The organism is Micromonospora trifolii, assembly GCF_022229005.1.
Taxonomy (GTDB): domain Bacteria; phylum Actinomycetota; class Actinomycetes; order Mycobacteriales; family Micromonosporaceae; genus Micromonospora; species Micromonospora trifolii.
Window position 1 is genome coordinate 1 of record NZ_JAKKFD010000038.1, and the last position, 55,408, is coordinate 55,408.

The 55,408-nt window shown below is 70.5% G+C and carries 59 protein-coding genes, 1 other RNA gene and 1 pseudogene (1 of these 61 cut by a window edge); 38 read left to right on the forward strand and 23 right to left on the reverse strand.

Annotation, left to right across the window (positions count from 1 at the left end):
• Positions 1-2,935: DEAD/DEAH box helicase (locus tag NIE79_RS22800; RefSeq protein WP_238680494.1), on the forward strand; the 2,935-nt coding region annotated here is incomplete at its 5' end.
• Complete coding sequence (locus tag NIE79_RS22805) at positions 2,932-3,834, forward strand: SWIM zinc finger family protein (RefSeq protein ID WP_238680495.1); 903 nt, start codon at positions 2,932-2,934, stop codon at positions 3,832-3,834. The genes NIE79_RS22800 and NIE79_RS22805, both read left to right, overlap by 4 nt.
• A 46-nt stretch (positions 3,835-3,880) precedes the next feature.
• Here the strand turns inward: NIE79_RS22805 and NIE79_RS22810 are convergent, their stop codons facing one another.
• Positions 3,881-4,138, reverse strand: coding sequence for a DUF3040 domain-containing protein (locus tag NIE79_RS22810; protein ID WP_091409372.1), 258 nt, complete (start codon positions 4,136-4,138; stop codon positions 3,881-3,883).
• Positions 4,139-4,570: 432 nt separating this feature from the next.
• Between NIE79_RS22810 and NIE79_RS22815 the strand changes: the two genes are divergently transcribed.
• Genes NIE79_RS22815 through NIE79_RS22835 form a run of 5 tightly spaced genes read left to right on the forward strand, consistent with a single transcriptional unit; the run spans position 4,571 to position 10,822 of the window.
• Positions 4,571-6,652: a DUF1800 domain-containing protein gene (locus tag NIE79_RS22815; RefSeq protein ID WP_238680496.1), complete on the forward strand. Its 2,082-nt coding sequence runs from the start codon at positions 4,571-4,573 to the stop codon at positions 6,650-6,652.
• Between the two features lie 8 nt (positions 6,653-6,660).
• Positions 6,661-8,043 (forward strand): DUF1501 domain-containing protein, encoded by a 1,383-nt coding sequence (locus NIE79_RS22820; protein WP_238680497.1) that lies wholly within the window; start codon positions 6,661-6,663, stop codon positions 8,041-8,043.
• Positions 8,040-9,458 carry a ferredoxin reductase family protein gene (locus NIE79_RS22825; RefSeq protein WP_238680498.1) on the forward strand — a complete coding sequence of 473 codons (1,419 nt, stop codon included), beginning with the start codon at positions 8,040-8,042 and terminating at the stop codon, positions 9,456-9,458. The genes NIE79_RS22820 and NIE79_RS22825 overlap by 4 nt, the downstream gene beginning before the upstream one ends.
• A 13-nt stretch (positions 9,459-9,471) precedes the next feature.
• A complete protein-coding gene (locus NIE79_RS22830) occupies positions 9,472-10,050 on the forward strand; it encodes an FMN-binding protein (RefSeq protein WP_238680499.1) in 579 nt (192 codons plus the stop codon).
• A 49-nt stretch (positions 10,051-10,099) separates the two neighbouring features.
• Positions 10,100-10,822 (forward strand): FAD:protein FMN transferase, encoded by a 723-nt coding sequence (locus NIE79_RS22835; RefSeq protein WP_238680578.1) that lies wholly within the window; start codon positions 10,100-10,102, stop codon positions 10,820-10,822.
• Between the two features lie 384 nt (positions 10,823-11,206).
• Here the strand turns inward: NIE79_RS22835 and NIE79_RS22840 are convergent, their stop codons facing one another.
• Positions 11,207-11,878 carry a bifunctional DNA primase/polymerase gene (locus NIE79_RS22840; RefSeq protein WP_238680579.1) on the reverse strand — a complete coding sequence of 224 codons (672 nt, stop codon included), beginning with the start codon at positions 11,876-11,878 and terminating at the stop codon, positions 11,207-11,209.
• 248 nt (positions 11,879-12,126) lie between these two features.
• Here NIE79_RS22840 and NIE79_RS22845 point away from each other — a divergent pair, with 248 nt between their 5' ends.
• The 7 genes from NIE79_RS22845 (at position 12,127) to mctP (ending at position 18,866) form a co-directional block, all read left to right on the forward strand.
• Positions 12,127-13,356: a helix-turn-helix domain-containing protein gene (locus tag NIE79_RS22845; protein WP_238680500.1), complete on the forward strand. Its 1,230-nt coding sequence runs from the start codon at positions 12,127-12,129 to the stop codon at positions 13,354-13,356.
• A 16-nt stretch (positions 13,357-13,372) separates the two neighbouring features.
• Entirely contained in the window at positions 13,373-13,945 is a 573-nt protein-coding gene (locus NIE79_RS22850; protein ID WP_238680501.1) for a flavoprotein, read from the forward strand.
• 118 nt (positions 13,946-14,063) lie between these two features.
• Positions 14,064-14,900, forward strand: coding sequence for a Nif3-like dinuclear metal center hexameric protein (locus NIE79_RS22855; RefSeq protein WP_372471764.1), 837 nt, complete (start codon positions 14,064-14,066; stop codon positions 14,898-14,900).
• Positions 14,890-15,627 carry a zinc ribbon domain-containing protein gene (locus NIE79_RS22860; protein WP_238680503.1) on the forward strand — a complete coding sequence of 246 codons (738 nt, stop codon included), beginning with the start codon at positions 14,890-14,892 and terminating at the stop codon, positions 15,625-15,627. Before NIE79_RS22855 ends, NIE79_RS22860 begins: the two co-directional genes overlap by 11 nt.
• Before the next feature lie 3 nt (positions 15,628-15,630).
• Positions 15,631-16,812 (forward strand): bifunctional RNase H/acid phosphatase, encoded by a 1,182-nt coding sequence (locus NIE79_RS22865; RefSeq protein ID WP_238680504.1) that lies wholly within the window; start codon positions 15,631-15,633, stop codon positions 16,810-16,812.
• Positions 16,813-16,974: 162 nt separating this feature from the next.
• On the forward strand, positions 16,975-17,217 hold the full coding sequence (locus NIE79_RS22870) for a DUF3311 domain-containing protein (RefSeq protein ID WP_238680505.1): 243 nt from the start codon (positions 16,975-16,977) through the stop codon (positions 17,215-17,217).
• Positions 17,217-18,866, forward strand: coding sequence for a monocarboxylate uptake permease MctP (gene mctP / locus NIE79_RS22875; RefSeq protein ID WP_238680506.1), 1,650 nt, complete (start codon positions 17,217-17,219; stop codon positions 18,864-18,866). Before NIE79_RS22870 ends, mctP begins: the two co-directional genes overlap by 1 nt.
• 367 nt (positions 18,867-19,233) lie before the next feature.
• Here mctP and NIE79_RS22880 read toward each other — a convergent pair whose 3' ends face one another.
• Entirely contained in the window at positions 19,234-19,695 is a 462-nt protein-coding gene (locus NIE79_RS22880; protein WP_238680507.1) for a MarR family winged helix-turn-helix transcriptional regulator, read from the reverse strand.
• 54 nt (positions 19,696-19,749) lie between these two features.
• On the opposite strand from NIE79_RS22880, the gene NIE79_RS22885 reads away from it, so the two are divergent.
• Positions 19,750-20,982, forward strand: a complete 1,233-nt coding sequence (locus tag NIE79_RS22885; RefSeq protein WP_238680508.1) for an MFS transporter — start codon at positions 19,750-19,752, stop codon at positions 20,980-20,982.
• Positions 20,983-21,091: 109 nt separating this feature from the next.
• Here NIE79_RS22885 and NIE79_RS22890 read toward each other — a convergent pair whose 3' ends face one another.
• A complete protein-coding gene (locus tag NIE79_RS22890) occupies positions 21,092-21,853 on the reverse strand; it encodes a sulfite exporter TauE/SafE family protein (RefSeq protein ID WP_238680509.1) in 762 nt (253 codons plus the stop codon).
• 127 nt (positions 21,854-21,980) lie between these two features.
• On the opposite strand from NIE79_RS22890, the gene rnpB reads away from it, so the two are divergent.
• Positions 21,981-22,396, forward strand: an RNA gene (gene rnpB / locus NIE79_RS22895) — RNase P RNA component class A.
• A gap of 197 nt (positions 22,397-22,593) precedes the next feature.
• On the opposite strand, the gene NIE79_RS22900 is transcribed toward rnpB, so the two are convergent.
• A complete protein-coding gene (locus NIE79_RS22900) occupies positions 22,594-22,983 on the reverse strand; it encodes a hypothetical protein (RefSeq protein ID WP_238680510.1) in 390 nt (129 codons plus the stop codon).
• Between the two features lie 213 nt (positions 22,984-23,196).
• On the opposite strand from NIE79_RS22900, the gene NIE79_RS22905 reads away from it, so the two are divergent.
• Positions 23,197-23,412, forward strand: coding sequence for a hypothetical protein (locus NIE79_RS22905; protein ID WP_238680511.1), 216 nt, complete (start codon positions 23,197-23,199; stop codon positions 23,410-23,412).
• A gap of 98 nt (positions 23,413-23,510) precedes the next feature.
• Entirely contained in the window at positions 23,511-23,867 is a 357-nt protein-coding gene (locus NIE79_RS22910; RefSeq protein WP_238680512.1) for a hypothetical protein, read from the forward strand.
• A 273-nt stretch (positions 23,868-24,140) separates the two neighbouring features.
• Here the strand turns inward: NIE79_RS22910 and NIE79_RS22915 are convergent, their stop codons facing one another.
• From NIE79_RS22915 to NIE79_RS22930, 4 genes are all read right to left on the reverse strand, one after another.
• On the reverse strand, positions 24,141-25,226 hold the full coding sequence (locus NIE79_RS22915; protein WP_238680513.1) for a DUF4367 domain-containing protein: 1,086 nt from the start codon (positions 25,224-25,226) through the stop codon (positions 24,141-24,143).
• Positions 25,223-25,711 carry a SigE family RNA polymerase sigma factor gene (locus NIE79_RS22920; protein ID WP_238680514.1) on the reverse strand — a complete coding sequence of 163 codons (489 nt, stop codon included), beginning with the start codon at positions 25,709-25,711 and terminating at the stop codon, positions 25,223-25,225. Before NIE79_RS22920 ends, NIE79_RS22915 begins: the two co-directional genes overlap by 4 nt.
• Positions 25,712-26,251: 540 nt before the next feature.
• Positions 26,252-26,443, reverse strand: coding sequence for a DUF397 domain-containing protein (locus NIE79_RS22925; RefSeq protein ID WP_238680515.1), 192 nt, complete (start codon positions 26,441-26,443; stop codon positions 26,252-26,254).
• Positions 26,430-27,236: a helix-turn-helix domain-containing protein gene (locus tag NIE79_RS22930; protein WP_238680516.1), complete on the reverse strand. Its 807-nt coding sequence runs from the start codon at positions 27,234-27,236 to the stop codon at positions 26,430-26,432. Before NIE79_RS22930 ends, NIE79_RS22925 begins: the two co-directional genes overlap by 14 nt.
• A gap of 244 nt (positions 27,237-27,480) precedes the next feature.
• On the opposite strand from NIE79_RS22930, the gene NIE79_RS22935 reads away from it, so the two are divergent.
• Together NIE79_RS22935 and NIE79_RS22940 are read left to right on the forward strand one after the other, a co-directional pair.
• Complete coding sequence (locus NIE79_RS22935) at positions 27,481-27,774, forward strand: hypothetical protein (protein ID WP_238680517.1); 294 nt, start codon at positions 27,481-27,483, stop codon at positions 27,772-27,774.
• Positions 27,771-28,037: a hypothetical protein gene (locus NIE79_RS22940; RefSeq protein WP_238680518.1), complete on the forward strand. Its 267-nt coding sequence runs from the start codon at positions 27,771-27,773 to the stop codon at positions 28,035-28,037. The genes NIE79_RS22935 and NIE79_RS22940 overlap by 4 nt, the downstream gene beginning before the upstream one ends.
• Positions 28,038-28,111: 74 nt before the next feature.
• Here NIE79_RS22940 and NIE79_RS22945 read toward each other — a convergent pair whose 3' ends face one another.
• The 4 genes from NIE79_RS22945 to NIE79_RS22960 all read right to left on the reverse strand — a co-directional run bounded on the left by NIE79_RS22945 (position 28,112) and on the right by NIE79_RS22960 (position 32,514).
• A complete protein-coding gene (locus NIE79_RS22945; protein ID WP_238680519.1) occupies positions 28,112-30,907 on the reverse strand; it encodes a TIM-barrel domain-containing protein in 2,796 nt (931 codons plus the stop codon).
• A 192-nt stretch (positions 30,908-31,099) separates the two neighbouring features.
• Entirely contained in the window at positions 31,100-31,471 is a 372-nt protein-coding gene (locus NIE79_RS22950) for a hypothetical protein (protein WP_238680520.1), read from the reverse strand.
• Between the two features lie 48 nt (positions 31,472-31,519).
• Positions 31,520-31,990: a hypothetical protein gene (locus NIE79_RS22955; protein ID WP_238680521.1), complete on the reverse strand. Its 471-nt coding sequence runs from the start codon at positions 31,988-31,990 to the stop codon at positions 31,520-31,522.
• Between the two features lie 17 nt (positions 31,991-32,007).
• Positions 32,008-32,514: a hypothetical protein gene (locus tag NIE79_RS22960; protein WP_238680522.1), complete on the reverse strand. Its 507-nt coding sequence runs from the start codon at positions 32,512-32,514 to the stop codon at positions 32,008-32,010.
• Between the two features lie 40 nt (positions 32,515-32,554).
• Here NIE79_RS22960 and NIE79_RS22965 point away from each other — a divergent pair, with 40 nt between their 5' ends.
• Positions 32,555-32,926: a hypothetical protein gene (locus NIE79_RS22965; RefSeq protein WP_238680523.1), complete on the forward strand. Its 372-nt coding sequence runs from the start codon at positions 32,555-32,557 to the stop codon at positions 32,924-32,926.
• Here NIE79_RS22965 and NIE79_RS22970 read toward each other — a convergent pair.
• From NIE79_RS22970 to NIE79_RS22980, 3 genes are all read right to left on the reverse strand, one after another.
• Complete coding sequence (locus NIE79_RS22970) at positions 32,888-33,361, reverse strand: hypothetical protein (protein ID WP_238680524.1); 474 nt, start codon at positions 33,359-33,361, stop codon at positions 32,888-32,890. The two genes, NIE79_RS22965 and NIE79_RS22970, sit on opposite strands and share 39 nt — an antisense overlap.
• A 75-nt stretch (positions 33,362-33,436) precedes the next feature.
• Positions 33,437-33,682, reverse strand: coding sequence for a hypothetical protein (locus NIE79_RS22975; RefSeq protein ID WP_238680525.1), 246 nt, complete (start codon positions 33,680-33,682; stop codon positions 33,437-33,439).
• Between the two features lie 354 nt (positions 33,683-34,036).
• Complete coding sequence (locus NIE79_RS22980) at positions 34,037-34,957, reverse strand: expansin EXLX1 family cellulose-binding protein (protein ID WP_238680526.1); 921 nt, start codon at positions 34,955-34,957, stop codon at positions 34,037-34,039.
• A gap of 120 nt (positions 34,958-35,077) precedes the next feature.
• Between NIE79_RS22980 and NIE79_RS22985 the strand changes: the two are divergent.
• Positions 35,078-35,188 (forward strand): annotated as a pseudogene (locus NIE79_RS22985) (short-chain dehydrogenase); the annotation flags it as partial.
• Between the two features lie 41 nt (positions 35,189-35,229).
• Here NIE79_RS22985 and NIE79_RS22990 read toward each other — a convergent pair.
• A complete protein-coding gene (locus NIE79_RS22990; protein WP_238680527.1) occupies positions 35,230-35,601 on the reverse strand; it encodes a hypothetical protein in 372 nt (123 codons plus the stop codon).
• A gap of 235 nt (positions 35,602-35,836) precedes the next feature.
• On the opposite strand from NIE79_RS22990, the gene NIE79_RS22995 reads away from it, so the two are divergent.
• Both NIE79_RS22995 and NIE79_RS23000 read left to right on the forward strand, forming a co-directional pair.
• Positions 35,837-37,063: an epoxide hydrolase family protein gene (locus NIE79_RS22995; protein ID WP_238680528.1), complete on the forward strand. Its 1,227-nt coding sequence runs from the start codon at positions 35,837-35,839 to the stop codon at positions 37,061-37,063.
• A complete protein-coding gene (locus tag NIE79_RS23000; protein ID WP_238680529.1) occupies positions 37,064-38,005 on the forward strand; it encodes a redoxin domain-containing protein in 942 nt (313 codons plus the stop codon). It begins immediately after the preceding gene.
• Between the two features lie 48 nt (positions 38,006-38,053).
• On the opposite strand, the gene NIE79_RS23005 is transcribed toward NIE79_RS23000, so the two are convergent.
• Positions 38,054-38,929, reverse strand: coding sequence for a transglutaminase domain-containing protein (locus tag NIE79_RS23005; RefSeq protein ID WP_238680530.1), 876 nt, complete (start codon positions 38,927-38,929; stop codon positions 38,054-38,056).
• A gap of 65 nt (positions 38,930-38,994) precedes the next feature.
• Here NIE79_RS23005 and NIE79_RS23010 point away from each other — a divergent pair, with 65 nt between their 5' ends.
• Positions 38,995-39,579 carry a GNAT family N-acetyltransferase gene (locus tag NIE79_RS23010; protein WP_238680531.1) on the forward strand — a complete coding sequence of 195 codons (585 nt, stop codon included), beginning with the start codon at positions 38,995-38,997 and terminating at the stop codon, positions 39,577-39,579.
• A 146-nt stretch (positions 39,580-39,725) separates the two neighbouring features.
• Here the strand turns inward: NIE79_RS23010 and NIE79_RS23015 are convergent, their stop codons facing one another.
• The gene (locus tag NIE79_RS23015) at positions 39,726-40,316 is read right to left on the reverse strand and encodes a GrpB family protein (protein ID WP_238680532.1); all 591 of its coding nucleotides are present in this window, start codon (positions 40,314-40,316) and stop codon (positions 39,726-39,728) included.
• A gap of 144 nt (positions 40,317-40,460) precedes the next feature.
• Here NIE79_RS23015 and NIE79_RS23020 point away from each other — a divergent pair, with 144 nt between their 5' ends.
• The 4 genes from NIE79_RS23020 to NIE79_RS23035 are packed head-to-tail and all read left to right on the forward strand — an operon-like array spanning position 40,461 to position 43,672.
• Entirely contained in the window at positions 40,461-41,333 is an 873-nt protein-coding gene (locus tag NIE79_RS23020) for an AraC family transcriptional regulator (protein WP_238680533.1), read from the forward strand.
• A 20-nt stretch (positions 41,334-41,353) separates the two neighbouring features.
• Positions 41,354-41,686 carry a PadR family transcriptional regulator gene (locus tag NIE79_RS23025; RefSeq protein WP_238680534.1) on the forward strand — a complete coding sequence of 111 codons (333 nt, stop codon included), beginning with the start codon at positions 41,354-41,356 and terminating at the stop codon, positions 41,684-41,686.
• Positions 41,680-42,699 (forward strand): hypothetical protein, encoded by a 1,020-nt coding sequence (locus tag NIE79_RS23030; RefSeq protein ID WP_238680535.1) that lies wholly within the window; start codon positions 41,680-41,682, stop codon positions 42,697-42,699. The genes NIE79_RS23025 and NIE79_RS23030 overlap by 7 nt, the downstream gene beginning before the upstream one ends.
• A gap of 31 nt (positions 42,700-42,730) precedes the next feature.
• Positions 42,731-43,672, forward strand: coding sequence for a hypothetical protein (locus tag NIE79_RS23035; RefSeq protein ID WP_238680536.1), 942 nt, complete (start codon positions 42,731-42,733; stop codon positions 43,670-43,672).
• Positions 43,673-43,675: 3 nt separating this feature from the next.
• Here the strand turns inward: NIE79_RS23035 and NIE79_RS23040 are convergent, their stop codons facing one another.
• Entirely contained in the window at positions 43,676-44,173 is a 498-nt protein-coding gene (locus NIE79_RS23040) for an NUDIX hydrolase (protein ID WP_238680537.1), read from the reverse strand.
• A 175-nt stretch (positions 44,174-44,348) separates the two neighbouring features.
• Between NIE79_RS23040 and NIE79_RS23045 the strand changes: the two genes are divergently transcribed.
• From NIE79_RS23045 to npdG, 4 genes are all read left to right on the forward strand, one after another.
• Positions 44,349-44,552, forward strand: coding sequence for a hypothetical protein (locus NIE79_RS23045; protein WP_196919025.1), 204 nt, complete (start codon positions 44,349-44,351; stop codon positions 44,550-44,552).
• A gap of 83 nt (positions 44,553-44,635) precedes the next feature.
• Complete coding sequence (locus tag NIE79_RS23050; protein ID WP_238680538.1) at positions 44,636-45,469, forward strand: histone; 834 nt, start codon at positions 44,636-44,638, stop codon at positions 45,467-45,469.
• 80 nt (positions 45,470-45,549) lie between these two features.
• Positions 45,550-46,980: an RNB domain-containing ribonuclease gene (locus NIE79_RS23055; protein WP_238680539.1), complete on the forward strand. Its 1,431-nt coding sequence runs from the start codon at positions 45,550-45,552 to the stop codon at positions 46,978-46,980.
• Between the two features lie 115 nt (positions 46,981-47,095).
• Entirely contained in the window at positions 47,096-47,794 is a 699-nt protein-coding gene (gene npdG / locus NIE79_RS23060; protein WP_238680540.1) for an NADPH-dependent F420 reductase, read from the forward strand.
• A gap of 61 nt (positions 47,795-47,855) precedes the next feature.
• Here npdG and panB read toward each other — a convergent pair whose 3' ends face one another.
• Positions 47,856-48,701, reverse strand: a complete 846-nt coding sequence (gene panB, locus NIE79_RS23065; RefSeq protein ID WP_238680541.1) for a 3-methyl-2-oxobutanoate hydroxymethyltransferase — start codon at positions 48,699-48,701, stop codon at positions 47,856-47,858.
• Between the two features lie 209 nt (positions 48,702-48,910).
• The gene (locus NIE79_RS23070; RefSeq protein WP_238680542.1) at positions 48,911-50,668 is read right to left on the reverse strand and encodes an NAD+ synthase; all 1,758 of its coding nucleotides are present in this window, start codon (positions 50,666-50,668) and stop codon (positions 48,911-48,913) included.
• A 283-nt stretch (positions 50,669-50,951) separates the two neighbouring features.
• On the opposite strand from NIE79_RS23070, the gene glnA reads away from it, so the two are divergent.
• The 4 genes from glnA (at position 50,952) to NIE79_RS23090 (ending at position 54,203) form a co-directional block, all read left to right on the forward strand.
• The gene (glnA, locus tag NIE79_RS23075; RefSeq protein ID WP_238680543.1) at positions 50,952-52,301 is read left to right on the forward strand and encodes a type I glutamate--ammonia ligase; all 1,350 of its coding nucleotides are present in this window, start codon (positions 50,952-50,954) and stop codon (positions 52,299-52,301) included.
• Between the two features lie 89 nt (positions 52,302-52,390).
• On the forward strand, positions 52,391-52,816 hold the full coding sequence (locus NIE79_RS23080; protein ID WP_210787425.1) for a DUF350 domain-containing protein: 426 nt from the start codon (positions 52,391-52,393) through the stop codon (positions 52,814-52,816).
• A 161-nt stretch (positions 52,817-52,977) separates the two neighbouring features.
• Positions 52,978-53,670: a helix-turn-helix transcriptional regulator gene (locus tag NIE79_RS23085; RefSeq protein WP_238680544.1), complete on the forward strand. Its 693-nt coding sequence runs from the start codon at positions 52,978-52,980 to the stop codon at positions 53,668-53,670.
• A gap of 149 nt (positions 53,671-53,819) precedes the next feature.
• On the forward strand, positions 53,820-54,203 hold the full coding sequence (locus NIE79_RS23090; RefSeq protein ID WP_238680545.1) for a VOC family protein: 384 nt from the start codon (positions 53,820-53,822) through the stop codon (positions 54,201-54,203).
• 208 nt (positions 54,204-54,411) lie between these two features.
• Here NIE79_RS23090 and NIE79_RS23095 read toward each other — a convergent pair whose 3' ends face one another.
• On the reverse strand, positions 54,412-54,882 hold the full coding sequence (locus NIE79_RS23095) for a hypothetical protein (RefSeq protein ID WP_238680580.1): 471 nt from the start codon (positions 54,880-54,882) through the stop codon (positions 54,412-54,414).
• Positions 54,883-55,068: 186 nt separating this feature from the next.
• On the opposite strand from NIE79_RS23095, the gene NIE79_RS23100 reads away from it, so the two are divergent.
• A protein-coding gene (locus NIE79_RS23100) for a Vgb family protein (RefSeq protein WP_238680546.1) crosses the window boundary here: on the forward strand, positions 55,069-55,408 show its start. The gene runs 578 nt beyond the window's last position; the window shows 340 of its 918 coding nt (coding positions 1-340); the start codon lies at positions 55,069-55,071; the stop codon falls past the right edge of the window.

A 55,408-nucleotide genomic window follows, 5' to 3' on the forward strand; every position in this document is an offset into this window, starting at 1 on the left:
GACGCCCAACGCTGGCGCGACTACCGCCGGCCAGACGTCCGGCGTTGACGCGACGGTGGGTGACTGGATGCCCGGCGCTGGCACAACGGCGGCGTCGGGCGGTGCCGGGCAGGTGCCCGCGCAGGCGGTCTGGCGTCCGCTGCTGACCGGCACCGACGCCGCCTGGGCGCGCTCGCTGGCGCTGGCCCTGCCACCGGCCGCCCGTGCCGCCGTCCTGCCGCCCGCTGCCGCCGTCCTGCCGCCGCCCACCATCGCCGCGGCTGCTCAGGGGCCCACCGGGAGCCCCGCCATCTCCGCCACGGCGGCGACAGTTGGTGCGGGCGGCCCTGAGCTGACCGCTGCTGCGGCGACAGTTGGTGCGGGCGGGCCTGAGCTGACCGCTGCCGCGCTGGTCGCGGATGCGCTGGACGCGTTGACCGATGCCGCCGCGAGGGCTGCGCTGGCGACCACCACGCTGGCCCGGGGGCTGCGCCCGGGTGGTCCGGCACCGGCGTGGCTGGGCGCGCTCGCCGGTCCGCAGCGGGACTTCACCATCGACCCGGCCGGGCTGACCAGCCTCTCCGCCGAGTTGGACGCCTGGCAGCGCGACGCCGCCGGTGGCCCGGTGCGGGCCAGTTTCCGCCTGGTGGAGCCGGCCCCCGACGAGGTCACCGAACCGATCCTGGCCACCCGGGCGGTGCCCAACGGCAGCGCGCCGGTGCCGGTGCCGGCCGAGGATGCGCCAGTGCCGGTGCCTGTCGACAGAGCGCCGGTGTCGGTCGGGTCGATCGGTGCCGGGCGCTGGCGGTTGGAGTTCGGGTTGCAGGCCGCGGACGAGCCCGGCCTGCACGTCGACGCCGGGGAGATCTGGCGGTCGCCGCAGACCCTCGGCGGCCTGGTCGGTCGGGCGACCAGCCCGCAGGAGACGCTCCTCGCCGAGCTGGGCCGGGCCAGCCGGCTCTGGCCGGACCTGGACGCCGCGCTGCGTACCGCCGCCCCGGAGGCGATGGACCTCGACGTCGAGGGGGCGCACCGGTTCCTCAGCGCGGGTGCCCCGGTGCTGCACGCCGCCGGTTTCGGGGTGCTGCTGCCGTCCTGGTGGCAGCGTCCGTCGGCGCGACTGGGCGCCCGGTTGCGAGCGCGCAGCCGCACCGCGCCGGGCACTGTGGGTGGTGCCGACGCCGGTGTCGGTCTGGACGCCCTGGTCGACTACCGCTGGGAGATCGCGCTCGGTGACCAGCCGCTCTCCGCCGAGGAGTTGGCGGCGCTGGCCGAGACGAAGACCCCGCTGGTACGGCTCCGCGGCCGGTGGGTCGAGCTGGACCCGGGGCGGCTCGCTGCCGGGCTGCGCCTGCTCCGCTCCGCTGGCGAGCTGACCGTCGCCGACCTGCTCCGCCTCGGGCTGGCCGACGGCGAGGCCACCGGCGAGCTGCCGGTGCTGGAGGTGACCGCCGACGGGGCGCTGGGCGACCTGCTCGCCGGCGCTGTCGAGCGGCGACTCACCCCGCTGGACCCGCCGCCGGGCTTCCAGGGGACGCTGCGGCCGTACCAGCAGCGGGGCCTGGCCTGGCTGGCCTTCCTGCGCTCACTCGGCCTGGGCGGTGTGCTCGCCGACGACATGGGGCTGGGCAAGACCGTGCAACTGCTCGCGCTGCTCGCCGGAGACCCACCGGAGGCCGGCCCGACCCTGCTGGTCTGTCCGATGTCGCTGGTCGGCAACTGGCAGCGGGAGGCGGCCCGGTTCACCCCCGAGCTGCGGGTCCACGTACACCATGGTGCCGAGCGGGCGCGGGGGGCGGAGTTCACAGCGGCCGCGCACGGCGCGGACCTGGTCCTCACCACCTACTCGGTGGCCGCCCGCGACGCCGCCGACCTGGCCGGCATCGACTGGCACCGGGTGGTGGTGGACGAGGCGCAGGCGATCAAGAACGCGTCGACCCGGCAGGCCGAGGCGGTGCGCGCGCTGCCCGCCCGGCAGCGGGTGGCGGTGACCGGTACGCCGGTGGAGAACCGCCTCGCCGACCTCTGGTCGATCATGCAGTTCGCCAACCCGGGTCTGCTCGGGCCGGCCGCGACGTTCCGCAAACGGTTCGCCGAGCCGATCGAGCGGCACGGCGACGCCGAGGCCGCCGAGCGGCTCCGCCGGATCACCGGCCCGTTCGTGTTGCGTCGGCTCAAGACCGACTCGTCGATCATTTCGGACCTGCCGGAGAAGCTGGAGATGGAGGTGCTCTGCAACCTCACCGCCGAGCAGGCCGCGCTGTACCGGGTGGTGGTCGACGACATGCTCGCCCGGATCGAGACCAGCGACGGCATCGAGCGACGCGGTCTGGTGCTGGCCACCATGACCCGCCTCAAGCAGGTCTGCAACCACCCCGCCCAACTGCTGCGCGACGGCTCGCCGCTGGAGGGCCGCTCCGGCAAGCTGGCCCGGCTCACCGAGATCCTGGAGGAGGTGCTGGCGGCGGGGGAGCGGGCACTGCTCTTCACCCAGTACGCCGAGTTCGGCGCGATGTTGCGGGGTCACCTGTCGGCGCGGTTCGGCCGGGAGGTGCTGTTCCTGCACGGTGGCCTGGGCAAGGCCGAGCGGGACGCCCTGGTGCAGCGCTTCCAGTCCGCTGAAGGTCCGCCGATCTTCGTCCTGTCCCTCAAGGCCGGCGGCACCGGGCTGACCCTGACCGCCGCGAACCACGTGGTGCACGTGGACCGGTGGTGGAACCCGGCGGTCGAGGACCAGGCCACCGACCGGGCGTTCCGGATCGGGCAGAGCCGACGGGTGCAGGTCCGCAAGTTCGTCTGCGCGGGCACTGTCGAGGAGAAGGTGGCCGCGCTGATCGCCGACAAGCGCAGCCTCGCCGAGCGGGTGGTCGGCACCGGCGAGCAGTGGATCACCGAGTTGTCCACCGGCCAGTTGCGGGACCTGTTCGCCCTGGAAGCCGGCGCGGTGGTCGAGTGACGGACTTCGCTGACTACGGGCGCCCGCGTCGGGTCGACGGGGGCCTGCGGGCGCGCAGCGCCCGGGGCGCTATCGGCCGGTCCTGGTGGTCGCGGCGTTTCCTGGAGGTGCTGGAGTCGTTCGCGCTCGGCACCCGGCTGACCCGGGGCCGGTCGTACGCGCGGGCCGGTCAGGTGCTCACGCTCGACATCACACCCGGGCGGGTCGACGCGGTGGTGCAGGGTTCCCGGCCGCAGCCGTACCAGGTGTCGATCGCGCTGAAGCCGTTCCCGGCGGCGCTCTGGTCCCGAATCGAGGACGAGCTGGCCGGGCAGGCGTTCTTCAGCGCCCGGCTGCTCGCCGGGGACCTCCCCGACGAGTTGGAGGAGCTGTTCGCCGCCGCCGGCGCGCCGCTCTTCCCGGCAACCGTCAACGAATTGACCCAGCGCTGCAACTGCCCCGACTTCGCGGTGCCGTGCAAGCACCTCGCGGCGACGTTCTACCTGCTGGCCGAGGCGTTCGACGCGGACCCGTTCGAGCTGCTGCACTGGCGCGGTCGGTCCCGGGCGGAGTTGCTCGACGAACTCCGTGCCCGGAGGGCCGCGACCACCGGTGCCGCCCCATCGCCCCCACTGGTCGACTCACCGTCCGGACCGGACGGTGTGGTGTCGACAGTGGACGTCGTCGCGCCGGTCGGTGCCGCCCGCGCGCTCACCGGGCTGTCGGCGACGCCGCTGGCCGAGACGGCGGACCGGTTCTGGTCAGCGCCGGTGCCGCTGCCGGATCGGCCGCCCCGACTGGTGACCGGCACCGACCTGCTGCTGCGCCAGCTCGGAGCGCCCGCCCCGGCCATCGGTGGGCCGGGACTGCTCGAACGGTTACGCCGGGCGTACCGGGCGTTTGGTCCGGCCGACCGGTGAGCTGTCACGTCCACCGGTTGAGCCGTCCCGTCGAGCGGTTGAACAGTCACGTCCAGCGGCGGCGGAACCGCCACATGATCGCGGCGTTGGCCACCAGCACCACCGCGCAGATCGCGCCGGTGAGTCGACCGGCGAACACGGCTATCGCCGGCAGCGACGCCCACAGCACGATGGTCAACAACATCAGGTAGCGGCCCCTGCGGGCCCGGGCCCTGTGGTCCAGCCGGTTGAAGAAGGCCGGGTCACTCTCCCGGAGCTGACGGGTGATCTGGTCGAATCTGCGCTGATCCTCTTTGCTGAGCATGGCGCTGCCTTCCCCTCACGCGTTCAGCGGTTCGGCGGCATACCCGCTGCGGTGGCGGCTCACGCTCGCCCGCTGCTGCTACTTTTCCTCCACGCGAGTGCGCTTCACGTCCGGCTTACCTGAACCTTAAGTTTGCCTTTGGTGGTGAACGACGCCGAAACTGTCGCGTACGGGCGGCGAGGTCCGATCCGTGCTCGGCTGCCGCGCGTACGCCCTGCTGGGAAGGTCTGCGGGCAGGCCCGTCCCACCGCCTGCCGCCGCTGTCGCACTGAACGCTGTCTTAAGTGCCCTCACGAGTGGGTTCCGGCCACCTTGAAGGGCCCTGGGGCCTTGGTTACCTTGCCGTAGCAACCCCCTCAGGCAACAGTCGCCGCACCTGCCGCACCTGCCCGGTAGCAGCTTCCGGCGCTCATCAGAAATCGGGATTGGTACATGGCCGACCAGAATGTGCCACCACGTCGACCGCGGGACGACCGCGGTTGGGACGGACATCAGCACCCCAGCGCTGACGGCTACGGCGACCCCCACACGCCGGCGCCCTACGGTTACGACTCGCCCCACCCGTACCAGGGCGGCTACGCCGCGCAGGCCGACCCGCGTGAGCAGTACGCCGGGCAGCCCGCGCCCGCCGCGCGCGGTCCGCAGTGGGTCGGCCCGGAGGGCCTTGGCCGCCCGGCCCCGGCACGACCGGCCGGCACCGGACTGCCCACCCTCGACGATGACAACGAGCCGGGTCGCAAGGTCGGCCGACGTAAGGCGATGGTGGCCCTCGGTGGCACCGCCGCCGTCGTCGCCGGTGGCGCGGCGCTCGCCATGACCCCGCAGATCCGTGGCCTCTTCGGCGACGAGGCTGCGGCCGGCGACGCGACCGGCAGCACGGTGACCGACGGCACCGCGGCGCGGCCCAGCGGCCAGCAGCCCAGCACCGTGCGTACCTACACCGAGCAGAACGAAAGCTACATGGGCTCCCGGGCCGGTGAGGCGCTGAAGAAGAACGCGCCGGCCGGTGGGCGGACCTTCTCCGGCCCGGCCGCTGCGGCGGCGGCGACCACTGTGACAGTGAAGACGGTGCTGGCCAAGGACCCGATCCTGCACCTGGCCCGACGCGCCACCTTCGGTGCGACGCCCGCTGTGGTCGCCGACATCAAGCGCGAGGGCATGGACGCCTGGATCCGCGCCCAGCTCGCCCCGGAGAAGCTGGAGCCGAGCAAGGGCGAGCTGAAGCTCGCCGAGCTGCCGACCCAGAAGCTCTCCGTGCAGCAGTTGCGCGACCAGCGGGACAAGCTCAACGAGCAGGACGCCCAGCCGGAGCGGGAGATGGTCGACGCCACCATCGCCCGGCAGATCTGGTCCAAGCGCCAACTGTTCGAGGTGATGGTCGACTTCTGGAACGACTTCCTGCACGTCGCCGCGGACTTCGACGGCGGCGAGGTGTACCGCAACTCGTTCGACCAGGACGTCGTGCGCAAGCACGCGCTGGGCAGCTACCCGGAGATGCTGGTCGCCGCCAACAAGCACCCGGCGCTGCTGATCTACCTGAACCAGAAGGACTCCCGCAAGGACGCGATCAACGAGAACCTCGCCCGGGAGAACCTCGAGCTCTACTCGGTCGGCGTCGACGGCGGCTACAAGGAGCCGGACGTCCGGCAGGCCGCCATGTTGCAGACCGGCCGCGGTGTCGACGACAAGGGCAAGTACGTCTTCCGCCCCGAGCAGCACTACGTCGGCAAGGTGAAGATCCTCGGCTTCACCCACGCGAACAACTCGGCCGACCCGAAGAAGGCCGAAGCGGCGATCGACGCGTACATCACCTACATCGCGACGCACCCGTCGACGGCGAAGTACGTGGCGCAGAGCCTGGCCACCCGGTTCGTCTCGGACACCCCGCCGAAGTCCCTCGTGGACCGGCTGGCCAAGACGTACACGACCAACAAGGGCATGATCAAGCCGGTCCTGATGACGCTGTTCTGCTCCTCGGAGTTCTGGGCCGGTGTGGGCCAGAAGGTGCGCCGGCCGATGGAGTATCTGGTCGCCACGTACCGCACCCTGGGCGTCTCGCCGGAGGCGTCGCCGAAGCACAACAACGGCGACAGCAAGCGCACCGCGTACGCCCGAGGGCTGCGCCAGATCCACGACAAGATGCGCGAGCTGGGCCAGTCCCCGATGGGTCACCCGACCCCGGACGGCTACCCGGACGTCTACGTCGCCTGGACCTCGGCCGGCACGATGGTCAACGGCTGGAACGAGGCGGGCGAGATCCTCGCCGGCTACCGGACCACCTTCACGTACACGGCGCCGGAGAAGCTGGTCGCCAAGCCGCCGGCGACGGCCGGGGCGTACGTGGACGCGCTGTCCCAGCGGCTGGTGGGCCAGAAGCTGAGCACGCGGGAGAAGAACCTCATCCTCGGCGTGGCCGGTGTGGTGGCGACCACCAAGGTCGACGCCACGTTCAACGGGGCCATCACCGCCGTCGCGCGGGCGATCCTCGCTTCCCCCCAGCACCACCTCCGGTGAGGCACCCGATGGAGAAGACTGTGTACAACTCTTTCCCCCTGCACCCCGAATGCCCCGACGTGCGACGGCTGGCCGACAACCCGGCCGAGGCGTTGCTGCGCGCCGAGGCGGACATCGTCGCCGCCGAGAACGCCGCCGAGTTCGACAGGTACCGCACTTTGGAGAACCTGGAGGAGGCCCAGCAGGACGGTCGCGGCGTGACCCGGCGGACCTTCGTCGCGGGTGCCGCCGCCACCGCCACCGCGCTGGCCACCGCCCAGTTCGTCACCACCTCGGCGTCGTTCGCGGCGACCAAGACCGGCACCCTGATCCACGTCTTCCTCTACGGAGGGCTGGACGGCCTGAGCCTGATCGCGCCGGACAACGACGCGGTGCTCAACAAGGCCCGGCCCGACCTGCTGCTCGGCAACGACTCGCTGGCCCTGGGCCGCGGCTTCAAGCTGACCGGCGCGTTCAAGCCGCTGGAGAAGTGGCTCACGGCCGGTCAGCTGGGCTTCATCCCGGGCGTCTCCGACGAGCGGCTGTCCCGCAGCCACTTCCAGGCCGCCGACGCCTGCAACCTGGGCGGGCTGCCCAACGAGACCGGCGGCCGGGGTTGGCTCGACGGTCTGGTCGACAACCTGGGCAAGGGCACCGCGTTCCGCAGCGTCGGCATCGGCAGCACCCTGCCCCGCTCGCTGGTCGGCAACAACGGCGCGCTGTCGCTGAACAACGTCGGCTCGCTGCGGCTCAACGGTGACGAGCGGTTCCGGGCCGCCACCGAGAAGGCCATCAAGGGGCTCTTCACCGGGATCAACCACCCGGTCCAGGAGGCCGTTCAGGAGGGCATGGGCGCGCTGGCCACCGCCCAGAAGCTCGCCGCCAAGCCGTACCAGCCCGCCGAGGGCGTCAAGTACGAGGGCGTCGGCAACGCGTTCCAGCAACTCGCCCAGCTGATCAAGGGTGGCGCCAACGTGCGGGTCGCCACTGTCGGCATGGGTGGTTACGACACCCACGAGAACCAGGGCACCCGCGAGGGCGGCCAGCTGTACCGCCGGCTCAACGAGCTGGCCAGCGCGATGGCCGCGTTCTTCACCGACCTCGGCCCGAAGGCCGCCGACGTGACGATCATGGTGTCCAGCGAGTTCGGCCGTCGGGTCGGCTCCAACAACAACGGCACCGACCACGGGCACGGCGGCGTGGTCACCCTGCTGTCCGGCAAGAAGCTGGCCGGTTCGCTGCTCGGCACCTGGAACGGGCTGGACAAGCTCGACTCCGGTGACGTGCCGGAGAACAACAACATGTTCAACGTCTACGGCGCGGTGGCGCAGGGCCGGTTCGGGCTCACCAACGCGGAGGTCGACAAGGTCTTCCCCCGCCAGAAGTACGCCCCGATGAAGCTGTACGCGTGACGCATTCGCACACCCACGCCGCCGGCCGTCGTACCGGGACCTCGTCCCGGCACGGCGGCCGGTCGGCTGCGCCCGTACCCCCGCAGAGCCCGGCCCGGCGCGGACCCGGCGGCCGACGGCTGCTGGGCGTGCTGCTCCTGGTCGGCCTGCTCGCCAGCGTGCTGCCGTGGTGGCTGGGCACTCCCGCCGGATCGTTGCGGAGCACAGCGGCCACCGTCACCGCGGCCGGCCGGATCAGCGGCCTGATCGCCGGCTACCTGCTGCTGGTGCAGGTGCTGATGATGAGTCGACTGCCGGTGCTGGAACGGTGGATCGGCGGCGAGCACATGGCCCGCTGGCACCGGGACATCGGTGCGACCCTGCTGGTCACCGTGCTGGCGCACATGTCGCTGATCCTCGTCGGCTACGCCGACCTGCGTAACCAGTCGATCTTCGCCGAGGTCGGCACGTTGCTCGGCGACTACGAGGACATGGTCTCGGCGTTCGTCGCCACCGGCATCATGATGCTCGTCGGGTTCAGCAGCGTCCGGGCGATCCGGCGGGCACTGCCCTACGAGCTGTGGCACCTGCTGCACCTGTCCAGCTACCTGATCCTGCTGCTCGGCTTCGGCCACCAGTTCACCCACGGCGCGCAGCTGTACAAGCCCGGCCCGGTGCGCACCGGCTGGATCGCGCTCTACCTACTCGTGATCGCCGCCCTGCTCTGGGGCCGTGTGATCGCGCCGCTGGCGTTCAACCTGCGCTACAAGCTGCGGGTCGCCGACGTGGTCGCCGAGAGCACCGACACCATCTCCATCTACCTCACCGGGGAGCGGCTCGGCCGGCTGGCGATGCTCGGCGGCCAACACTTCCGCTGGCGGTTCCTCACCCGGGGCTGCTGGTGGCAGTCGCACCCGTTCTCCGTCTCCGCCGCCGCCAACGGCCGCTGGCTGCGGGTCACCGTCAAGGTGGTCGGCACCCACACCGCCGACCTGCGCGACCTGGACCCGGGCACCCGGGTCTGGGCCGAAGGCCCGTCGGGCACCTTCACCGCCGCGCACCGGCTCCGTGAGCGGGCGCTGCTGATCGCCGGCGGCAGCGGCATCACGCCGATCCGGGCGATGCTGGAGGAGTTGCCACCGGGCGCCGCGCTGATCTACCGGGCCCGCACGCCGGCTGACGTGCTGCTCAGTCGCGAGTTGGACTGGCTGGCCCAGGAGCGCGAGACCTCCGTCTGGTACGTCATCGGCTCCCGCGACGACCCCGGCCCCCGCCAGCTGATGAGCCCGGACGGGCTGCGGCAACTGGTGCCCGACGTGGCCCGACGCGACGTCTACCTGTGCGGGCCGCCCGGTCTGGTGGAACAGTCGGTGCGTGCGCTGCGGCGGGCCGGTGTGCCCCGGCGGCAGATCCACCTGGCCACGTTCGAGCTGTAGGAAGGGCATCCCCATGCGTCGCGCGCTCCTCGCGATCACCGGCCTGGCCGCCAGCACCACCGCGCTGGTGGTGTTCAAGGGCTCGCCGGGCACCACCCAGGTCGCCCAGAACCTGCCGACCGCCCAGCCGGTCAACCCCACCCCGCAGGATGTCGAGCCGAGTGCCGACCCGTCGGGCGTGGCACCGAAGCCGTCGAAGACCGGCGACGCGCCCACGTCGCCCAAACCCACAAAGAGCACCGCCCGGCCGTCCGGCACCCGCACCACCACGAAGGCCGCACCCCGGACCACCACCAAGGCACCCCAGTCGACCACCCGCCGGGTCACCGGCAACGGCTTCGAGAACGAGTACGGGTACGTGCAGGTGCAGATCGTCGTCTCGGGTAACCGGATCGTCGAGGCCGTCGCGCTGTCGCTGCCCAGCGGGGGTGAATCCGACATCCACAGCGGCGACGTCCGCAACCGGTACGACGGCGGCGGCGGCGAGGTGGTGCAGAAGCAGAACGCCAACCTCAACACCGTCTCCGGGGCCACCGAGACCAGCAACTCCTACAAGCAGTCGCTGCGGTCCGCCATCGAGCAGGCATTCTGACGTGCGGGCCACGCTGACCCGGCCCGGGCTGTGCCGGGTCGAACAGATCATGGGTACGGCGATCACCCTGGACCTCGCCGACGACCTGCCACCGGCGACGTTGCGCGAGCTGGCCGACGAGGTCTTCGCCTGGATGCGCGAGGTGGACGCGCGGTTCAGCACCTACCAGCCGGACAGCGAGGTGTGCCGCTTCGACCGGGGCGAGGTGCTGCTCTCCGAGGCGTCCGCGGACCTGCGGTACGTGCTGGAGACCTGCGCCGACCTGTGGGGCGCCACCGACGGGTTCTTCGACGCGTACGCCACCGGTCGGCTCGACCCGTCCGGCTTCGTCAAGGGCTGGGCGGCTCAGGTCGCCTCGGACCGCCTCGTCGCCGCCGGCGCCGTCAACCACTGCGTGAACGCCGGCGGTGACGTCCGGGTGCGGGGCCTGTCGCCGTCCGGGGAGCCGTGGCGCATCGGCATCCGCCACCCGTGGGACGCGATGGCGGCCTGCCTGGTGCTCAGCGGGACGGACCTGGCCGTGGCCACGTCCGGCGTGTACGAGCGGGGGAGGCACGTGCTGGACCCGCGCCGGGGCGCACCGGCCAGTGGGCTGCGTTCGGTGACTGTGGTCGGCACCGACCTCGGGGTGGCCGACGCGTACGCCACCGCCGCCCTCGCCATGGGCACCCCCGGCCTCAACTGGCTGGCCCGCCTGGACGATCACACCCACGCGGCGATAACCGACAACGCCCGCCAGTACCACTCCGTCAATCTCCCCCTGACCGACTAGCCCCCCCTTGCTCCCCGCGATCTTGCAGTTTCGGTTGCTGGTTTGTCCGGTTGCGTGGAGATTGTCGGGACAGCAAGTGCAAGATCGCGGGGAGCTGGGGGAGGTCGCCGCGGCCGGCTAGCGGAGGGGGCGGTGGGTGCCGGCTGGGCGGGAGCCGGTGGGGCGTGGGCGCCCGGGGCGCGAGCCGGACGGTCGGGTGCCGGCCCAGCGGCGCCCTGGGTGGCTGCGCCGGGGCGGCTCGGTGCCGCCGGGGTGAGGCGCTCTGTCGTTTGTGGACATCGTTCCCCCGTTCGTGGCGCGCGTTCGCGCCGTCCCCCTGTCAACGAGGACCGGTGTCCCGGCGACGCTGTCGGGCACCGGATCGAATCGTCGACCCTGCCGAATTCACATACCTCGTCGGGGCAGCGGCAGGTGGCCGGGGAGCAGGTCGGGGGCGAGCGTCACCCCGGCGGCGCGCAGCGCCCCGATCAACGTGTTCTGCACCAGGTACGAATCCGGAAGCTGCCAGCGCGCCTGCTCCGGGGCGACCGCCCAGCGGACAGTGCCCTCCGGCAGCCGGGTGGGCGGCGCGGGGATCCACGAGCCCGGCCCGTGCCGGACCACGTGGAAGCAGTGCTCCAGCTCCGGTCGGAGCGGATCGCCGGGGCGGACCAGGAACATCCACCGACCGGTGGGCGTGACCAGCACCGGCCCGCGTACGCCGGTGCCGGCCGGGTGGATCTGAACCGCGTCGAGTACGTGCCGGCCGAGGTGGGCGGGCACCTCCAGCACGTCGAAGGCCCGGCCGGTGGGCAGCAGCACCCCGTGCGGTCGGCTCCTCCACCAGGTCGCCACCCGGGCCGGGTCGGCGCTGGCGGCCAACTCCCAGTTCTCCAGGGCGGGGTGGCAGCCCACTGTGGGACAGCCGGCCCGGCCGCAGACGAAGCGGCTGCGGGCCAGACAGGCACCCGGGGTGACCTCCCAGCCGTGTGCGGCGTACCGGATGGCGACCCGGCGCAGCCGGACCCGTTCCAGCGGCGACAGTTCGGCAACGCGCGGTACGACATTCCCCCACATGTGTGCCAACTCCTCTCGTCGGGCCCGGCGTTCGCCAGGTCGCATGTCGAGCACCGTCACTGCCGTAACCCACGATCGTTGAGGTTGACGAACGGCTCGTGCAACTTGCACGAAAAGTACGAGGACTAGCTGTACGGCTGACGTACATCCTGTGCGACCAGCGAAAACCTGAAAATGAACGGCAGTCGCCGCACCCGCGGACATCGCCTCGACTCGATTGATCGTCGGTGGCAGGGGAGGATGGGGAGATGGACGAGCTACCCATAGGACGGCGAGTTGCCTACTGGCGGGGGCGGCGCAAGATGTCGCAGCAGGTCTTCGCGGACCGGCTGGGCAAGTCCAAGAGCTGGGTGGACAAGGTCGAACGCGGCGTCCGGCGGTTGGACAAGTTCTCCGTCCTCTACGAGATCGCCGACATCCTCCAGATGGACGTCCAGTTGCTGATGGGCAAGGACCCGGAGCGGCGCGCCGACGCCCTCAACTGCATCGACCAGGTCGAGGTGCAGGAGATCCGGGCGGCGCTGGAACGCTACGACTCGATGAGCGCCTACTTCGACGCGGCGCCGTACCCGCCGCCGATGGACGACATGCGCAAGGCCGTCAACCACGCCTGGCTCACCTACCAGTACGGCCGCTACGGGATGCTCACCCGGGCGTTGCCGAAGCTGCTGCGCGACGCACAGGCGGCCGACGCCGCCTACGGCGGTGAGCAGGCCGCCGAGGCGGCCCACCTGCTCGGCCAGGTCTACCAGATCGCCTCCTCGGTGCTGCGCAAGCTCGGCGAGTGCGAGCTCGCCTGGTTGGCCGCCGATCGGTCGATGGCGGTGGCCCAGCGGGCCGACGACCCGCTGCTGGCCGGGATCGCCACCACCCGGGTGTGCAACGCCCTGGTCGCGATGGGCCGGGCCCGGCCCGCGCTGGAGCTGAACGTCCAGATCGCCAACCGGCTGGCACCGGGTGGCAGCAACGAGGTCTCCCCGGCCCGTCTCTCCGTCTACGGGATGCTGCTGCTCCAGGGGGCGATGGCCGCGTCCCGCATCGGCGACTCGGCCAGCGTCGACGACCTGATCAACTGCGCGCAGGAGGCCGCCACCCTGCTCGGCGGCGACCACAACCACTACTGGACGTCGTTCGGCCCGACCAACGTCGAGTTGCACCGGGCCGCCGCCGCCGTGGAGCTGGGCGACGGGGGGCGGGCCGTGGAGGTGCACCAGCTGCGCATCGCGGAGCCCTCCTTCAACGCGCTGCTGCCCGAGCGCCGCGCCCACCATCTGCTCGACATCGCCCGCGGGTACGCCCAGATCGGTGACGTGGCGAACGCCGGCGAGATGCTGCTGCTCGGTGATCGGCTCGCCCCGTCGGAGATCCGCTGCCGGCCGATCGCGCACGAGGTGATGTCCGACATCCTCCGTCGCACACGTGGTGCGCCGCCTTCTCCGGTAGCGGAGTTGGCTGAGCACATGGGAGTAGGGGTATGAGCGCGGAGCCGGTCTGATGGCCGGTGCAGCGCACAACAGCGGGCACCGCGAGGTGCTCTACGTCATCGCCTGCGGTTCGCCGCTGGCCCGCCACGTCGGTCGTCTGGTCGACCTCGCCCAACAGGACGGTTGGGACGTCTGCGTGGTCGCCACGCCGGACGGCGCGAAGTTCGTCGACCAGTCGGCCCTGATTCGGCAGACCGGCCACCCGGTGCGGACGCACTACAAGAATCCCGGTGACCCGGACGTGCTGCCGCCAGCCGACGCCATGATCGTCTGCCCGGCCACCGTCAACACTGTCAACAAGTGGGCCGCCGGGATCACCGACACCCTGGCGCTCGGGCTGTTGGTCGAGGCCCAGGGTAAGGGCGTCCCCATCGTGGCGGTGCCGTACACCAACGCGGCGATGGCCTGCCACCCGGCGTTTCGTACCGGGGTGGCCCGGTTGGCCGAGTGGGGTGTCACCGTGCTCTTCGGCGACGACGTGATCGCTCTGCACCCGCCCGGAACGGGGGAACAGCACCTGCACGCCTTCCCCTGGGCGATGCCGCTGGCCGCATTGCAGACCGTTTCCTGGAGCGCCGCCTAGCGCGTCCGGCAGATCTTCCACCCGACGCGGCCGGGCCGGGTGTCACCGCCCGGTGGCCCCGACGCCGGTAAGCTGGCCCGCCGTGAGCACAAGCGGATCCGCCCCCACAGTCAGCGACGTGGTGGCCGCGCTGGAACGGCGCTTTCCGCCGGTCTGGGCGGAGGAATGGGACCGGGTGGGCCTGGTGCTCGGTGAGCCGGCCGCCCCGGTCCGCCGGGTGCTCTGCGTGGTCGACGTGGTGCCCGAAACTGTCGACGAAGCCCTCGCCGCCGACGCGGACATGATCGTCGCGCATCACCCGCTGCTGCTGCGCGGAGTGTCCTCGGTCGCCGCGACGACCTTCAAGGGGCGGATCATCCACCAGTTGATCCGGGCCGGGGTGGCGCTCTACGCGGCGCACACCAACGCCGACGTGGCCTCCCCGGGCGTCTCCGACGCCCTCGCCGCCCGCTTCGGGCTCACCGGTTTGCGCCCGCTTCAACGACCCGCGCTCGGCTCGCCCGCCCACGGCGACGACAGGGGTTTCGGCCGGGTCGGCGAGCTGCCCCAGCCGATGACGCTCGCCGAGCTGACCCGGCACGCCGCCGCGGTGCTCCCCGTCACGTCCTGGGGAGTTCGCGCGGCGGGGGATCCCGGGCGTATGGTTCGTACCCTCGCCGTCAGCGGCGGGTCGGGGGACAGCTTCCTCGGCGCCGCGACCGCCGCCGGGGTGGACGCGTTCCTCACCGCCGACCTGCGGCACCACCCGGCCGGCGAGCACCTCGCCGCCGATGGTCCCGCCCTGATCGACGCCGCCCACTGGGCGACCGAACGACCGTGGCTGGACGACCTGGCAGCCCTCCTCCGGGAGGCGCTGGACGTCGAGACGCTGGTGTCCGACCTGGACACCGACCCGTGGACCGTGCACGCCGCCGCACCCGTTGTGGACGACAAGGAGCCCGACCGTGAAGGCTGACCCTCAGGTGCAGCGCCGCCTGCTCGACCTCCAGGCGATCGACACCAACCTCGCCCAGCTCGCCCACCGACGGCGAACCCTTGCCGAGCGGGCCGAGCTGGAGTCGCTGGCCCGGGAGCTGTCGTCGATGGAGGACGAGCGGGTCCGCGCCCAGGTGGCAGTCGACGACCTGGACCGGGACATCGCCCGGTTGGAGAAGGACGTCGAGCAGGTCCGGGCCCGCAAGGAGAAGGACGAGAACCGGCTGGCCGCCGGCACCGGTCCGGCCCGCGAGCTGGAGGCGCTCCAGCACGAGCTGGTCTCGCTCAAGCGCCGCCAGGGCGACCTGGAGGACGCCGAGCTGGAGCTGATGGAGCAGCGGGAGACCGCGCAGGGCGTACTGGACGGCGTGGAGCAGCGGCTGGCCGAGACCCGGGACAAGCGGGCCGCTACCGAGCAGCGCCGCGACGAAGTGCTGGCTGAGATCGCCAAGGAGGAGGAGTTCAAGCGGGGCGCCCGTCAGCCGCTCGCCGGCGACCTCCCCAGCGAACTGGTCAACCTCTACGACAAGATCCGCGAGGACACCGGGTTGGGTGCCGCGCTGCTCACCGGGGGCCGCTGCGGCGGATGCCGCCTGGACCTGTCCGGCGCCGACCTGGCCCGGATCCGCAAGGCCGCCCCCGACGACGTGGTCCGCTGCGAGGACTGCCGACGGATCATGGTCCGCACCAACGAGTCGGGCCTGTAGGTCGTGGCGCCGCGCGTGGTCTCCATGGAGGCCGACGGTGGGTCCCGGGGCAACCCCGGCCCCGCCGGCTACGGCGCTGTGGTCCGCGACCCGGAGACCGGCGAGGTGCTCGCCGAGCGCTCCGAGTCGCTCGGCACGGCCACCAACAACGTCGCCGAGTACCAGGGCCTGATCGCCGGGCTGACCGCCGCCGCCGAACTGGGCGCCGCCGAGGTGGACGTCCGGATGGACTCCAAGCTGGTGGTCGAGCAGATGTGCGGCCGGTGGCAGATCAAGCACCCCGGCCTGCGGCCCCTCGCCGCCCAGGCCGCCGCGCTGGTGGGCCGGTTCACAGCGGTGCGGTTCAGCTGGATTCCGCGGGAGCAGAACCGGCACGCCGACGCCCTTGCCAACGCCGCCATGGACGCCGCCGCGGGTCGCCCCCCGGCGACTGCGGCCCCTGCCCGTCCGGCGACGGCTGCCACCACCGGCCAGCCCTCGACGGCGCCCGCCACCTTGATTGTCGGCAGCGACCCGGCGACAGCGCCGGCCTCCTGGGAGCCACGGCCCAGCTTCACCGCCACCCGGCTGATCCTGGTTCGGCACGGCGAGACCGCGTACACCGAGCAGCGGCGCTACTCCGGGCGCGGTGACGTGCCGCTCTCCGAGCGTGGCCGGGCCCAGGCCCGCGCCACCGGCACCCGGGTGGCCGAGCTGGCCCCGTCCGTCGCGGCCGTGCTCAGCTCACCATTGTCCCGCTGTACGGCCACCGCGGCGTCGATCGCCGAAGCGCTCGGCGGCGACGTGCCGGTGCGCACCGAGGACGACCTGATCGAGTGCGACTTCGGCCAGTGGGAGGGGCGCACCTTCGCCGAGGTGCGCCAGGAGTGGCCGGGGGAGATGGACGCCTGGCTCGCCTCACCCCGGATCGCGCCGCCGGGTGGGGAGTCGTTCACCCACGTCGCCGAACGCGCGCACCGCGTCATGTCGGGGCTGCTCACCGCGTACCCCGGTGAGACCGTTGTGGTCGTCTCGCACGTCTCGCCGATCAAGCTGGTGCTGCGCGACGCCCTCGCGGCCGGTGACGGCTTCCTGCACCGGCTCTTCCTGGACGCGGCCGGCATCTCGGTGCTCGACCTGTGGCCCGACGGCGGCGTGGCGGTGCGCACTGTCAACGACACCGCCCACCTCGCCAGCCTCGACTGAGCCGCCGCACCCCTCGTTGGTAGGGCCGGTCGGCCGCGCCGTTCGGCGCAGCCGGCCGGCCGTTCGGCGCAGCACCCTCCGGGCGGGTCAGGTGACCGCCGTCACAGAGTCGTAGCCTCCGGCCGTTACATCGAGAGCCACGACTCCCCGGAGGTGTGTCAGATGGCTGCACCCGAACCGGAGGCGCCGCCCACGGCGCCGACCAGGGCGAAGGACCACAGCCCCTGGAACTGGTTGCTCTTCATCCCCATCGTGGTGCCGCTGATCCCGGCGTTCTTCAATGGCGACTCGCCCCGGGTCTTCGGCTTCCCGCGCTTCTACTGGCTGCAACTGGCCTTCATCCTGCTCGGCGTCGGCACCACCACGTTGGTCTACCAGATGACGAAGAAGCGGGGTGGTTCCTGATGTGGCGCGACCATCTCACCGAGATCATCGTTTTCTCCCTGCTGTTCCTCCTGGTCAGCGTGATGGGCTTCGTGGCCGCCCGGTGGCGGGCACCGAAGGAAATGGCGCACCTGGACGAGTGGGGGCTGGGCGGGCGCAGCTTCGGCGGCTGGATCACCTGGTTCCTGATCGGCGGTGACCTCTACACCGCGTACACCTTCGTGGCAGTGCCGGCGTTGATGTTCGGTGCCGGCGCGGCCGGGTTCTTCGCCGTGCCGTACACCATCGTCATCTACCCGCTGGTCTTCCTGGTGCTGGTGCGGCTCTGGTCGGTGTCGCACCGGCACGGGTTCGTCACGCCGGCCGACTTCGTCCGCAAGCGGTTCGACTCGCCGGTGCTGGCGCTGCTGATCGCGATCACCGGCATCGTCGCCACCATGCCGTACATCGCGTTGCAGCTGATCGGCATCGAGGCAGTGCTCAAGACGATGGGCGTCACCGGCGACAACGCGCTGGCCCGACACCTGCCGATCATCATCGCGTTCGCCATCCTGGCCGCCTACACGTACCAGTCGGGGTTGCGCGCGCCCGCGCTGATCGCGTTCGTCAAGGACAGCCTGATCTACATCGTGATCCTGGTGGCGGTCATCTACCTGCCGTACAAGCTGGGCGGCTGGGGTGACATCTTCGCCGCCGCTGACGCGAAGTTCGACGCCTCACCCAACCCGAACGACGGCATCCTGCTCAACGGCAACAACCAGCTTCAGTACGTGACGTTGGCGCTGGGCTCGGCGTTGGCGCTCTTCCTCTACCCGCACAGCATCACCGGTGTGCTGGCCAGCAGGAACCGCGACGTGATCAAGCGGAACATGTCGGCGCTGCCCGCGTACAGCCTGCTGCTCGGCTTGATCGCGCTGCTCGGCTACATGGCCATCGCGGCCGGTGTGAAGCCGCTGCCCGGCAACTCGGCCGGGTCGGTGGACAACAACACCGTCGTCCCGTTGCTGTTCGACCAGCAGTTCCCGGACTGGTTCGCCGGTGTCGCGTACGCGGCGATCGGCATCGGCGCGCTGGTGCCCGCGGCGATCATGTCGATCGCGGCGGCGAACCTGTTCACCCGCAACATCTACAAGGAGTACCTGAAGCGGGACGCCTCCGCCGCCCAGGAGGCGAACGTCTCGAAGATCACCTCGCTGGTGGTGAAGGTCGGCGCGGTGGCCTGCATCGTCTTCCTCGACCCGCAGTTCTCCATCGACCTCCAGCTGATCGGTGGCGTGATCATCCTTCAGACGCTGCCGGCGGTGGCGCTGGGCCTCTACACCCGCTGGTTCCACCGCACCGGCCTGATCGTCGGCTGGGTCGCCGGCATGGGCTTGGGCATGTGGATGCTCTACCAGGTGGCCAGCCCGACCCGGAAGCACTTCGGCGGCTCGGCGTTCCCGCTGTCGGAGTTCGGGTTCGACACCACCCGGACGATCTACGTGGGCATCGTGGCGGTGGCGGTCAACCTGGCCGTGGCGGCGCTGGTGACGCTGGCGCTGCGGGCCGCGAAGGTCGAGGAAGGCGTCGACGGCACCGAGCCGGACGACTACTTCGCCGACGAGGGCGACCCCCGGATCACCCCAGGCCCCGACCGCGACGCCGACTCGGCCCGCGAACCGGTCGCCTGACCCCGAGGTACGCCCGGGTGCCGACGTGGGTCGGCGCCCGGGCGTTCTCGCGTGTTCTCGCCGTGCCGGGCGTTCTCGCCGTGCCGGGCGTTCTCGCCGTGCCGGGCGTTCTCGCGTGCCGCGCGTTCTCGCGTGCCGCGCGTCGATCTTGCAGTTACGGCGCCCGTTCGCTGCTGATTCGCCCCGGTCTTCACCCGCCGTAGGTGCAAGATCGGCGAAGCGGGGACGAGCCTCGCGCCGATCTTGGACTTATGGTGCCCGGTATGGGGCGACTCACGGCTCTTGTCCATCACCTTAAGTCCATGATCGACGAGCTGGGGGCGGGGCGGGGCGGGGCGGGGCGGTGTCAGAGCGGGGGGTTGGCGGGTTAGCGGGGGCGGTTGCGGTTTATCAGGGCCTGGTTGAGGCGGCTAAGGAGGGCTGCCAGGGTGTTGCGGTCTTCGGGGGTCCAGTCGGCCAGCATGTCGCCGTAGAGCCGGGTGCGGGCGGCCTGGACGGCGGCCATCCGTTGCAGGCCGGCCGGGGTGGGGGAGATGACAGTGCCGCGGCCGTCGGACGGGTCCGGGGTACGGGTGATCAGGCCATCGCGCTGAAGCGCTGACACCTGCCGGGTGACTGTCGAGCCGTCCAGGTTGAGTCGGGCGGCGAGCGCCGAGACGTTCTGCGGGCCGGCGTCGGCCAGGTGGCGCAGGATGACGTACGCCGCGCGGTCCAGCACCCGGTGCTCGGCGGTGCCGGTGGCCCGCCGGGTGGCCTCGCCGAAGCGCATCAGCAGGGCCACCTCGGTCTCGATCTGGCCGAGGGTGCTCTCGTCATGGTCGTCGCTCATAGCTGTATGATACAGAATAAGTACCTGTACGATACAGCTATCTGAGGAGTCGGAGTGGATCGGCGTTCCGAACCGAACCGCAGTGCCATCTACGCCACCACACTGGTGGCCTTCCTCGCCATCGCCGGCATCGCCGTCGTCGACCCGATCCTGCCCGCCATCGGTGAGGCGATAGGGGTCACCGCCTGGCAGGTCGAGCTGCTGTTCACCGCGTACATCGCGGTCATGGCCCTTGGCATGATCCCGGCGACCCTCGCGAGCGGCCGGTTCGGCTTCAAGCCGGTGCTCATCACCGGCGTCTCAGTGGTCGGCCTCGCCGCGATCCTCGCCTCGTTCAGCGACAACATCGTGCAGCTGTCAGTGCTGCGTGGCGTCTGGGGGCTGGGCAACGCGATGTTCTTCGCCACCGCCATGGTGGTGCTGGTCAACCTGGCAATCGACCGGGAATGGGTGGTGGGCCTCTTCGAGACCGCCCTGGGTCTCGGCTTCGCCGTCGGACCGCTCATCGGTGGCCTGCTCGGCCAGGTCAGCTGGCGGCTGCCGTTCTTCGTCTGCGGCGTCTTCATGGTCCTCGCGCTCGGCGTGGCCTCCCGCAAACTCCGCGAACCCACCAACCGCCAGGCACCGGTACGCGTCGGACAGATCTTCGCCACCTACCGCCGGCCGGCGTTCATCGCCCTCTGCGTGGTCACCGCCGCGTACAACTTCGTGTTCTTCGTGGTGCTCGGCTACACGCCGCTCTTCCTCGGCCTGGACGTCATCCCGCTGGGGCTCGCGTTCACCGGCTGGGGGCTCGGCCTGGCCGCCGGCATCATGGTGATCGGCCACCGGCTGGCCCACCGCATCGGCGCGGTACAGACCGTCGGCGTGGCCATCGCCGGGCTGCTGGTCTGCATGGTCCTCTTCGCCACCTCCACCAGCACCGCCGAGGCGCTCGTGGTGCTGGTGCTCGCCGGACTCTGCATGGGCCTGGCCAACGCCAACCTCACCGACCTGGCGCTCGGCCTCGGCTCCAGCGACCGACGCGTCGCCACCGGCGCGTTCAACCTGGTCCGCTGGGGCGCCGCCGCGCCAGCACCGATCATCTCCGGCAAGCTCGCCGAGCAGTCGCTGGCGCTGCCGTTCTGGGTCGGCTTCGGGGTGCTAGCCGTCGGTGTCCTCGTCTACCTGGCCTTCGCGCACCTGATGGCCGCCGGCTACGGCGAGCGGGTCCTCTGGTCCCGCTGGAACCGCGCCGCCGCGAAGACCGAACACACCGCCGAGGAACCGGTAGGCGAGGTGTACTGACCGCGGGCTCGTCTCCAAGATCCGCGCAGTTTCGGGGAAACTGCTGCCTCGCTGCCGGCTGAAGCAGCACTATCCCTGAAGTTGCGTGGATCTTGGCGTCGGGCGCCCGTCAGTTCAGGGCGCGCCAGAGCAGGTAGAGGCCGATCGTCGTACCGAACACCACGATTACCGTCTTGAGCACCACCGGCGGCAGCCGGCGGACGAGCCTGGCGCCCGCGTACCCCCCAATCAGGGTGGCGGGCGCGACCACCGCGACCGCCGCCCAGTTCAGGGGGCCGAACAGGGCGAACACCACGAGCGTCGTGAACCCCACCACCGCCGAGAGCAGATTCTTGATCGCGCTCACCCGGGCCAGTGTCGCGTCCAGCACCAGGGCCAGCCCGGCCACCAGCATCACCCCGAGCGCCGCACCGAAGTAACCGCCGTACACCGCACCGAGCGCGACCATCGTCTGCACCGCGATGGTCCGCCGGCGTGGCGACAGGTCCCGAGGGTGACCGACCAGCCGGCGCAGCGGGTCCTGGAAGGCCAGGACCGCTGTCGCGCCGAGGACCAGAAAGGGTACGACCAGCTCGAACGCGCGGGCCGGAGTGGCCAGGAGCAGCAACGCCCCGACAATCGTGCCCACGATGGTGGTGGGCACCAGCGTCGCCAGCGCGCGAGGACGCGGCAGGTCCTGCCGGCTGCCCGCCACGCTGGCCAGGTACCCGGGGAAGACGGCGACGGAGTTGCTGACGTTCGCCGGCACCGGGGGCAACCCGATCGCGATCATCGCCGGAAAGGTGATCAACGAACCGCCACCGGCCACCGCGTTGACAGTGCCAGCGGCGAGACCGGCGGCGAGCAGCAGCGCGGCGTGGGAGAGATCCATAGCCCCACGAGGCTAGCCGTCGCCCTACGGCAAGCATTCGCCGGATCGTTGTTGAGCTGCTCGATCTTGCCCAGGCGGGGCGGCAATACCGGCAGCACGCTCGTCGTTAGGATGAGAGCACGACGGACGAGTCGACCGGGCGGCCGCGTCGGCGGGCTTCGGCCCGCCGCCGAGGAACGTCCGGACTCCACAGGGCAGGGTGGTTGTTAACGGCAACCCGGGGCGACCCGCGGGACAGTGCCACAGAAAACAGACCGCCGACCCCAACGGGGACGGTAAGGGTGAAACGGTGGGGTAAGAGCCCACCAGCACCCCGGGTGACCGGGGTGGCTCGGTAAACCCCACCCGGAGCAAGGCCAAGCAAGGGCCGTCACCGCAAGATGACGACCCGGCGCAGACGCTTGAGGGCTGCCCGCCCGATGTCTGCGGGTAGGCCGCTAGAGCCTGCCGGCAACGGCAGGCCCAGATGGATGGCCGCCGCCGGCGCAAACCCCTCGGGGTGCGCGCCGCGCACAGAATCCGGCGTACAGGTCGACTCGTCCGTCGCCCACCAGCTCAGAGGCGTGATTAAGGCTCTGAGCTGGTTCTATATTCGGGCGTCGATGGTCGTTGTTGGTCGACTTTGGCCGGCGGTCGACGCACTGACGGCGCCCTGGAGACGCCCTGAGCGTCGGCTCAATTGGTTACGTGCCGGCTTGGCCGCTGCGGCAACGCGCGGTAGCAATCCGCCATAGCCATCACTACAACTCGCGCCACTCTCCTGCCCGACGAGGATCACCCGTGCGGACGAACTCTTCGACAACCTGCCAGGCGCGTTCGAGGTTGAGAACGAAGTCCGCGGTGAAGTCGACCAGGTCGTCCAACATCTGCACTTCCGCATCTGCGTCGGCAGGCTCATTGGCAGCCAGGAGAGACATGGAGCCCTCGTCCGTCACCAAATGGACGACCGTCGCAGCACCCGCGAACCCCAGCGTCAGCACAGGGAACGCGGCGCTGCCCCGTACTTCGAGGTAGCCGCGCCCCTGGGCGCGCAGTTCGTCGAACCGCTCGATGAGGCCGGCGAAGTCGGACCGCTCCACCGAAGAAAACTTCCCTGACGTCGGAGACGTGGCGCTCCACGAAATGGTCACCCGGCAACCTCCTCGACGATCACGAGGGTACGACTGCGGAGCACGATCAGGCTGGGTGCCTCCTGACGTGTTTGCATCCCGGGGATTAGTGGCAAGCCAGTCCTGGGGTTGGACTGGGGCGGTAGCCGGAAGCCCTGACGCACGACCAGGGCAATCCGCTGGCTTCCGTAGCGGCCTTGGTGGTCCCATTCGTGCATGAGGTGGGACGAGTGCGTGCCGGAGCTGCTGGAGCACCTGGGGGAAATGGGTCTCGTCGGGCTGGTCAAGATTGACGGGGAGCGGGAACGCAAGCCCTGGACCGTGGTGATCTCGGGTCAGCGGCTCGATGGTGCCTCGATCAGGGTCGACGGCCACAGCCTTGAGTACTGCCTGCGGCATGCGGTCGCCGCGCTTCATGAGCGCTTCCCGGACGAACTCGCGTTGGCCTGAGATCCGACCGTGGGGCGGCTTGCCGCCGGCCGGGCTCGCCGCCCCGCACCGCGCGGAGCGCGGTGCCTTGAGATACCTCGACAGGCAGGATTCGACAGATGGACCGACATGCCCTCCGACCTGGTGATCACTTCGAGCTTGCCTGCGAAGCGGTCGAGTGGGTGGACCGGGCCTCCTTCCCGGCCGTGGTCCGGGTCGTGTTCACCGATGCGCAGGGCCGCGTGTGGTCGCTCGTCGACAAGGCGGCGATCTTCGGTACCGACCTCGATCCCGGGTCCGTGTTGCCGAGGCCGGCTGCGGTGCGGTGCGTCGTCAAGGAGTTCCGGGATGAGTCCGATGCCTTGTCGGTGCCGCTGGTCCTGGTCTCGACCGAGCCTGACGGCGTAGCGGCCGAGGATGGAACGGCCGTCTTCCTCGTGTCCCCGGACCTCTTAGGCCCGACGGCGGCCGGGTAGTGGCGGTTCGATCCCGCCGACTTGTGTCCGAGCGGTTTGCCGTCGTCGAGGCTCCCTGATCTCTCCAGACGCCCTGGCGACGCCCTGAGCAGGTGTCAGGCGAACGAACCGCCTGCTCAGGGCATGTTTCACCTTCATAATCCGGCGTACAGGTCGACTCGTCAGTCGCCCACCAGCTCAGATCCCCTGGTCGAGGCTCTGAGCTGGTCGTTAATGCCTAGCCAGCAGAGTGCGAGGCAGGCCCTTCGATGCCGTGGTATGGCTTTGTCGCACTTATCGTTTGCCTATCCATGTCATGTCCGGCCAGGGCCCGTATTCGAATGATTCCATGATCCGCGCCAGCTCCGGAGGCACTTTTGCCGGCCCTTTGATGGGGCTCGGGTCTCCACCCGGTTGGCTATTCTGGCCAGATGCCTCGTCTAGTCCGATGAACACCTGGATGCCGTCGGCCAGCGTCAGGAAGAGTTGGCCTTTCTCCGGCACATACCGTGCGTCTGAGCCATTCAGTTGCACTGGCTGGGCCCCAGCATCCCAATTGGCCAACTTCGTATGCACGTCAGGCCCCATCAAGATCTGAAGCTGCCGCCCTCCGGTGCCGGTAGCCGACACGTCCTGGATCCAATGCTGGCCTTCATACCCCTGGCTGAGTCGCCAGGGAGTGGCGTTCAAATCTGTCGGCAACCAGCCGAAGCGCGGACCAACATAGGTGCGCTGCTGATCTGGCCGAACTGAACGGGCCACGCGCAGGGCCAGCGCCCGCTGCTCGTCAAGCTCATCCTTGTTCAGCACAGTGACGATCAACTGCGGCTGCCCTGGCGATTGCCAGATGACATAGGTGCCGTTGCCGAAGCGATCACTTTGGACGAGTTGAGCGGGTATGCCGTTCACGTCGACTGTTTCGGTCCGTCCCTCTGGCCGGTCGGCATCGAGAGACTCGTGTGATCCGATCATCAGCGAGATGATGGGGCTATTGCCGTCTTGGGCCGAGATAGCTTGCTGCCAGTCCAATGACACAACGGGAGCCTCGTCGCCAACCACGACGACCGTGCGTCCGGTTTGCCCGTACCCGTGGGGTAGCCATGTCGGACGGTAGCGCAGGGGGACCTCAAGCCAGCCGCCCCCGAGACCTCCGCTCAGTGCGGGAAATTCGGATTCCGCATTCTGCGACAGTCGCCACGCGCTCGCCCCAACGACACCCACCGTGGTCGCAGCCACTCCCACGCCGGCAACCCGCAGGATCACCCGGCGCTGCCTGTGCCGCCGCGCAAGGCTGACAAGATTGGTGCGGATCCGCTCCGGCGACGGCGCATCGTCGGCGATGGTGCTGAACGCTGCACGGATCTCTTCCCTGTCGATCATTCTTCCCCCCGGGCAGGTTCTAGCTCCGCGACAGATCGCAGCTTGGCCAGTGCTCGTGATGCCTGGCTGCGCACCGTCGCTACGCTGCAGCCCATCAACACGGCGATGTCACCGTCAGCCATGTCTTCGTAATAGCGCAGCGCGATCACGATGCGCTGTCGGGGCGGGAGCGCGCGGATCAACCGCAGGAGAGCGTCCCGTTGTACAACCAGCTCCGCTCGGTCCTTCTCCTGAATCGGCGGCTGCACCCGTTCCCGTCGGATCGCAGCGGCGACCCGACGACGAGCCGACATCAGCTCGTTCACGATCATCTTGCGAATGTATAGCTCAGGAAGATCCAGCTCGCGGATTCGCATCCACCTGGGCTGCACCTTGATGAGCACGTCTTGCACGACGTCCTCTGCCAGGTGCGGATCCCCAGCCAGCGCCGTCGCCTGCCGCAGGAGCGCTGGCAGTCGCACCGCGACGAACTCTTCGAATGTCAACCGACCCCCTTACTCACCTCCAACACGAAGCAGCACCGGAATTTGTTGCATCGGTGGCACAGCATTGCGCCACTTCCCGTGCGGGGACGGCCAATGACGCCCGCCGCAGTGACCCGTCACTCCGAAGAATCCGGGCATCGGCCGTCAGACCAACGAGCACCTGTGACATCGTCAGGTCAAGGACTCAGCTTCCGCTCAGACATGGTGGGCGGTGCCCCGGCGGCTGTCGGTGGCTGACCGCCGGCCGAGGCGGACTCGGGCCACCGAGATGCGTGCGCTCCGCTCCTTCTCCGGGCTCGTCGCTGCTCGATCTCCCCTACCGCAGTGGGCGCCTACGATCGCCGGCCACTTCGACGCACTGGAGCCGGCTGAGCGCGAGGTGCTCACCCGACTTGTGATGGCACGGGCGGCCCGAGAGAGTGGCGCGGTGCGCGAGTAGCTGGACGAACTGCCGGAAAGCTTCGGCCTCCTTGACGAGGATTGAGAACAAGCGTGGGGTGGTGCAAGAGTTGCGGGCTCCCAGCCGCTATCTCGACGTGGTTAGGGCCGCTCGATGACCTGAGCGACGAACGCCCGCCACGCAGCCGGACCGAAGGTTAGGGCCGGGCCGGCGGGATCCTTGCTGTCCCGGACGCCGACGACGCCCGGCAGGTTGTCGGCGACCTCGACGCAGTTGCCCCCGGACGATCCGCTGCGCCGGGACTTGCGCCAGGTGGCGTTAGTGAGGTCCATGATCGCTGTGCACTTCCTTCATCAGCTCGTTGGACTGTCGGCGCGGGAGTGCTTCGTTCCTCACGTTCTCCCACCTCGTCTGAAGAGTATGTAGCTCATCTTCGTTGTCGACCACGATCCCGCCCAGCTGATTTTCAAGGTGCCCGACCCAGCTCCCGTCACCGGCTCGCGCGAGCGCGAACGGCCCGGACAGCCCGATGTGGAGGCCAGCGCCCGCCGGGATCACGTGGACGTGAACGTGCGGCAGCTCGGCGACGGTGATGAGGTGGGCGACCTGCTCGGCCATGATGCCGGCGTATTCGTCGCCCGCGCGACGGAGCGTCGACTCATCCAGCACGGCAACCACCTGCGGCGGGCTGTCGCCGGTCAGGATCTTGTGTCGGCTCATGCGGGCGCTTACCTGCTGGTCGACCTCGGTGGCCGACATGAGGTCGTTCAGGCGCATCACGACGCGGGCGTAGTTCTCGGTCTGGAGCAGGCCAGGGATCAGTAGTGGCTCGAAGAGACGAAGCTGCCGCGCGCCGCGCTCGGCGTCCAGCCACGGCAGAAACCACGACGGTGCACCGAGTTTCACCACCAGGCGTCCGAACAACCCGTCGTTGCTGAAGGCGCGGTCCGCTCCCCGGATGAAGTCCATCGTCAGCGCTCGGGTGCCGCTCTCCACGGCGCTGACGTGTGAGGCGCTGAAGCCCGCCGCCCGCCCGAACGACTCTTGCGTCATCCCGGACGCTCCACGAGCACGACGGATCTCGCTCACGATGAAGTCCGCGAGGGGACTTGGCACGTCAGCCATTCAAGGCTCCTCAAATCGGAGATCGACTGCCCGAGGTGCCACACGCCTGGAGGCTGTTCTGCCAGCTCCGGCCCGGCCACCTGGGATGCCTTCCAAGCGTAGTGGCCTCCACAGCAGAGTGTCACCAGGCGGCGCGGCCGGCAGGGACCACGAGACCCGGCGGTCGCGTTCGTAGCGGGGCCGCTTCCGACGGGCGAGCACTCACGGGAGCGGCCCCTTCCCGACGGCACCAAAGGTGGAGACCGTGCCCGACGACAAACCCAACAAGCCCCTGAAGGCCGGCGACGTGATCCTCTTGACCACGGCGGCGAGCGTGCAGTTCCTGCGCCCGATCTTCGTACGCGTCATCCGCGAGCTGCCCGAGCGGCACACGTACGACGGATGGGTCTGGATTGAGGGCTACGAGCTGAATGCGGCGGGCGACGCGGTGGCGCGGCGTGAGTTGTACGTCATGCGTGCGGGCGTGCGGTTGCAAGCCCTGCCCGTCAAACCGACCAGGCCAGCCAGACGCCGGCGGAATCCGGTGCGGGTCGGATGAACGCGCGCCCTCGCCCGCACCTGCCGATGCGTCCAGCCTGGCTGTGCCGCAACTGCGCCGCGCCCTGGCCCTGCGGACCGGCTCAGCTCGCCCTCGTAACCGAGTTCTACGGTCATTCGATTGCGCTGGCGTTCTACCTGGCCGCGTCGATGCAGGAGGCGATCGACGACGTGTACGGCCTGGGCCTGCGTCCGGACCTGCCGGCGCTGCATGCCAGGTTCCTCGGCTGGTTGCCCCTGGCCCGCCGGCCCCACCGACGCTGAGCCCAGCCAGACAACGAACCGGCCGGGTGGGTTGCCCCACCCGGCCGGTGTCCGGATCCCTGCAGAAACAGGCTTTAGTGCTTCTTGAACACCGGCATGGTGTCCAGCGTGGTGGTGATGTTCTGCGTCGTGCCGCCCCGGTACGTCTTCCCGGTGAAGATGTCGGTCCAGCTGTTTCCTGGTGGGAACCACACCGACGTGGTGGCGGTGGTGCCGGGCGTTGTCACCGGTGCCACCAGGTAGTCCGGACCGTAGAGGTACTGGGAACCGGCGGTGGCGTAGGCGGCCTGCTCATTCGGGTACGCCAGGTACATCGAGCGGACGATGGGCGTACCCGTGCGGGTGGCTTCCTTGGCGGCGGCATAGGTGTACGGCTGCAGTTCCTTCCGCAGGTTCAGGAACTTCTTGGCCGACGCGTTGGCCGCCGGGCCGTACTGCCAGGGCAGCCGGTCGCTGTGGTTGGAGTGCAGCCGGTCGATCGGCTGGAACGTGCCAAACTGCACCCACCGGGCGTAGAGGTCGTCGGGCAGCTTGGTGCTGCCCGGTTCGCTGCCCGGCTCCTGGAGGCCCCCGGTGTGCCCGCCGATGTCGTGGCTGACCGCTGCCAGCCCGGTCGCGGCCGACTCGCCCGGCGTGTAGCCGACCTCCATCTGCAGGGTCGACCAGTCGGAGGTGGTGTCGCCGGTGAAGTGCAGCGTGGTGCGCTTGTCGGCCCACGGTCCGGTCGACACCGGGGTCGGGCTGCTGTAGCCGCCGGCCTGCAACGAGCCGTACGCCCGGGAGAAGGCGAAGCCGGTCTTGTCGGCGTACTGCTGGTTGATCCACGCGTCAGCGGTCACCCCGGCGAGCGAGGACTTCGTGTTGTCGCAGCACCAGTCCAGCCACCAGAGGTCCGGGCCCTTGGTGCCCTTCGGGATCATCCCGTCGTGCAGCTGCATGTACGCAGTGAGCTGGTCCGGGTCGCCGAAGTCGAACGCGTAGCAGTCGGGACCGCCGTTGCAGCCGACGCGCTGGAGCTTGCCCTTCGCGGTGGCCTGCGCCTGCGCGAACTTCGGGTCCGAGCCGAGGATGCTCGGGTGGATGTTGATGCCGGTGTGCAGGCCCTGCTTTCTGGCCCAGTCGAAGAACGCCTTCGGGTCGGGGATGCGGGTGGGGTCGATGCTCCAGCCGTTCCACTTGTCCGGCGCCTTGACGTCGGTGTCGAGGACAAGCACATCCATGGGTACGCCCTCGGCCTTGGCCCGGGTCACCAGGTTCTGGAACTCGGTGGCGGTGCGGTCGTAGTACTCGGAGTACCACACGCCGTACGCCCACTTCGGCAGCAGCTTCGTGGGCCCGGTCAGTGTCGACAGGTCTTTCAGGGCACGGGTGAAGTCCTGCCCGTACGCGAAGACGTAGCCGTCCTGTTCGGCGGCGGGCCGGGGCTTGGTGTTGCTCAGGGCCGAGGCCGAGTCGTCGAGCAGGTACCAGCCGTCCTGGTAGAGCAGGCCCGGGGCGGTGAGGGCGGAGCCTGTCACGCCGTCCAGGCCCCGGCGGTAGCCGCCGAGCGGTGCGTGCGGGGCGAGCAGCGGGGAGCCCTTGCTCGTGACGGCGACCGTGTCGACGTTGACGTTGCAGCTGGCGTCAGTGGGGCAGCCCAGCGTCACGGTGTTGGTGCCGCGGTTGAGGTGGACCGGGACGGAAACGGTGTTCCAGTAGTCCCACCCGCTGGTCAGCGGAAGGGTCGCCGTGACCGGCGCCGCCGTTCCCGCGGTGACCGACATGGTGCGCGTCTGGCTGGGCTGGGCGCCGGCCTGGCCGTTGGCGTAGCGGATCTGCACCTGGTAGTCACCGGCGGACGGAACATCCGTCACGGTGAGCGTGTCGGCGGACGTGGTGCTTTCCAGGCCGGCCAGGAATCCCGTACCGGATGCGCCGTTGTGGTCGTTCGCGGGCCTCGCGCCGCCGGTCAGCGCGCCGGTCTCGGCCTCTCCCAGCGTGCCGAACCGCAGGGGCTGCGGCTCGGGCGTGGCCGGCGCCGGGAACGGATCACCCGGGTTGACCACCGCGAGGCTGTCGACGTTCACGTTGCCGGTGTCGTTGGGACCCCGTACGACGCTGATCTCGTGCCGGCCCGCGGTGAGGTCTACCGGCACGTTGGCCAGGCCCCAGGTGTCCCAGTTCGCCGTGGGCGGCAGCGTCAGCGTGTGGCCGGCGTCGCCGTCGACCTGAACGGTCAGCGTGCGGTCCACGTTCTGGCCGTCGCCGCCGGTGCTGTTGGCGTAGCGGACGGCGAGCTGCTTCGTGCCGGCCTCGGGAGCGTCGAGCGCGAACGTGACCGAGTCGCCGGACGCGGCGAAACCGGCCGCGAAGCCGCGTCCGGTGAATCCCTGGTGGTCGGTGGCGACGCCGGGGCCGTTCAACTGCAGCGATTCGGCCTCGCAGAGCGCGCCGAACGCGCAGGCCGGGGCGGTGTGGCCGGCCCAGGGTTGGCCCTGCACGACCTGCTTGCCGGTCTTGAGCTGCACCGTGAGGTTGTCGGCGGTGAACGCGCCCGAGCCGACGCGGTAACGCAACGTCATCGCGCCGGTGTCGATGATGAGCCAGCCGTGGTCGACGCGCTTCGTGAAACGCGTACGGGGGAAATCATCGCGCCCGATGGCGTTGAACGTGGCGGCGTCGGTGAACCTGCCGTCCTTCTGGTACTCGGTGCGGATCAGGGTCGGGGACAGCACCTCGAAACGTGCGTCACCCGACCGTACGGCTTCGTCTTTTGCCTGGTGGCGGCTGGCCTGAGCCGGCGCGGACGGGGCGAGCGCCAGCCCCGTGATGAGAATGCCGGCCGCCGCGGCCGCTGTCGCGCTGCGGCGGGGTGAGTTCCGATAGAGCAAGATGCGCTCCTCGTCTCAAATGGAGGAAATAAGTCGATGACAACGCTGTCACTCGCTCGAAACGCATGTCAACGGGCCTCGGAGGGTGTCCCTTCTCTCTTTCGCCAGCGGTCGCACTCGTCCGGCAGGCGTCGCTGCGGACGGTGACGAAGACGGGTCGCCAGGTTGGTGGACTACCGCACGACCACCAGCTCAGACGTACGGGGTCCAGGGCTCGGGCTGTTGGGCGTCCCAGCCCAGCTTGTCCAGTGCTCGCAGGACCGCGACCGCGCGGGGAGTCCAGAAGAGCAGGATCTGGTCGCGTCCCTCGACGTCGAAGCAGACGGCGGTCGCCGGCACCGGGAACCGTCGGTGAAACAGATGGTGCGCCAGCGCCCCCACGTTGAATTGCTCGAGGGTGTCCGATCCGGTACGCGACGTGAAGGTCAACGTCCTGTCGTCGGCGTGCAGCTTCACCGTCGGCCAGGCCATCCGTCGGACAGCTCTGAGGGGGTTGCCTCGGGTGAAGTCGAGGCGGTCAACGTAGGTGAGCCCGCCACGCGCATCGAAGGTCTCCGAGATCATCGTCGGATGGTACGGCGGGTCCGAAGGGCCGAAGAACGGCGGTGGCGGCTACCAGATAAGTGCGCGCTCGTCGATGAATCGAGGCGGTTCGCCGAGGAAGGTGTCGGCCGGAACTGCGCCATGCGACAGATTGAGCGTGTCCAAGCGGTACAGCCAGGCGCCGTCAGTCGTCCCGGTGAAGCGGTAGTTGATCTGCCAGCGCAGCCATTCGCCGTGCGCGAGTCGCACCGCGGGCGGCCGGCGGTGACGGCGCGGCCTACCCCAAGCCGACTCGAGCAGTTCAACCCGGAGTTGACCGTCCACCAGCCGGAGACGCACCTCGCTCCGGTACGACACGCGTCGCAGGCCCTCGCGGGGCTCGAACCCATCGGCCTCCGCCATGTCCACCTCGTGGGTGAGCGGCGCCGCCCGTGCCGGCAGGGCGAACGACACCGGTACGGCGTTACGCCGGACCGCCTCAGCACCGCCGCGCGAACGCTTGGTCCACGACGTGCGAACCCACTGCACCACAGCATCCACCCGGCGATACTCGGTCGCTACCTGTCCTGAAGCAACCCGGATTCGCCGTCCCAGCGTTTCAACACCACGGGCTTCTCACTCGGGGCCGGCCACACCTGCACCCGCAGCCGCTCCATCGTCTGCGGGGATTCGTCGGAGTCGACCCCCAAGCGCTCCGCCTCGGCAAGGTTGCTGCTCGCTGCCCGGACACGAACGGGCCCTACCGGCACCCGGACCCTCGCGGCATCCGGCTCGTAGTCGGTGCAACCCATGACCACGATGCGGCCCGACCGAACCTGCATGCTCCCCTCGACCACATGGTCGTAGCCGGCGGAGTCGTCGACAGGCGGAGTGTCCAGCACGTCGACTCTCACCGCGACCGTGACGTTGACCGACGTGCCGATGGCCATCGCATCGTCGACCACTGCCAGCCGGTCGACAACCGCCTGGTCCGTCCATGCCTCGCTCAGGTCGCCCGCCGACCCGTCGTCGCTCAGGTGGATCTGGTGGTAGTCCGCGAAGAGTTCCAGGTCCAACGAATCCACGCCACGCTCCTCTGTCCATCTTCCTGCGACGATCTGGTACATGACTCGACGACGCGCGGACACCTTGGCGAATGCGGTCGGTCTCGTGACGCTCGGCTTCGGTGTGGTGTTGACGGCCATGCCACGACGCGGCGCGGCAGCCCTCGGATTGGGTGATCGCCCCGTCCTGGCCCGAGCGGTTGGTTTGACTGATCTCGTCGTCGGTTCCGGCGTCTTGTGTGGGCACCCCCGTTGGCCGTGGATGGCGGCGCGCGCTGCCGTGAATCTCGCGCTGACCGGCTGCTACGCAGTGGAGGCCATCCGCTCGGACGGTGGCCGACGGGCCTACACGGGAGCGATTGCCATGGCGTCACTCACCGTCGTGGACGCGACCTTAGCCCGTGCCCTGGCGGCCCAGCGTGGCGGGCAGTGACACGCGTACTGCTTCCGTCGGCGAGTGTGTCGTCAACCGCGCACCCCAGTGCTTGTCGAGAAATTCGGTCAGTCCGCTGAGCGGAGCAGCCGTCATGAGCGGGTGATCGTCGGCTTGCGGGGAGAACGCCGCAAGCAACGCCGACCGCAGGTCCGCGCCGAGCAGCGGCAGGACGTAGGGCGCTGAGGAATCGGGGTGGAAGTTCTGCGGGCAGGTGCCGCGCAGGAACATCAGATCGAAGACCCGGCGGCTGGGGCTGCCGAGCTGTGGCTCGTCAACTGTGGTCAGGATCGTCCCCAGCCGAAATCCGGGCGCGGTCGCCGCAAGGCGGTCCAAGAGCTCCGTCTCCTTGCTGTTCCACCACCGTCTGACCTCGTCGTCGGGCACCTCCTCGACGATCGCGACCAGCCACAGCTCTTCAATCCAGCCATCCACTCGTGCATTGTGCCCATGGTCGCTGCCTTCGATTACCGCCTGCCGGTGTCGGCGGAATGGGATGCCGCTCCAGGGTCAGTCAATCGATGCGCTCAGTCGACTGATGACTCGGAGCAGCTCGTCCCGATTGTTTGCGGCCTTGAGCCAGTTCGGCAGCCGCGCCACCAGCGTCATGCCACCCGGCTCCGAGCCCCGCTCCCGAAGTCGAGCGCCGATGTATCCGGACAGGAGGTCAAGGTGGGTGCGGTTGAACGCCCAGAGCGTGTGCCCGCCACAGCACTGGGCCGTCAGCCACAGCGGCAGGTGGAAGAACGGATCCACCGGACCGTTCCAGGACGAGACCGCAGCTCCCCGTGGGGACCAGGACGCTGAGTACGCGCACCCCGGGCACGTGAGTCGACGGGGCCAAAAGGCCACCCACCTGCTGTTGTTCGGCTGCGGGGCGTTGACCGCCCGGTGCCCACAGCGTGGGCAGACGACGTGGATGTCCTCGGCTGCCAGCTCGTACAAACTGACCAACGGATCGCGAAACCGATCCTGCTCGTCGCCCTGGCTTTTGTTCACGACGGAGACTCTCCCTCAGGACGTCGACCAGCGGGGCAGTCCAGCCAGCGCGAACCTCGGCCAGCCGCCGCGTATTGCGGCACCGCGACCGGGTCACTCAAGGCCAAGCGGTCAGCAGCGGGGGCGGTCGAGTGGAGCGGCGGCACCCGCGAGCGCTTCGACGGTCGCCGTCGGTGCGGCCGACTCTGTGGGCGCGGTGGTGGGGCTCGGCGAGGCCGAGGGTGAGCTGCTGGGCGTGGGGGAGGCGCTGGCGAGGGTGGCAGTGCTGCGTTGCAGCTGCTTGGTGACCATCCGAATGCCGGTGGCGGTCGCCTGGCGTCCGTACACGTCGGTGACCCTGATGCTGTACGGCCCGGCGCCGATTCCGCCCTCGATGCTCCAGTGGTTGTCGCTCTGCCGGGCGGCCTTGCGGAAGCCGCCGCCCGGTCCCTTCGCCTCGACCGAGCGGAGTGGGTTGCCGTGGTTGCCGACCTGCACCGCGAACCAGTATTTCGAGGCGCCGCCCTTCATCCGAAAGGTGAGCCCTCCATCGAGCGGCGGGTTCACCACCGCCCGGTACGTCACGGACGCGATGCCCTGCGACCGGTCGGCGATCTTCGTGAACGCCTCGGTGGACAGGTCGATCTTGCTGGGTCCGCAGCCGCCGCACTGGTCCATCACCATGACCCGGACCTTGCCCTTCGGGCCTGTCACCTCCAGGTAACTGCCGCAGGCCGCCGATCCGGAGTACTGGGACGCGCCGAGGGCCACGTAGAGCCGGTCCGCCGGAGGGCCCGGGAAGGAGCAGTTGCCTCCCGAGCGGCCCGCGTCGTAGAAGCTGGCAGTTCCCTTGTGGACGGCGTTGCCCGTCGGCGGCGCGGCGCAGGCCGGGGTGGCGCCGCCGCGGACGGCGAGGGTGATGCCGAGGACGGCGGCCAGGGCGGTGACCCCGGCGCCGGCCAACCAGTGTCTGACCCGTCGACTCGACCGGAGCGTGCCGTTGTTGCCGGCCGGGGTGTCGTTGTCGGGGGCCGTGCCTGGTGCCGTCGTCACGGCGCCTGATGTTGCCGCACCGTCCTGTGGCAGCGCAAAGCCGTCCCACCGATTGTCACTCGCCGGATTGGCGGGGGCGCAATCCGTTGAGGGCGGTGGCGACGACGAGGTCGGCGTATGGTGTACGACCTGGCGTTCGACATCGCCCGTCGGCGGATGGGCACCTGGGCGAGCTGGGAGCAGGTCAGCCGCGCCGCCGAACACGCCGTCGCGGCCCCCGGACACTCATGACCGGCCCAGCCGGGCCAGGCGCGAGCGGCACCCGCCCGCGATCATTCGCCCCAGTCGAGCTGATGGTCGGGTACGCCGACGGTCCGGCCGTGCTCCACGGCGGCCTGTCTTCCCGCGCGGTCACCCTTGGTGTAGCGGAAAACGCGCCCCGGAAAGACGACGACGTGGTCATCGCCGACCTCGAAGTCCGCGTACCAGCCTTGATCGCTCACCAGGGCCCCGGCGAGCGCCACTGCCACCTCGTCGGCTGCTTCGTCGGGTGCCTCGAAATCCAGGAAGGTCCAGACACTCGGCTGTTGAGCCGACGTTGAGCCAGATACGTCATGTCGGCCCACTCGAACGACGTGGAGCGACGGTATGCGCACGTCGATGCCGACACGGAGGCTCTCGGTCAGTAATCGCCCTCGCAACATCGACCGACCTTCTCATGTGGACCGCATGCGGAGAACACCCTGATGGCCGGTGTGGCGACGGATGTCCGGCAGGCCGCTGAGCAAGTGTCAACTTCACCAACCATCGCGGTCGGCCAACACTAGGCTCCGAGATATGGCGGCGGCGTGCCCATCGTTGGCACATAAGTCCGGGCAGAGCCTTTCACCCCATGATTTCTCCTCGCGAGGCGCAAACCTAGACGGAGAGGAAACACGCATGGCTGTCAAAACCAAGACTCGTCCGGGCACCACGGAGATTCGGCCCTTCTCGGTCGACATTCCTCAGGCCGACCTTGATGACCTGAAGAGGCGCATCAAGGCCACTCGTTGGCCGGACAAGGAAACGGTGGACGACCAGTCGCAGGGAGTGCCACTCGCGACCATTCAGGCCGTCGCCCGCTACTGGGAGAAAGAGTACGACTGGCGCAAGGTCGAGGCGCGGCTGAACTCGGTACCGCAGTTCATGACCGCCATCGACGGGGTGGACATCCACTTCATCCACGTGCGCTCGAAGCACGAGGACGCGCTGCCGCTCATCGTCACCCACGGGTGGCCGGGGTCGGTGATCGAGCAGATGAAGATCATCGAGCCGCTCACCGACCCGACGGCGCACGGCGGGAGCGCGTCGGACGCCTTCCACCTGGTGATCCCGTCGCTGCCCGGCCACGGCTTCTCCGGCAAGCCGACCGAGTCGGGGTGGAACCCGCAGAAGATCGCGACCGCCTGGACGGAGCTGATGAAGCGGCTCGGCTACGACCGGTTCGTCGCGCAGGGCGGCGACTGGGGCGCTGTCATCGTCGACCAGATGGGCATCCAGGCGCCCCCGGAACTGCTCGGCATCCACACCAACATGCCCGGTGCGATCCCACCGGAGATCGACCTGCTGTTCCAGGGCGACACCACCGGCGCGAACAACGCCATGGGCTCGCTGCCATCCGGGCTCTCCGACGACGAGATGCGTGCCGCCGAGGAGGCCAACTACGTCTGGAAACACGTCGCGTACGCCCTCATGATGGCGACACGTCCGCAGACCCTGACCGGGTTGGCGGATTCTCCGGTCGGCCTGGCGTCCTTCCTGCTCGACCACGACGCGAAGAGTCTGGCCCTGATCGCGCAGGCCTTCGACGGGGCTAAAGCGGGCCTCACCCGCGACGACATCCTGGACAACATCTCGCTCTACTGGTTGACGAACACAGCGGTCTCCGCGTCCCGTCTCTACGCGGAGAACAAGCTCTCGTTCTTCGCCGCCAAGGGCGTGAACGTCCCGGTCGCCGTGAGCGTCTTCCCCGACGAGCTGTACGAGGCGCCGCAGAGCTGGGCCGAGCAGGCGTACTCCAACCTCATCTACTACAACAAGCTCGACGTGGGCGGGCACTTCGCGGCCTGGGAACAGCCGAAGATCTTCTCCGAAGAGCTTCGCACCGCCTTCCGGTCGCTGCGCTAGATGGCAGTGCACCTGCCCCCGCTGAACGGGGCGGCCGAGTGGCTCAACTCCGAGCCGCTCGGCCCCGCCGACCTGGGTGGGCGCGTCGTCCTGGTCAACTTCTGGACGCTGACCTGCATCAACTGGTTGCGCCAGGAGCCGTACGTGCGTGCCTGGTCGCAGGCCTACCGCGATGACGGGCTGGTCGTCCTCGGTGTGCACACCCCGGAGTTCGAATTCGAGCACGAGGTCGACTGGGTGCGGCGGGCGGTGGCGGCCCGATCGATCGACTACCCGGTGGCTGTCGACAACGACTACGCGATCTGGCGCGCCTTCGCCAACAACTACTGGCCGGCGCTCTACTTCGTCGACACCGACGGCGTCATCCGCGACGACCACTTCGGCGAGGGACGCTACGAGCAGTCCGAGCGGGTGCTCCAGCAACTGCTCGGCATCGAGCGGGAACCCGTACCCGTCAAGGGGCTCGGCCCGGAGGCGGAGGCCGACTGGAACAACCTGCGGACGCCCGAGACGTACCTCGGTTTCAGTCGCGGCGACCACTTCGCGTCGCCGAACGGCCCCGCGCTCGACGAACGCCGCGCCTACCAGGTGCCGGAGAGCCTCGGCCTGAACCAGTGGGCGCTGGCGGGGGAGTGGACGATCGGGTCGGAGAACGTCGTGCTGGACGGGGCCGGCGGCGGCATCGCCTTCCGGTTCCACGCCCGCGACGCGCATCTCGTGCTGGCCCCCGGGGCGGGACAGCCGATTCCGTTCCGCGTGTCGCTCGACGGCGCGGCTCCCGGCCCGTCACACGGCGTCGACGTCGACGCCGATGGCAACGGCGTACTCCAGGACGGCCGGCTCTACCAGCTCGTCCGCCAGGACGGCACGGTCCGGGAGCGGACCCTGGAGATCACGTTCGGCGAGCCCGGCGCCGAGGCGTACGCCTTCACCTTCGGGTAGGGCGTGTGTCGAATCCCCTGGCCGGGCTTCGACACACGCCTGGCCCGCTCAGCGGCGCAGGTCGACCATGCTGACGGTGCCGGAGACCGGCGAGACGCTTTCCACCCGGAAGCCGGGGCGCAGCCGGGCGTCGCTGGCATACCGGTCGGCGAGCGCCTTCTCCGCGGCCTCGTCGCCGTCGTCGGCGGCGAGCAGCAACGCGGCGATCTCGTCCACGAGAGTGAGGTCGGCGGTGGCGACGTCGTCGGTCATCGCGTCGAGGCTGTCCCAGAGCAGCAGCTCGTCCTTCTGCCGGTGGGCCAGCTCCAGCAGGACGTAGTCGTGGATGAACCAGTCGCCTCGGATCGGCAGCTCCGGGCTCACGCCGTAGACGTCCGGATCGATCGCCCCGGCCCGGTACGCCGACCACACCCGCGATGCCGAGTCGAAGAGGCCGGCCTTCGGGTCGATGTCATAGCCGTCGAACCCCCAGTCGCCGGCCGGGTCGAGCTCCGGGTCGGCCCACACCCACCGGTCGCCGTTCCAGTACTCCACCAGGACGTGGTCGTGGTGCCAGCCGGGCACGAAGTACGAGGCGAAGCCGACCCGGCTGCGGCTGGGAATGCCGTGCTGACGGAGGATCGCGATCGACAACAGGGCGTGGTCCCGGCAGCAGCCGGCCACCCGTTCGGCTGCCGGACGCCCGGTCGTGAGAGGCACCGGAAATCGGGACTGGTCGGTGTCGAGGATGAGGTCCACCCAGCGGCGGTTCACCTCGTCCAGCCTGTCGTCGGGCAGCTCGACGCCGCCGGCCCGGTAGTGGACGATCACGTTGCGGGCGGTCGCCGCCACTGTGGGGAAGTCGGCCGCGACGGCGTCGACAAGCCGTCCGTGCCGGCCGGGGTCGCTGTAGGGGGAGTGTCTCCCGTAGTCATCGAGGTCCATGGGGCCAGTCTCCGGTCTACCACGGGGTCAGGGTCAACGCGCTTCTCCGGATAGCATCGACTGCTGTGACAACGCCTGAGATCACCATCGCCACCCCGGCGGACCGCTCTGCGGTGGTCGGTTCGCTGGTCGCCGCGTTCGTCAAGGATCCCATCCTGCGGCACCTGTTCCCGGACGAGGAGACCTATCCGCGGTACGCCGCCACCTTCTTCGGGCACCTCTTCGACAAGCGGGTGCACCGGTCGTCGATCTTTACGATCGGCGGAGGCGCGTCGACCGCCATCTGGGAGCCTCCGGCCGGGCAACCGGCTGCGCCGGTCGCCAGCCACGGGTCGCGGGAGGAAGCGGGATATCCCGCCGACGTGTCGACTCGGGTTGAGAGCTACGACCAGGCCGTGCACGACGCCCTGCCGACGTTCCCGTTCTGGTACCTCGGCGTTGTGGGCACCCACCCGAACAGCGCCGGACGCGGTTGGGGCCGTGTCGTCATGCGGGCCGGGCTGGATCGCGCCTCCGCAGAGGGACTGCCGGCGATCCTGGAGACCAGCAACCCGGGCAACGTCGAGCTGTACCGCCGCGGCGGCTGGGAGGTGGTCGGCTCCATGGCCGAGCCCGTGCCCACCTGGTTCATGCAGCAGCCGCCGCGCTGAGAAGCCACGCTCGGCGGTGACTCGCGACCCGTTCCGCTGGCTGGCCGGCCTGCGTCCACGTTCCGCCGCCAGATCTTGGACAGTTTCCGTTAGCTGGTAACGGAAACTGTCCAAGATCTACGCGTGGCGTCGCCGACGTGAGGTCATCAGGCGGCGAAGATGCGCGCGTAGATCTCGTCGATGACGTCGTTCTTCGCCAGGCTGTAGTCGCGGGGCCGGTGCGCGGTGTCCCGCGCGAGGCGGCGCTTGGTCGCTGCGTACCGCTCCCGGTCGTGCGGATGCGCGCGCAGCCAGTCGCGGAACAGCCGGTGCCGGACCGGTTCCGGCGCACCCTGCGGCCAGACGTGCAGGTTGACGTCCTCGGCGGGGCTGAGAAGCATCCGGTGCCCGTGCCACCAGGGCTCCCGCAGGACGAGCCGGAACCCGAGCCGCTCCAGGGCCGGGAGATAGCTGGGCTCCTCGGCGGTGTCCTCGATGACGAGGTCGATGTCGATGACGGGCTTGGCCGCCAGCCCCGGCACCGCCGTCGACCCGACGTGTTCCAGGCTGATGATCAGATCACCCAGCACCTCGGTGAGCGACGACCGGACGGCGACGAACCGCTGCGCCCAGGACCCGTCGTACTCCTCGATGACGACCGACTCCCACGTCCGCGGTGGCTCGCCCACGAGACCGGCGTCCACCTGTTCGGGGGTGCCGTGGAAGCGCTGTACGACGTCCTGCGGATACTCGGCCACGTCCAACCTCCTCGGGAAGCAAAGTCCGCCAGGCTACGACACGACGGCCGGTGCGGCCGCACCCGACCGATGCGGGCATCGGATGTCGGGTGGGCGACCGACCCCGCGACCTAGCGTCAGTGCTCGAAAGGGAAGGAGGCCCGGGTGCTGGATCGGCTCAACGAGGCCATGGCGTACATCGAGCGTCACCTCGACCAGAAGATCGAGGTGGCCGAGCTGGCGCGGATCGCGCTGACGTCGGAGTACCACTTCCGGCGGCTGTTCTCCGCGCTGGCCGGGATGCCGCTGTCGGAGTACATCCGTCGGCGTCGGCTCACCGTCGCCGGTGCGGACGTGCTGGCGGGGGAGCGGACGTTGCTCGACGTCGCTGTGCACTACGGCTACGGCTCGGCGGAGGCGTTCGCCCGGGCGTTCCACGCCGTGCACGGCGTGGGCCCCGGAGAAGCCCGGCGTACGGGGGCAGCGTTGCGCGCCCAGCCCCGGATGTCCTTCCGACTCACAGTCGAAGGGAGCGGCAGCATGGAGTACCGGATCGTCGACAAGGACGCGTTCGCGCTGGTGGGGCGCAAGGCCCGGGTCCCGCTGGTGCACGAGGGGATGAACCCGTCGATCGTCGCGTTCATCCGGAGCATCGACAAGGAGACGACCGAGCGGATCGAGGCGCTCTCCGATCAGGAGCCGAAGGGGATCGTCAACGTCAGCGACAACCTCGCCGACAGCCGGCAGGAGGGCACCGAGCTGGACTACTGGCACGGGGTGGTGACCAATGCCGCGCCGCCGGAGGACCTGGACGCGCTGCCGGTGCGGGCCGGGTCGTGGGCGGTGTTCACCACCTCCGGTGCGTTTCCGCAGGCGGTGCAGTACCTGTGGCGTGACGTGTTCACCCAGTGGTTCCCGTCCAACCCGTACCGCAGCCGACCCGGACCGGAGATCTCCCGGGTGCGGGTGTCGGCGGACGGCACCCAGGCGGACGCCGAGCTGTGGATTCCCGTCGAACGGGTACCCACCCCTATGTAGAGTTCCGATACAGTGGCCGGATGCGGATGACGATTCCGGTCGCGAAGGTGCTCGCGGCGCTGCTCGCCGAGCCCGACGAGCAGCGCTACGGGCTCGACCTGATGCGGTTGACAGGCCTGCCCAGCGGCACCCTCTACCCGGTGCTGCACCGGTTGCAGGGGGCCGGCTGGCTGGCCGCCGACTGGGAGACGATCGATCCCGTCGCGGCCGGGCGGCCGGCCCGCCGCTACTACCGGCTCACCGCTGAGGGCGTGACGCAGGCCCGCCAGGCGCTCGCCGACCTGCGGGCAGCGATCCCCGACGGCCGTCGCTCGTGGGGCGGCACCGAGCCCACCGGGGCGCCGGCGTGGTGACCCGCCGGGCCGCCGAGCTGCTGTTGGAGTTGGCCGCGCGCCGCTGGCCGACCGAGGTCCGCGACGACCTGCGCCGCGAGTGGGCCGCCGAGCTGCACGTGCTCGCCGAGAGCGGGCGCCGGAGGAAGATGGTCGGCTTCGCGGTGAGCCTGGCCGTCAGCCGCGCCGGCGCACCGATCGTCGACCGCACCCTGATGCGCGGTCGGGTCGGCCGCACCGCCGCCGCACTACTGCTGTCCCCGATCGCCTGCGCCGGGATCGTGGCCGTCAGTGGGTTGGCGATGTTTTCCATCTACAACTGGTTGATGTTTCGGGCAAGTTGGGCGGAGCGGGCGCAAAAGCCGATCTGGGCGGCGTTCACCATCGTGCTGGCGGTCGTGCTGGCGGTGTTCGCTGCCCGCTGGGCCAGACACAACGCACTCGACGGCCCACTGCGCATTGCGCTCGGCGTGGTGCTCCCGGTCGGTGCGGCCGTCATCCTGTTCATGTACGTCACCAACGCCGAGGGCCTGGCCGGCGCCGTGCCCGGTCTGCTGCTCTGGTTGGCCGGCCTGACCCTCGCTCTGTGGGCCGCGGCGAGCCTCGCCGCCCGCGGTCGCCTCCGCGCCGCCTGGTGGGCGGGCGTCCTCGGCGCACTCGTCGCCGCGGACCTCGCGGTGATCCTCGCCGTCGTCGACACGTACCCCGGCGCAATCGGCGCTGGGCCGACGATCGAGGCGCGGGAGAGCGTCGACCCGATCTCCGCGCCGCTGTGGCTCTTCGCCTGCTGGACGAACTGGAACTTCGGCCTGCCTCGACCGATCGAGTGGGAGATCTTCCTGATCACCAACCGGGTGCTGGTGGAACCCATGCTCTACCTGGCCTGCATGCCGTACGCGCTCGCGTACACCATCCGGGCGGCCCGGTCGGCGCCCACCGCGCCGGTCGCTCTGGTCCAGACGCGCAGCGCCACGGGCTGGACATACAAGGCCAGTGGAAAGCCCCATCGGGGTCCTCGAGCGGCGAACGGGTGAGGACAACGGGAGCAACCACCGGAGCGCCGGCATGGTGAGCCGCCGGATCGCTGAGCTGTTGCTGGAGTTGGCCGCGCGCCGCTGGCCGGCCGACGTTCGCGACGACCTGCGCCGCGAGTGGGCCGCCGAGCTGCACGTGCTCGCCGAGAGCGGGCGCCGGAGGAAGATGGTCGGCTTCGCGGTGAGCCTTGCCGTCAGCCGCGCCGGCGCACCGATCGTCGACCGCACCCTGATGCGCGGTCGGGTCGGCCGCACCGCCGCCGCGTTGCTGCTGTCCCCGCTCGCCTGCGCCGCGATCGTGTTCGCCAGCGCAGTGCTGATGAACGTGGTCCTGAACTGGCTGCGGCTGCCGCCGCAGTTCCAGCTGCCGCTCTGGTCGTTGTCGATCGCCGGGCTGGCAGTGTTCCTGGCGCTGCACGCCGCACGATGGGCCCGGCGCACCGCACTCGGCGGCCCGCTGCGCATCGCGCTCGGAGTGGTGCTCCCGATCGGTGCGGTCGTGGCCCTGGGCGTGTACAGCCTCAATACCGGCGGCATCGTCGCCGCGGCACCCGGTCTGCTGCTCTGGCTGGCCGGCCTGACACTTGTCCTCTGGGCCGCGGCGACCCTCAGCGCCCGAGGGCGGGTCCGGGCGGCCTGGTGGCTGGGCGTCCTCGGTGCGCTCGTCGTCGCCGACCTCGCCGTGATCCTCTTCGTGGTCGGAAACATCCCCGGCTCCGCCCCGGTGATCGAGGGCACGGCGGGGGACGCCGTCGACCGGATCTCGGCACCGCTGTGGCTCTTCGCCTGCTGGACCGACTGGAACTTCGGTCTGCCCCGACCCACCCGTTGGGAGATCTTCCTCATCACCGACGAGGTGCTTGTGGAACCGATGTTCTACCTGGCCTGCTCGCCGTACGCGCTCGCGTACGCCATCCGGGCGGCCCGGTCGGCGCCCACCGAGCCGGTCGCCCTCGCGCCGAACCCGGCGTGAACCTCAGTCGGGTACGTCGTCCCACGTCGTACCCGGCTCCAGGTAACCGGCCAGCTGGTTCTCGCGCAGCGCGTACGCGATGACCAGCAGGGCGTGCTTGTCCAGCTCGGGCAGCCGGTCCAGCGGGAACCACCGCACGGCCAACGACTCGTCGTCGTTGACCCGGGCGGTGCCGGCCACCAGTCGGCACAGGAACCCCAGGTTCAGGTATTCGCAGCGGTCCCCATTCGGGTACGTGTGCGGGTGCGACACGGCGCTGGACATCCGCACCGGCGTCACCTCCAGGCCCGTCTCCTCGCGCACCTCGCGGACCAGCGCGGTGGCCGGCTGCTCGCCCGGCTCGACGAAACCGCTGATCACCGACCAGCGCCCGTCGTCGGAGCGCTGGCCGAGCAGCAGCTCACCGGCGTCGTTGCGGACCACCGCACTGACACTCGGCAGCCAGAGCAGGTCGTGACCGACGTGCTTGCGCAAGCCCACGATGTAGTCCGGTGTCGCCATCCGGCGATCATAGATGTGTCCTGCAGCGAGGCTCACCTGCGCATCTTCTGGTGTTCCAGTCCTACGCGTTTCGCCATTTCGGCCCGACGAACGCAATGCATATCTACTGTGGAGATCGTCGGCGACTTGTGCGATCCGGTGGCGGCCGGCCGGTTCGCGGTGCACAGTGATTCCCATGAGCGACAGCGAACGCGGTGGGCAGTTCTACTGGTGCACCCGGCATCACCGGGTCGAGACGGACGCCAACGTGTGTCCGGCGAAGCACGTTCTCGGCCCGTACGACTCGGCGGCCGACGCGGAGAACGCCCTGCAACGAGTGCAGGAGCGGAACGAGGCGTGGGATGCCGAGGACGCTCGTTGGGCCGGGGAGGACAGATAGGCGGCGCGGGACGGCTCGCGCCGAGGTATTTCGTGCTCCGCGAGGACGCACGCGAGAGCACGTCCCCCGAGGAGGGAACCACGATGGCCGAAGCACAGCAGGCCACCAAGCGCCCGGCCGCCCGACGCACCACCGCGAAGAAGACCGCCGCGGCGGAGCGGAACACGGCGGCGAGCCGGACCACCCCCGTGCGCAAGTCCACCGCGGCCGCCGCGAAGGCACCGGCTCGCAAGGCCGCCGGCGGGGCGGGCCGCGCCCCGGCCAGGAAGACCACCACGGCGGCCACGAAGGCCCCCGCGAAGAAGGCCACGACCAAGACCACCGCCGCGGCCAAGAAGGCCCCCGCGAAGGCATCGACCACCACCCGCAAGACGACCACCGCCGCCAAGCGGGCCCCGGCGTCGACCGCGCGCAAGACGACCACCGCCGCGAAGAAGACCACCGGTACGACGAAGAAGACGGTGAGCGCGGCGAAGAAGACCACCGCCTCGGCGACGAAGAAGACCACTACCGCGGCGAAGGCCCCGGCGCGCAAGACCACCACCGCCGCCAAGGCCTCGGCGCGCAAGACCACCACCGCGGCGAAGGCCCCGGCGCGGAAGGTGGCGACCAAGGCGTCCGCCGCCAAGAAGACAGCGACGAAGAAGACGGCCGCGGCGAAGAAGACCGCGTCGACCCGCCCCAGCGGCGGCGCGCGCAAGGCTCCGGCCAAGAAGGCCCCGGCCGCGAAGGCGACGGGTACCTCGTCGACCACCGCCCGCAAGGCGGCGGCGAAGAAGGCCCCGGCGAAGAAGACCGTCGCGGCCAAGGCGCCAGCCCGCAAGGTGACCGCCCGCAAGTCTCCGGCCCGCCCGGTCGCCGCCCGAGCCACCGCCCCCAGGGGTGCCCGCAGCGCCGCCCGCAAGGCGACCGGCTGAGCGCGGACCACCCCCTCGCCGGCCGGATTTCCGGCCGGTCACCGGAAGCGGATCACCCGTGGCGCTGTCAGGATTGACCCGTGGTCATCCGACGCGTACTCGCGCCCCGCATCGACTTCGGCGCGTTGCGCCGCGAGCTCGGCCTGCCCGAGGAGTTTCCGGCCGACGCCCAGCGTGAAGCCGACGAGGCGGCTGCGGCACCGCCGCAGCCGCCCGTCGACAGCACCGACATACCGTTCGTCACTGTCGACCCCGCCAGCTCGCGGGACCTGGACCAGGCGATGCACCTCAGCCGCCGCCCGGGTGGGGGCTACCGGGTGCGGTACGCGATCGCCGACGTCGCCGCGCACGTCACCCCCGGTGGCGCGTTGGAGGCGGAGACGTGGCGGCGGGGGCAGACCATCTACCTGCCCGACGGGAACGTGCCGCTGCACCCGCACACCCTCAGCGAGGGCGCCGCCAGCCTGCTGCCCGACGACGACCGGGCCGCTGTGGTCTGGACCATCGACCTGGACGCCGACGGCGGCACCGTGGCCGTCGAGCTGGAACGCGCCCTGGTCCGCAGCCGCGCCAAACTCGACTACACAGGGGTGCAGGCGGCAGCCGAGGCCGGGCGGCTACCCGACCCGATCGCGCTGCTGCCGGAGATCGGCGACCGGCTGACCGCGCGTGGGTTGCGGCGCGGCGCCATCAACCTGCCGCTGCCCGAGCAGGATCTGGAGCCCGACGGTGAGGGCTGGCGGCTGGTGCTGCGCGCGCCTGCGCCGATGGAAGAGCACAACGCGCAGATCTCCCTGCTGACCGGGATGGCCGCCGCCGACATCATGCTGGCCGGCCGGGTGGGCCTGCTGCGGACGATGCCGGCGCCCAAGCCGGAGGCGGTGCAGCGACTGCGGGCCGCCGCCGCGCCGCTGGGCGTGCACTGGCCGGACGACGTGGGCCCCGGGCAGGTCATCGCCGGTCTGGACGCCGCCCAGCCGCGCGCCGCCGCGTTCATCGACCAGGCGGCAGAGCTGATGCGCGGTGCCGCGTACACCGCCTTCGACGGGGAGCTGCCGGAGCAGCCGGAACATGGTGGCGTGGCGGCCGCGTACGCCCACGTGACGGCCCCGTTGCGGCGACTGGCCGACCGGTACGCCACCGAGGTCTGCCTGGCCCTGCACGCGGGTCAGCCGGTGCCCGACTGGGCCCGCGCCGCGTTGCCCCGGCTGCCCGAGGTGATGGCGAGCACCGACCGGGTCGCCTCGGCGGCCGCTCGTGGCGCCGTCGAGTTGGCCGAGGCAGCGGTGCTGGAGCATCGGGTGGGCGAAACCTTCGACGCGGCCGTCCTCGACGTCGACGCACCGCCCAACGGCAAGTCCCGGCCCCGACCGCCCGGTGGCACCGTCGCGCTGGACGCCCCGCCGGTACGCGCCCGCTGCCTCGGCCAACTGCCGCTCGGCGAACGGGTCCGGGTCCGCCTGGTCACCGCCGACCCGGCGGCCCGTACCGTCCTGTTCGAGCTGGCCTGACCGGGCCGCCGGCCCTGGCCCTGTTCTCGCCCGCTGGCACTGTCGTTCACCGCAGCGGGGATTCTCACAGCGCTCGGCGCTGCTGACGGACCGAGCGGTTTGCGAGGATGAGGCCATGGCATACGACGCGAGCACGCTGCCCGACGTGTCCGGGCTGACGGTCGGCATCATCGGCGGCACCGGCGACCAGGGGCGGGGCCTCGCCTACCGGTTCGCGAGGGCCGGCCAGACGGTGCTGATCGGATCCCGGTCGGCTGAGCGGGCCGCCGAGTCCGCAGCCGAGATCGCCGCCCTGCCCGGGGTGCCGCCCGGCGGCAGCGTCACCGGCGCGGCCAACGACGAGGTGGCCCGACGCAGCGACGTGGTGATCATCGCGGTGCCGTGGGACGGGCACGCCGCCACCGTCGCTGCCCTCGCCGAGCCGCTCGCCGGCCGGATCGTCGTCGACTGCGTCAACCCGCTCGGCTTCGACAAGCAGGGCCCCTACGCGCTGACCGTCGCCGAGGGCAGCGCGGTGCAGCAGGCCGCCGCGCTGCTGCCCGACTCCCGGGTCTGCGCCGCGTTCAACCACGTGAGCGCTCCGCTGCTGGCCGACCCCGAGGTCGACCGGATCGACCTGGACGTGCTGATCTGCACCGAGGACCGCGAGCTGGTCGACATCGTCGGTGCGCTCGCCGCCCGGATCCCCGGCATGCGGGGCATCTACGCCGGCCGGTTGCGCAACGCCCACCAGATCGAGGCGTTCACCGCCAACCTGATCGCCATCAACAAGCGCTACAAGGCGCACGCCGGCATCCGCGTCACCGATCTCTGACCCGAGCGGCGTGATCCACTCCGATTTCGGCAGAGCCGAGTGGATCACGCCGTGCTCGGCCCTAGAAGGTGTGTTCGGCGGCGGGGAACTCACCGCCGCGGACCTCGTCGGCGAAACGGCGGGTGGCGTCGGTGAGAGCACCGGCCAGATCCGCGTACCGCTTGACGAAACGGGGCGCCTTGCCGGTCCGCAGGCCGGCCATGTCCTGCCAGACCAGCACCTGCGCGTCGGTGTCCGGGCCCGCGCCGATGCCCACGGTGGGGATCGGCAGCTCGTGGGTGATCCGCTTGGCCACCTCGCCGGGCACCATCTCCAACACCACGGCGAACGCGCCCGCCTCCACCACCGCCCGCGCGTCGGCCAGCACCTCGTCGGCGGCGTCGCCGCGGCCCTGCACGCGGTAGCCGCCCAGGGTGTGCTCGCTCTGCGGGGTGAAACCGATGTGCGCCATCACCGGAATGCCGGCGCCGACGATCGCGGCGATCTGCGCGGCGTTGCGGCGGCCACCCTCCAGCTTCACCGCGTGACAGCCACCCTCCTTCATGAACCGGACGGCGGTGCGCAGCGCCTGGGCCGGGCCCTCCTCGTACGAGCCGAACGGCAGGTCACCGACGATCAGCGCCTGCCGGGTCGCCCGCACCACGGCCCGGACCAGCGGAAGCAGCTCGTCGGCGGTGATCGGCAGGGTGGTCTCGTAGCCGAACACGTTGTTGGCGGCCGAGTCGCCGACCAGCAGCACCGGAACACCGGCCTGGTCGAAGATCGACGCCGTGTACTGGTCGTACGAGGTGAGCATCGGCCAGCGCTCGCCGCGCTCCTTGGCAGCCATCAGGTCGCGGGTGCGGACCCGTCGGGTGGCCGGGCCGCCGTACAACGCGGTCACCTCGTGCGGAGTGGACTCCGTCATCTCTGTCTCCCTTCCTCGAGGCCGCCTGCGCGGTCCCCGGGTTCCGTCGCGATCGTCGCACCGCGAGGCGGGCTGACGGCAGGGCCCAGTGCAAGATGTCACTCCACCAGCGCGGAGCCGCCCGCGCGGCCACCGCAGGACCGCGCCGCGAGGGCACCGCGCGGCGGCGCCGGGCCGCGCCACCGACCCGGCACCCCCAGGGGTACGGCTCAGCCGTGCTCGCGCCACCGGTTGGTGATCGGCAGACGGCGGTCCCGGCCGAACGCCTTCATGGAGATCTTCGTGCCCGGCGCCGACTGCCGTCGCTTGTACTCGGCGGTATCCACCAGCCGCAGCACCTTGTCCACGATCGCCGGGTCGTGACCCGACTCGACCAGCCCGTCGCGGCCGAGGTCGCCGTCGACGTAGCCGATCAGGATCGGGTCGAGGACGTCGTAGTCGGGCAGGCTGTCGCTGTCGAGCTGGCCCGGGCTCAGCTCGGCGCTCGGCGGCTTGCCGATCGAGTTCTCCGGGATCGGGGCGGTCTCACCGCGGCGCGCCGCGTCCCTGTTGCGCCACTTCGCGAGCCGCCAGATCAGCGTCTTCCAGACGTCCTTGACCGGGTTGAAGCCCCCCACCGAGTCGCCGTACAGGGTGGAGTAGCCGACCGCCAGCTCGCTCTTGTTGCCGGTGGTCAGCACCAGGTGGCCCTCCTGGTTCGACAGCGCCATCAGGATCACGCCACGGACCCGGGCCTGCAGGTTCTCCACTGCCACGCCGGACAGCGACAGGTTGGCCAGGAAACCGTCGACCATCGGCTGGATCGGCTCGACGCGGTAGTCCAGGCCGGTGCGCTTGGCCAGGTCGGCGGCGTCCTCCCGGGAGTGCTCAGAGGAGTGCTGGCTGGGCAGCGACACCCCGACCACCCGGTCCGGCCCGAGCGCGTCCACGGCGAGCGCGGCCACCACCGCCGAGTCGATACCGCCGGACAGACCGAGCACCACCGACGGGAACCGGTTCTTGTTGACGTAGTCGCGCAGACCCAGCACCAGCGCCTGCCACACCTCGGCCTCGTCGGCCACCGGCTCGATCAGCCCACCGGTGGCGGCCGGGCCGGACGGCGCTGGCGGAATGCCGTCCAGCGTGCTGTGCACGATCCGCATCCCGTCGGCCAGCGTCTCGGTCGTCGGCCCGGTGGCGGCGGCCGGCAACTCGACGTCGTGCACGAGCAGGTGCTCGACGAACTGCGGGGCCCGGGTCAGCAGCTCACCGTCGGCGCTCACGATCATCGAGTCGCCCTCGAAGACCAGCTCGTCCTGGCCGCCGGTCATGTTGACGTACGCGATGGCGGCACCCGCCTCGGCGGCCCGTCGGCGGACCAGCGGCAGCCGGATGTCGTCCTTGTTCAGCTCGTACGGCGAGCCGTTGATGTTGACGACCAGGCCGACGCCCGCCCTCCGGGCGGCGGCGAACGGACCGCCGGCCTGCCACAGGTCCTCGCAGATGGTCAGCGCGACGTCCACGCCGCCGATCCGCACAACCGTCAGCGCGTCACCGGAGACGAAGTACCGGTCCTCGTCGAAGACCCCGTAGTTGGGCAGGTGGTGCTTGAAGTAGCGAGCGGCCACGACGCCCCGGTGCAGCAGCGCGGCGGCGTTGCGGGCACCCCGGCCCGGCTCGGCGTCCCCGCTGACCTGCGGCGGGCCGTCGGCGTCCAGGTAGCCGACCACGACCGGCAACTCGCCGAGACCGTCGGCGGCCAGGTCCGCGGCCAGCCGCTCCACGGCGGCCCGGGACGCGGCGACGAAGGAGCGCCGGAAGACGAGGTCCTCGACCGGGTAACCGGTCAACATCATCTCCGGGAAGAGCACCAGCTGGGCACCGGCATCGGCGGCCTGGCGAGTCCAGCTGCGGACCAGGTCGGCGTTTCCGGCTAGGTCGCCGACGCTCGGGTTGACCTGGGACAGGGCGAGACGCAGGGTGGGCATGCCTTCATCTTGCCCCAGCTTCCGCGCGACAATCCGCACCCTCGGGCGAGATTGCCGCCACCTGCCGCGACGGGCGCCCGCGAGGGCCCGGCGGCGTGAGCTCGGCCGTCGTGGCGGCGGACGCGGCGGCACGGTGGGGCCCGCGCTCGCCGGGCGGGACACGAGGGGACGGCCGGCGGCAGTTCGCGTAACGTCTGCGTAACCAGGCCCGGGAACACTGGGCGATCAGGTCGGGTACAGCCCGACCAAGGCGGACAAAAGAGTGTCGCGAGGGGTTGGGGAAGTGGACCGTCAGCAGGAGTTCGTCCTCCGCACGCTGGAAGAGCGGGACATCCGGTTCGTCCGGCTGTGGTTCACCGACGTTCTGGGCACGCTCAAGAGCGTTTCGGTGGCACCCGCCGAGCTCGAGGCGGCCTTCGAGGAAGGCATCGGCTTCGACGGCTCGGCGATCGAGGGCTTCGCCCGGGTCTTCGAATCGGACATGGTGGCCATGCCCGACCCGACCACCTTCCAGGTCTTCCCCTTCGAGGGTGGAGTCAGCGGCGAGAGCGCCCGGATGTTCTGCGACATCCTGCTGCCCGACGGCGGCCCGTCCTGGGCAGACCCCCGGCACGTGCTGCGCCGCGCGCTGTCCAAGGCAGCCGAGAAGGGCTTCACCTTCTACACCCACCCCGAGATCGAGTTCTTCCTGCTCGAGAATGGTCCGCAGGACGGCTCGGTGCCCATCCCGGTCGACACCGGCGGCTACTTCGAGCACACCACCCACGCCGTGGCCCGGGACTTCCGCCGTCAGGGCGTGCTCGCGCTGGAACGGATCGGCATCTCGGTGGAGTTCAGCCACCACGAGGTCGCCCCCGGCCAGCAGGAGATCGACCTGCGCTACGCCGACGCGCTGACCACCGCCGACAACATCATGACCTTCCGGCACGTGGTCAAGGAGGTCGCGCTCTCCACCGGTGTGCAGGCCAGCTTCATGCCGAAGCCGTTCACCGACCAGCCGGGCAGCGGGATGCACACCCACCTGTCGCTGTTCGAAGGCGAGCGCAACGCCTTCCACGACAGCGGCGACCCGATGAAGCTGTCCAAGGTGGCGAAGTCCTTCATCGCCGGTCTGCTGGTGCACGCCCGCGAGTACACGGCGGTCACCAACCAGTGGGTCAACTCGTACAAGCGGCTCTTCCCGCAGCACCTGCCGGACCGGATCACCGAGAGCCCGGCGTACGTCTGTTGGGGTCACCTCAACCGGTCCGCGCTGGTCCGGGTTCCCGCGTACGGCAAGCCCAACTCGGCCCGGGTCGAGGTCCGCTCGCTGGACTCGGCGGCCAACCCGTACCTCGCCTTCGCGGTGCTGCTCGGCGCCGGCCTGAAGGGCATCGAGGAAGGCTACGAGCTGCCGCCCGGTGCCGAGGACGACGTCTGGTCGCTGACCAGCGCGGAGCGACGCGCCATGGGTTACGAGGCGCTTCCGGAGAACCTCGCCGAGGCGATCGACGTGATGGCCGGCTCCGAACTGGTCGCCGAGGTGCTCGGCGAGCACGTCTTCGACTTCTTCCTGCGCAACAAGCGAGCCGAGTGGGAGCAGTACCGCCGCGAGGTCACCCCGTACGAGCGGCAACGCTACCTGGCGCTGTAGACGCGGGGGCTGACGCCGTTGCGCGCTGCCGCTATCGTCTCGATCACCGCGCCGGTACCCCTCCGGGCGGAGAGTCGGGAGGCAAGTCGGTGCTGGAGGATCTGTTCAGCGGTGCCTGGCAGAGCGTCGTGTTCGGGCTCGTTGGCGTCGGCCTCATGGCCGCCGGCTTCGGGCTCGTCGACCTGCTCACCCCGGGCCGGCTGCGAGACCTGATCTGGGTCGAGCGCAACGCCAACGCGGGGTTGCTGCTCGCCGCCAACCAGCTCGGCATCGCCGGGATCGTCTTCACCGCGATCCTGACCAGCTACAGCGACTTCGGCAAGGGGCTCGCCTCCACAGTGGTCTTCGGACTGGTCGGGTTGGCGATCATGGCGTTGGCCTTCGTGGTGCTGGACCTGCTCACCCCCGGCAAGCTCGGCGAGGTCATCTGCTCGCCCGAGCCGCACCCGGCCGCCCGGGTCAGCGCCGCCACCCACTTCGGGGCCGCGCTGATCGTCTGCGCCTGCATCGCCTGAGGCAACTGCTGGCGTCGCCCTGCGGGCGGTCGCCGGCGGCGGCTGTGGATGCCGTCCGCGTCGCCGTGCGGGCGGTCGCCGGCGGCGGCTGTCGCTGCCGTCCGTGTCGCCGTGCGGGCGGTCGCCGGCGGGCGTCTTACCCCGGCCGTAGCGTGCCGGGTATGAACCGCACGGATCGCCTCTACGCGCTGGTCGAAGAGCTGCGGGCGGTGTCACCACGGCCGCGCAGCGCCCGCTGGCTGGCCGCGCGCTTCGAGGTGAGCAGCCGGACCATCGAACGGGACCTCGGCGCGTTGCAGGAGGCCGGGGTGCCGATCTGGGCCGAGCCCGGGCGCACCGGCGGCTACGTCCTGGACCGCGCCCGCACCCTGCCGCCGGTCAACCTGACGCCCGCCGAGGCGGTGGCGATGGCCGTGGCGCTGCACCGGCTCGCCGGTTCGCCGTTCGCCGGGCCGGCCGCCACCGCGCTGCGCAAGCTGGTGGCGGTGCTGCCGGCCGCCGACGCCGCCGAGGCGCACCGCCTCGCCGGTCGGGTGCACCTGATCGGCGACGGGCCGGCCACACCCGTCCCGGCCACCGTCGCCGACGCGGTCGCCGCGCGGCGCGTGCTGCGCATCCGGTACGCCGACCGCGCCGGCGCCGACTCGACCCGTGACGTCGAACCGCTCGGCTACCTCGGCAACGCCCGCCACTGGTACCTGGTCGCCTGGTGCCGTCTGCGCGACGAGCTGCGTTGCTTCCGCACCGACCGGATCCGGAGCGTCTGGGCGCTGCCCGACGTGGTGGCCCGGGAGCTACGCCTGACGGACCTCGACATCCCGCACGAGCGGGTCCGCCCGCTGAGCCTGGTCTGAGACCCGTCCGCGGCGCGGCCGGCCCGGGTGTCGTCGTGGAAAACCCCGCCGGGTGATCCGGAAACACCGACAGGACGCTGTCGCCAACGGCCCCGAAACTGCTTCAGACGACGGCCGAACGGCCGGCACGGAAATTCTGGAGGCAGTAGATGTCCAGGTCCACGACGCCCATCACCTGGTTCGAGATCGGTACCGACCGGCCCGAGGACGCGGAGCGGTTCTACGGAGAGCTGTTCGGCTGGACCTTCGAGGAGCAGGGCTCGACCGACGGCGGGTCCTACCGCGTGACCGGGGCCGGTGGCGACACCGGCATCGGCGGAGCGATCCGGGCGACCGACGGGACGTCGCCGAACTACGCGGTGTTCTACGCCGAAGTCGCCGACGTGGCAGAGACCTGCCGGCAGGCCGAAGCGGCCGGCGGCCGGGTGCTGGTGCCAGCGCGTACGGCACCGAGCGGTCTCACGCTCGCCCACCTACTCGACCCGGCCGGCAATTACCTGGGCGTGTTCACACCCCCGCCCCCGCAGCCCTGACCCTCTCCAGCGCCGTCGGTCCGGGCAGGAGTTCTGCCCGGACCGACACGCCAACGGGCCGATGATCGACTCGGTTTTCATGATGTCGGGGTGTCCGAGTGCGTCGGATACCGCGACTTCACGCAATCCGAGTGGATCAAGCCGCGACCGTGGCACCGGCCGGGTCGGCCCCGGTCGGCCAGTGCCTGCCGGGGCCGGACCCGTCGGACTACTTGCCGGGCGTACCTGCGCCGTGGTGGCCGCCCGGGCCACGGTGGCCGCCGGGGCCGGGGAAGACGCCGGCCTCGACGGCCTTGGTGATGGCGTCGGCCTGCTCCTGGGTGAGTTTGCCGTCCTTGACCGCCTGGTCCAGGCGCTGCTTGAGCGCGGCCTGCCGATCCTCGGCGGACGGCCGCTGCGGTCGGTCGGCCGGTCGGTGCTGCTCGCGGACCTTCTCCAGTGCGGCGGTCACCTTGTCGGTGGGCACGCCCAACTCCTTGGCGAGCGCCTCGGCGAACTCGCCCTGCCGGTCGGCCTTCGCGCCCGGAGCCGTGCCCGGAGCCGGGGCGGTGCTGGCGCTCGGTGTCGGCGTGGGCGTGTCGGCGGCGAACGCGATCGTCGGGGCCGCGATCCCGACGCCGAGGACGCCGGCGGTGGCCAGGCCGGCCAGCAGGTGCTTCCTACGGATGGTGCGGGACATGCTGTCCTCCAGAGGTTCGGTCATCCTGCGCTGTCGTCACCGACAGTGACTGGGCAGTCTGGGCGGAAGCCGTGGCGAACCTGTCAGCGAGCTGACAATCAAGGCCGGCGCTGGGCGAAATCGGGTTGTGTCGTCGCTGGCCGAGCGGTCAGGGTGGATGATCCACCGACGGAAGGACACCGCGGAATGACCGTCGAGATTCGGGAAATTCCACTCGTCGAGCCGGACGCGGGGCCGTATGGCATCACGCCCGGCCCGGACGGCGCGCTCTGGCTGACGTTGGCCCATGCCGGCGGCATCGCCCGGCTGTCGGCCGACGGCGAGGTCCGGACCTACCCGCTGGATCCGGCCGGCGGCCGCCCGTTGATCATCACGCCCGGGCCGGACGGGGCGCTCTGGTTCACCCGCTCCGGGGACGACCGGATCGGTCGGATCACCGTCGAGGGCGAGCAGCGCGCCGTCGCCCTGCCGGCCGGCACCGGGCCGGGCGGCATCGCGGCTGGGCCTGATGGCGCGCTCTGGTACG

Bases quoted from the DNA above. Each gene is read 5' to 3' on its own strand.
- NIE79_RS22995 (WP_238680528.1), top strand. From the start codon at position 35,837: ATGGCTGTCAAAACCAAGACTCGTCCGGGCACCACGGAGATTCGGCCC.
- NIE79_RS22910 (WP_238680512.1), top strand. From the start codon at position 23,511: ATGGACCGACATGCCCTCCGACCTGGTGATCACTTCGAGCTTGCCTGC.
- NIE79_RS23090 (WP_238680545.1), top strand. From the start codon at position 53,820: ATGTCCAGGTCCACGACGCCCATCACCTGGTTCGAGATCGGTACCGAC.
- mctP (WP_238680506.1), top strand. From the start codon at position 17,217: ATGTGGCGCGACCATCTCACCGAGATCATCGTTTTCTCCCTGCTGTTC.
- NIE79_RS22845 (WP_238680500.1), top strand. From the start codon at position 12,127: ATGGACGAGCTACCCATAGGACGGCGAGTTGCCTACTGGCGGGGGCGG.
- NIE79_RS23040 (WP_238680537.1), bottom strand. From the start codon at position 44,173: ATGGCGACACCGGACTACATCGTGGGCTTGCGCAAGCACGTCGGTCAC.
- NIE79_RS23000 (WP_238680529.1), top strand. From the start codon at position 37,064: ATGGCAGTGCACCTGCCCCCGCTGAACGGGGCGGCCGAGTGGCTCAAC.
- NIE79_RS23085 (WP_238680544.1), top strand. From the start codon at position 52,978: ATGAACCGCACGGATCGCCTCTACGCGCTGGTCGAAGAGCTGCGGGCG.
- NIE79_RS22810 (WP_091409372.1), bottom strand. From the start codon at position 4,138: ATGCTCAGCAAAGAGGATCAGCGCAGATTCGACCAGATCACCCGTCAG.
- NIE79_RS23045 (WP_196919025.1), top strand. From the start codon at position 44,349: ATGAGCGACAGCGAACGCGGTGGGCAGTTCTACTGGTGCACCCGGCAT.
- NIE79_RS22950 (WP_238680520.1), bottom strand. From the start codon at position 31,471: ATGATCTCGGAGACCTTCGATGCGCGTGGCGGGCTCACCTACGTTGAC.
- NIE79_RS22815 (WP_238680496.1), top strand. From the start codon at position 4,571: ATGGCCGACCAGAATGTGCCACCACGTCGACCGCGGGACGACCGCGGT.
- NIE79_RS22890 (WP_238680509.1), bottom strand. From the start codon at position 21,853: ATGGATCTCTCCCACGCCGCGCTGCTGCTCGCCGCCGGTCTCGCCGCT.
- NIE79_RS22870 (WP_238680505.1), top strand. From the start codon at position 16,975: ATGGCTGCACCCGAACCGGAGGCGCCGCCCACGGCGCCGACCAGGGCG.
- NIE79_RS22840 (WP_238680579.1), bottom strand. From the start codon at position 11,878: ATGTGGGGGAATGTCGTACCGCGCGTTGCCGAACTGTCGCCGCTGGAA.
- npdG (WP_238680540.1), top strand. From the start codon at position 47,096: ATGGCATACGACGCGAGCACGCTGCCCGACGTGTCCGGGCTGACGGTC.
- NIE79_RS23095 (WP_238680580.1), bottom strand. From the start codon at position 54,882: ATGTCCCGCACCATCCGTAGGAAGCACCTGCTGGCCGGCCTGGCCACC.
- NIE79_RS23070 (WP_238680542.1), bottom strand. From the start codon at position 50,668: ATGCCCACCCTGCGTCTCGCCCTGTCCCAGGTCAACCCGAGCGTCGGC.
- NIE79_RS22925 (WP_238680515.1), bottom strand. From the start codon at position 26,443: ATGGACCTCACTAACGCCACCTGGCGCAAGTCCCGGCGCAGCGGATCG.
- NIE79_RS22820 (WP_238680497.1), top strand. From the start codon at position 6,661: ATGGAGAAGACTGTGTACAACTCTTTCCCCCTGCACCCCGAATGCCCC.
- NIE79_RS22915 (WP_238680513.1), bottom strand. From the start codon at position 25,226: ATGATCGACAGGGAAGAGATCCGTGCAGCGTTCAGCACCATCGCCGAC.
- NIE79_RS22965 (WP_238680523.1), top strand. From the start codon at position 32,555: ATGACTCGACGACGCGCGGACACCTTGGCGAATGCGGTCGGTCTCGTG.
- NIE79_RS22940 (WP_238680518.1), top strand. From the start codon at position 27,771: ATGAACGCGCGCCCTCGCCCGCACCTGCCGATGCGTCCAGCCTGGCTG.
- NIE79_RS22880 (WP_238680507.1), bottom strand. From the start codon at position 19,695: ATGAGCGACGACCATGACGAGAGCACCCTCGGCCAGATCGAGACCGAG.
- NIE79_RS23005 (WP_238680530.1), bottom strand. From the start codon at position 38,929: ATGGACCTCGATGACTACGGGAGACACTCCCCCTACAGCGACCCCGGC.
- NIE79_RS22830 (WP_238680499.1), top strand. From the start codon at position 9,472: ATGCGTCGCGCGCTCCTCGCGATCACCGGCCTGGCCGCCAGCACCACC.
- NIE79_RS23050 (WP_238680538.1), top strand. From the start codon at position 44,636: ATGGCCGAAGCACAGCAGGCCACCAAGCGCCCGGCCGCCCGACGCACC.
- NIE79_RS22930 (WP_238680516.1), bottom strand. From the start codon at position 27,236: ATGGCTGACGTGCCAAGTCCCCTCGCGGACTTCATCGTGAGCGAGATC.
- NIE79_RS23025 (WP_238680534.1), top strand. From the start codon at position 41,354: ATGCGGATGACGATTCCGGTCGCGAAGGTGCTCGCGGCGCTGCTCGCC.
- NIE79_RS22850 (WP_238680501.1), top strand. From the start codon at position 13,373: ATGGCCGGTGCAGCGCACAACAGCGGGCACCGCGAGGTGCTCTACGTC.
- NIE79_RS22990 (WP_238680527.1), bottom strand. From the start codon at position 35,601: ATGTTGCGAGGGCGATTACTGACCGAGAGCCTCCGTGTCGGCATCGAC.
- NIE79_RS22835 (WP_238680578.1), top strand. From the start codon at position 10,100: ATGGGTACGGCGATCACCCTGGACCTCGCCGACGACCTGCCACCGGCG.
- panB (WP_238680541.1), bottom strand. From the start codon at position 48,701: ATGACGGAGTCCACTCCGCACGAGGTGACCGCGTTGTACGGCGGCCCG.
- NIE79_RS23035 (WP_238680536.1), top strand. From the start codon at position 42,731: ATGGTGAGCCGCCGGATCGCTGAGCTGTTGCTGGAGTTGGCCGCGCGC.